The organism is Hephaestia caeni (genome assembly GCF_003550065.1).
In the GTDB taxonomy this organism is placed as follows: domain Bacteria; phylum Pseudomonadota; class Alphaproteobacteria; order Sphingomonadales; family Sphingomonadaceae; genus Sphingomonas; species Sphingomonas caeni_A.
Window position 1 is genome coordinate 92,590 of record NZ_QXDC01000006.1, and the last position, 54,786, is coordinate 147,375.

At 65.5% G+C, this 54,786-nt stretch carries 62 protein-coding genes and 2 pseudogenes; 54 read left to right on the forward strand and 10 right to left on the reverse strand.

Annotation, left to right across the window (positions count from 1 at the left end):
* A pseudogene (locus DFR49_RS22345) lies at window positions 1-801 on the reverse strand (methyl-accepting chemotaxis protein); the annotation flags it as partial.
* 184 nt (window positions 802-985) lie between these two features.
* Between DFR49_RS22345 and sdhC the strand changes: the two are divergent.
* The 13 genes and pseudogenes from sdhC (at window position 986) to lpdA (DFR49_RS21010) (ending at window position 16,331) form a co-directional block, all read left to right on the forward strand.
* Window positions 986-1,402, forward strand: coding sequence for a succinate dehydrogenase, cytochrome b556 subunit (sdhC, locus tag DFR49_RS20950; RefSeq protein WP_119037621.1), 417 nt, complete (start codon window positions 986-988; stop codon window positions 1,400-1,402).
* A gap of 2 nt (window positions 1,403-1,404) precedes the next feature.
* On the forward strand, window positions 1,405-1,791 hold the full coding sequence (gene sdhD, locus DFR49_RS20955) for a succinate dehydrogenase, hydrophobic membrane anchor protein (RefSeq protein ID WP_119037622.1): 387 nt from the start codon (window positions 1,405-1,407) through the stop codon (window positions 1,789-1,791).
* Window positions 1,791-3,605: a succinate dehydrogenase flavoprotein subunit gene (sdhA, locus tag DFR49_RS20960; RefSeq protein WP_119037623.1), complete on the forward strand. Its 1,815-nt coding sequence runs from the start codon at window positions 1,791-1,793 to the stop codon at window positions 3,603-3,605. The genes sdhD and sdhA overlap by 1 nt, the downstream gene beginning before the upstream one ends.
* 43 nt (window positions 3,606-3,648) lie before the next feature.
* Window positions 3,649-4,431, forward strand: a complete 783-nt coding sequence (locus tag DFR49_RS20965) for a succinate dehydrogenase iron-sulfur subunit (RefSeq protein WP_119037624.1) — start codon at window positions 3,649-3,651, stop codon at window positions 4,429-4,431.
* A gap of 166 nt (window positions 4,432-4,597) precedes the next feature.
* Window positions 4,598-5,053 (forward strand): PaaI family thioesterase, encoded by a 456-nt coding sequence (locus DFR49_RS20970; protein ID WP_342768481.1) that lies wholly within the window; start codon window positions 4,598-4,600, stop codon window positions 5,051-5,053.
* Window positions 5,050-6,162 (forward strand): cell division protein ZapE, encoded by a 1,113-nt coding sequence (zapE, locus tag DFR49_RS20975; protein ID WP_119037625.1) that lies wholly within the window; start codon window positions 5,050-5,052, stop codon window positions 6,160-6,162. The genes DFR49_RS20970 and zapE overlap by 4 nt, the downstream gene beginning before the upstream one ends.
* A gap of 99 nt (window positions 6,163-6,261) precedes the next feature.
* A complete protein-coding gene (locus DFR49_RS20980) occupies window positions 6,262-8,082 on the forward strand; it encodes a glycoside hydrolase family 2 protein (protein WP_245968688.1) in 1,821 nt (606 codons plus the stop codon).
* A 147-nt stretch (window positions 8,083-8,229) separates the two neighbouring features.
* On the forward strand, window positions 8,230-9,192 hold the full coding sequence (gene mdh, locus DFR49_RS20985; protein ID WP_119037626.1) for a malate dehydrogenase: 963 nt from the start codon (window positions 8,230-8,232) through the stop codon (window positions 9,190-9,192).
* Window positions 9,193-9,246: 54 nt separating this feature from the next.
* A pseudogene (locus tag DFR49_RS22350) lies at window positions 9,247-9,544 on the forward strand (GIY-YIG nuclease family protein).
* A 56-nt stretch (window positions 9,545-9,600) separates the two neighbouring features.
* Window positions 9,601-10,485 carry a succinate--CoA ligase subunit alpha gene (sucD, locus tag DFR49_RS20995; RefSeq protein WP_119037627.1) on the forward strand — a complete coding sequence of 295 codons (885 nt, stop codon included), beginning with the start codon at window positions 9,601-9,603 and terminating at the stop codon, window positions 10,483-10,485.
* Between the two features lie 64 nt (window positions 10,486-10,549).
* Window positions 10,550-13,480 carry a 2-oxoglutarate dehydrogenase E1 component gene (locus tag DFR49_RS21000; protein ID WP_119037628.1) on the forward strand — a complete coding sequence of 977 codons (2,931 nt, stop codon included), beginning with the start codon at window positions 10,550-10,552 and terminating at the stop codon, window positions 13,478-13,480.
* A 79-nt stretch (window positions 13,481-13,559) separates the two neighbouring features.
* The gene (gene odhB / locus DFR49_RS21005) at window positions 13,560-14,819 is read left to right on the forward strand and encodes a 2-oxoglutarate dehydrogenase complex dihydrolipoyllysine-residue succinyltransferase (protein ID WP_119037629.1); all 1,260 of its coding nucleotides are present in this window, start codon (window positions 13,560-13,562) and stop codon (window positions 14,817-14,819) included.
* Between the two features lie 114 nt (window positions 14,820-14,933).
* Window positions 14,934-16,331 carry a dihydrolipoyl dehydrogenase gene (gene lpdA / locus DFR49_RS21010; RefSeq protein ID WP_119037630.1) on the forward strand — a complete coding sequence of 466 codons (1,398 nt, stop codon included), beginning with the start codon at window positions 14,934-14,936 and terminating at the stop codon, window positions 16,329-16,331.
* A 111-nt stretch (window positions 16,332-16,442) separates the two neighbouring features.
* Here lpdA (DFR49_RS21010) and DFR49_RS21015 read toward each other — a convergent pair whose 3' ends face one another.
* Window positions 16,443-17,096: a YoaK family protein gene (locus DFR49_RS21015; RefSeq protein WP_119037758.1), complete on the reverse strand. Its 654-nt coding sequence runs from the start codon at window positions 17,094-17,096 to the stop codon at window positions 16,443-16,445.
* A gap of 142 nt (window positions 17,097-17,238) precedes the next feature.
* On the opposite strand from DFR49_RS21015, the gene DFR49_RS21020 reads away from it, so the two are divergent.
* Window positions 17,239-17,877 carry a trimeric intracellular cation channel family protein gene (locus DFR49_RS21020; RefSeq protein WP_119037631.1) on the forward strand — a complete coding sequence of 213 codons (639 nt, stop codon included), beginning with the start codon at window positions 17,239-17,241 and terminating at the stop codon, window positions 17,875-17,877.
* 135 nt (window positions 17,878-18,012) lie between these two features.
* Here the strand turns inward: DFR49_RS21020 and DFR49_RS21025 are convergent, their stop codons facing one another.
* Together DFR49_RS21025 and sppA are read right to left on the reverse strand one after the other, a co-directional pair.
* Window positions 18,013-18,576 carry a GNAT family N-acetyltransferase gene (locus DFR49_RS21025; protein WP_119037632.1) on the reverse strand — a complete coding sequence of 188 codons (564 nt, stop codon included), beginning with the start codon at window positions 18,574-18,576 and terminating at the stop codon, window positions 18,013-18,015.
* Window positions 18,573-20,453: a signal peptide peptidase SppA gene (sppA, locus tag DFR49_RS21030; protein WP_119037633.1), complete on the reverse strand. Its 1,881-nt coding sequence runs from the start codon at window positions 20,451-20,453 to the stop codon at window positions 18,573-18,575. Before sppA ends, DFR49_RS21025 begins: the two co-directional genes overlap by 4 nt.
* 243 nt (window positions 20,454-20,696) lie before the next feature.
* Between sppA and groES the strand changes: the two genes are divergently transcribed.
* From groES to pepF, 4 genes are all read left to right on the forward strand, one after another.
* Window positions 20,697-20,987 carry a co-chaperone GroES gene (groES, locus tag DFR49_RS21035; protein WP_119037634.1) on the forward strand — a complete coding sequence of 97 codons (291 nt, stop codon included), beginning with the start codon at window positions 20,697-20,699 and terminating at the stop codon, window positions 20,985-20,987.
* 58 nt (window positions 20,988-21,045) lie between these two features.
* Window positions 21,046-22,692: a chaperonin GroEL gene (gene groL / locus DFR49_RS21040; RefSeq protein ID WP_119037635.1), complete on the forward strand. Its 1,647-nt coding sequence runs from the start codon at window positions 21,046-21,048 to the stop codon at window positions 22,690-22,692.
* Between the two features lie 229 nt (window positions 22,693-22,921).
* The gene (locus DFR49_RS21045; protein WP_119037636.1) at window positions 22,922-23,503 is read left to right on the forward strand and encodes a glutathione S-transferase N-terminal domain-containing protein; all 582 of its coding nucleotides are present in this window, start codon (window positions 22,922-22,924) and stop codon (window positions 23,501-23,503) included.
* A 102-nt stretch (window positions 23,504-23,605) separates the two neighbouring features.
* Window positions 23,606-25,471, forward strand: coding sequence for an oligoendopeptidase F (gene pepF, locus DFR49_RS21050; protein WP_119037637.1), 1,866 nt, complete (start codon window positions 23,606-23,608; stop codon window positions 25,469-25,471).
* A gap of 124 nt (window positions 25,472-25,595) precedes the next feature.
* On the opposite strand, the gene DFR49_RS21055 is transcribed toward pepF, so the two are convergent.
* Both DFR49_RS21055 and DFR49_RS21060 read right to left on the reverse strand, forming a co-directional pair.
* Window positions 25,596-26,582 carry an LLM class flavin-dependent oxidoreductase gene (locus DFR49_RS21055; protein WP_119037760.1) on the reverse strand — a complete coding sequence of 329 codons (987 nt, stop codon included), beginning with the start codon at window positions 26,580-26,582 and terminating at the stop codon, window positions 25,596-25,598.
* 55 nt (window positions 26,583-26,637) lie between these two features.
* Window positions 26,638-28,713, reverse strand: coding sequence for a S8 family peptidase (locus DFR49_RS21060; protein ID WP_245968689.1), 2,076 nt, complete (start codon window positions 28,711-28,713; stop codon window positions 26,638-26,640).
* A 305-nt stretch (window positions 28,714-29,018) separates the two neighbouring features.
* Here DFR49_RS21060 and DFR49_RS21065 point away from each other — a divergent pair, with 305 nt between their 5' ends.
* From DFR49_RS21065 to DFR49_RS21075, 3 genes are read left to right on the forward strand one after another with little or no spacing between them, the layout of a single operon-like run.
* Entirely contained in the window at window positions 29,019-29,684 is a 666-nt protein-coding gene (locus DFR49_RS21065; protein WP_119037639.1) for a pyrimidine 5'-nucleotidase, read from the forward strand.
* Window positions 29,681-30,508, forward strand: a complete 828-nt coding sequence (dapD, locus tag DFR49_RS21070) for a 2,3,4,5-tetrahydropyridine-2,6-dicarboxylate N-succinyltransferase (protein WP_119037640.1) — start codon at window positions 29,681-29,683, stop codon at window positions 30,506-30,508. The genes DFR49_RS21065 and dapD overlap by 4 nt, the downstream gene beginning before the upstream one ends.
* Before the next feature lie 26 nt (window positions 30,509-30,534).
* Window positions 30,535-31,170 (forward strand): peptidylprolyl isomerase, encoded by a 636-nt coding sequence (locus DFR49_RS21075; protein ID WP_119037762.1) that lies wholly within the window; start codon window positions 30,535-30,537, stop codon window positions 31,168-31,170.
* A 195-nt stretch (window positions 31,171-31,365) separates the two neighbouring features.
* On the opposite strand, the gene DFR49_RS21080 is transcribed toward DFR49_RS21075, so the two are convergent.
* A complete protein-coding gene (locus tag DFR49_RS21080) occupies window positions 31,366-31,818 on the reverse strand; it encodes a universal stress protein (RefSeq protein ID WP_119037641.1) in 453 nt (150 codons plus the stop codon).
* A gap of 146 nt (window positions 31,819-31,964) precedes the next feature.
* Between DFR49_RS21080 and DFR49_RS21085 the strand changes: the two genes are divergently transcribed.
* Genes DFR49_RS21085 through lpdA (DFR49_RS21100) form a run of 4 tightly spaced genes read left to right on the forward strand, consistent with a single transcriptional unit; the run spans window position 31,965 to window position 35,364 of the window.
* A complete protein-coding gene (locus DFR49_RS21085; RefSeq protein ID WP_119037764.1) occupies window positions 31,965-33,287 on the forward strand; it encodes a pyruvate dehydrogenase complex dihydrolipoamide acetyltransferase in 1,323 nt (440 codons plus the stop codon).
* A gap of 1 nt (window position 33,288) precedes the next feature.
* Entirely contained in the window at window positions 33,289-33,498 is a 210-nt protein-coding gene (locus tag DFR49_RS21090) for a hypothetical protein (protein ID WP_119037642.1), read from the forward strand.
* Complete coding sequence (locus tag DFR49_RS21095; protein WP_119037643.1) at window positions 33,491-33,892, forward strand: acyl-CoA thioesterase; 402 nt, start codon at window positions 33,491-33,493, stop codon at window positions 33,890-33,892. Before DFR49_RS21090 ends, DFR49_RS21095 begins: the two co-directional genes overlap by 8 nt.
* A 56-nt stretch (window positions 33,893-33,948) precedes the next feature.
* Window positions 33,949-35,364 carry a dihydrolipoyl dehydrogenase gene (lpdA, locus tag DFR49_RS21100; protein WP_119037644.1) on the forward strand — a complete coding sequence of 472 codons (1,416 nt, stop codon included), beginning with the start codon at window positions 33,949-33,951 and terminating at the stop codon, window positions 35,362-35,364.
* Between the two features lie 111 nt (window positions 35,365-35,475).
* On the opposite strand, the gene DFR49_RS21105 is transcribed toward lpdA (DFR49_RS21100), so the two are convergent.
* Window positions 35,476-35,931 carry a GFA family protein gene (locus tag DFR49_RS21105; protein WP_119037645.1) on the reverse strand — a complete coding sequence of 152 codons (456 nt, stop codon included), beginning with the start codon at window positions 35,929-35,931 and terminating at the stop codon, window positions 35,476-35,478.
* A 31-nt stretch (window positions 35,932-35,962) separates the two neighbouring features.
* Window positions 35,963-36,364 (reverse strand): bactofilin family protein, encoded by a 402-nt coding sequence (locus tag DFR49_RS21110; protein ID WP_119037646.1) that lies wholly within the window; start codon window positions 36,362-36,364, stop codon window positions 35,963-35,965.
* A gap of 338 nt (window positions 36,365-36,702) precedes the next feature.
* On the opposite strand from DFR49_RS21110, the gene rpsL reads away from it, so the two are divergent.
* From rpsL to DFR49_RS21135, 5 genes are all read left to right on the forward strand, one after another.
* Entirely contained in the window at window positions 36,703-37,074 is a 372-nt protein-coding gene (gene rpsL / locus DFR49_RS21115; protein WP_119037768.1) for a 30S ribosomal protein S12, read from the forward strand.
* 160 nt (window positions 37,075-37,234) lie between these two features.
* Complete coding sequence (gene rpsG / locus DFR49_RS21120) at window positions 37,235-37,705, forward strand: 30S ribosomal protein S7 (protein ID WP_119037647.1); 471 nt, start codon at window positions 37,235-37,237, stop codon at window positions 37,703-37,705.
* A gap of 54 nt (window positions 37,706-37,759) precedes the next feature.
* Window positions 37,760-39,832, forward strand: a complete 2,073-nt coding sequence (fusA, locus tag DFR49_RS21125; protein WP_119037648.1) for an elongation factor G — start codon at window positions 37,760-37,762, stop codon at window positions 39,830-39,832.
* Window positions 39,833-39,937: 105 nt separating this feature from the next.
* A complete protein-coding gene (gene tuf / locus DFR49_RS21130; RefSeq protein ID WP_119037649.1) occupies window positions 39,938-41,128 on the forward strand; it encodes an elongation factor Tu in 1,191 nt (396 codons plus the stop codon).
* Window positions 41,129-41,317: 189 nt separating this feature from the next.
* Window positions 41,318-41,608, forward strand: a complete 291-nt coding sequence (locus tag DFR49_RS21135) for a GIY-YIG nuclease family protein (protein ID WP_119037650.1) — start codon at window positions 41,318-41,320, stop codon at window positions 41,606-41,608.
* 107 nt (window positions 41,609-41,715) lie between these two features.
* Here DFR49_RS21135 and DFR49_RS22355 read toward each other — a convergent pair whose 3' ends face one another.
* On the reverse strand, window positions 41,716-41,916 hold the full coding sequence (locus tag DFR49_RS22355) for a hypothetical protein (protein WP_245968691.1): 201 nt from the start codon (window positions 41,914-41,916) through the stop codon (window positions 41,716-41,718).
* A gap of 343 nt (window positions 41,917-42,259) precedes the next feature.
* On the opposite strand from DFR49_RS22355, the gene rpsJ reads away from it, so the two are divergent.
* The 24 genes from rpsJ to DFR49_RS21260 all read left to right on the forward strand — a co-directional run bounded on the left by rpsJ (window position 42,260) and on the right by DFR49_RS21260 (window position 54,641).
* The gene (gene rpsJ, locus DFR49_RS21145; RefSeq protein ID WP_119037652.1) at window positions 42,260-42,571 is read left to right on the forward strand and encodes a 30S ribosomal protein S10; all 312 of its coding nucleotides are present in this window, start codon (window positions 42,260-42,262) and stop codon (window positions 42,569-42,571) included.
* Window positions 42,572-42,818: 247 nt separating this feature from the next.
* Window positions 42,819-43,574: a 50S ribosomal protein L3 gene (gene rplC / locus DFR49_RS21150; RefSeq protein ID WP_119037653.1), complete on the forward strand. Its 756-nt coding sequence runs from the start codon at window positions 42,819-42,821 to the stop codon at window positions 43,572-43,574.
* 2 nt (window positions 43,575-43,576) lie between these two features.
* On the forward strand, window positions 43,577-44,206 hold the full coding sequence (rplD, locus tag DFR49_RS21155) for a 50S ribosomal protein L4 (protein WP_119037654.1): 630 nt from the start codon (window positions 43,577-43,579) through the stop codon (window positions 44,204-44,206).
* Window positions 44,199-44,516: a 50S ribosomal protein L23 gene (locus DFR49_RS21160; protein WP_119037655.1), complete on the forward strand. Its 318-nt coding sequence runs from the start codon at window positions 44,199-44,201 to the stop codon at window positions 44,514-44,516. The genes rplD and DFR49_RS21160 overlap by 8 nt, the downstream gene beginning before the upstream one ends.
* A gap of 2 nt (window positions 44,517-44,518) precedes the next feature.
* Complete coding sequence (gene rplB / locus DFR49_RS21165; protein ID WP_119037656.1) at window positions 44,519-45,355, forward strand: 50S ribosomal protein L2; 837 nt, start codon at window positions 44,519-44,521, stop codon at window positions 45,353-45,355.
* Window positions 45,356-45,357: 2 nt separating this feature from the next.
* Window positions 45,358-45,633 carry a 30S ribosomal protein S19 gene (gene rpsS / locus DFR49_RS21170; RefSeq protein WP_119037657.1) on the forward strand — a complete coding sequence of 92 codons (276 nt, stop codon included), beginning with the start codon at window positions 45,358-45,360 and terminating at the stop codon, window positions 45,631-45,633.
* A complete protein-coding gene (gene rplV, locus DFR49_RS21175; RefSeq protein WP_119037658.1) occupies window positions 45,633-46,010 on the forward strand; it encodes a 50S ribosomal protein L22 in 378 nt (125 codons plus the stop codon). The genes rpsS and rplV overlap by 1 nt, the downstream gene beginning before the upstream one ends.
* On the forward strand, window positions 46,010-46,717 hold the full coding sequence (gene rpsC, locus DFR49_RS21180; protein WP_119037659.1) for a 30S ribosomal protein S3: 708 nt from the start codon (window positions 46,010-46,012) through the stop codon (window positions 46,715-46,717). The genes rplV and rpsC overlap by 1 nt, the downstream gene beginning before the upstream one ends.
* Window positions 46,718-46,729: 12 nt before the next feature.
* Window positions 46,730-47,161, forward strand: a complete 432-nt coding sequence (gene rplP / locus DFR49_RS21185) for a 50S ribosomal protein L16 (protein WP_119037661.1) — start codon at window positions 46,730-46,732, stop codon at window positions 47,159-47,161.
* Window positions 47,162-47,163: 2 nt separating this feature from the next.
* Window positions 47,164-47,367: a 50S ribosomal protein L29 gene (gene rpmC / locus DFR49_RS21190; protein WP_119037663.1), complete on the forward strand. Its 204-nt coding sequence runs from the start codon at window positions 47,164-47,166 to the stop codon at window positions 47,365-47,367.
* 13 nt (window positions 47,368-47,380) lie between these two features.
* A complete protein-coding gene (gene rpsQ, locus DFR49_RS21195) occupies window positions 47,381-47,653 on the forward strand; it encodes a 30S ribosomal protein S17 (RefSeq protein ID WP_119037665.1) in 273 nt (90 codons plus the stop codon).
* A gap of 114 nt (window positions 47,654-47,767) precedes the next feature.
* Complete coding sequence (gene rplN, locus DFR49_RS21200) at window positions 47,768-48,136, forward strand: 50S ribosomal protein L14 (protein WP_119037667.1); 369 nt, start codon at window positions 47,768-47,770, stop codon at window positions 48,134-48,136.
* Complete coding sequence (rplX, locus tag DFR49_RS21205) at window positions 48,136-48,456, forward strand: 50S ribosomal protein L24 (protein ID WP_119037669.1); 321 nt, start codon at window positions 48,136-48,138, stop codon at window positions 48,454-48,456. The genes rplN and rplX overlap by 1 nt, the downstream gene beginning before the upstream one ends.
* Window positions 48,449-49,033: a 50S ribosomal protein L5 gene (rplE, locus tag DFR49_RS21210; RefSeq protein ID WP_119037671.1), complete on the forward strand. Its 585-nt coding sequence runs from the start codon at window positions 48,449-48,451 to the stop codon at window positions 49,031-49,033. The genes rplX and rplE overlap by 8 nt, the downstream gene beginning before the upstream one ends.
* A 19-nt stretch (window positions 49,034-49,052) precedes the next feature.
* On the forward strand, window positions 49,053-49,358 hold the full coding sequence (gene rpsN, locus DFR49_RS21215; RefSeq protein ID WP_119037673.1) for a 30S ribosomal protein S14: 306 nt from the start codon (window positions 49,053-49,055) through the stop codon (window positions 49,356-49,358).
* Between the two features lie 10 nt (window positions 49,359-49,368).
* Window positions 49,369-49,764 carry a 30S ribosomal protein S8 gene (gene rpsH / locus DFR49_RS21220; RefSeq protein WP_119037675.1) on the forward strand — a complete coding sequence of 132 codons (396 nt, stop codon included), beginning with the start codon at window positions 49,369-49,371 and terminating at the stop codon, window positions 49,762-49,764.
* The gene (rplF, locus tag DFR49_RS21225) at window positions 49,764-50,297 is read left to right on the forward strand and encodes a 50S ribosomal protein L6 (protein ID WP_119037677.1); all 534 of its coding nucleotides are present in this window, start codon (window positions 49,764-49,766) and stop codon (window positions 50,295-50,297) included. Before rpsH ends, rplF begins: the two co-directional genes overlap by 1 nt.
* Window positions 50,297-50,653 (forward strand): 50S ribosomal protein L18, encoded by a 357-nt coding sequence (gene rplR, locus DFR49_RS21230; protein WP_119037679.1) that lies wholly within the window; start codon window positions 50,297-50,299, stop codon window positions 50,651-50,653. The genes rplF and rplR overlap by 1 nt, the downstream gene beginning before the upstream one ends.
* 2 nt (window positions 50,654-50,655) lie before the next feature.
* Window positions 50,656-51,390 carry a 30S ribosomal protein S5 gene (gene rpsE / locus DFR49_RS21235; protein ID WP_119037681.1) on the forward strand — a complete coding sequence of 245 codons (735 nt, stop codon included), beginning with the start codon at window positions 50,656-50,658 and terminating at the stop codon, window positions 51,388-51,390.
* A gap of 6 nt (window positions 51,391-51,396) precedes the next feature.
* On the forward strand, window positions 51,397-51,591 hold the full coding sequence (gene rpmD, locus DFR49_RS21240) for a 50S ribosomal protein L30 (RefSeq protein ID WP_119037683.1): 195 nt from the start codon (window positions 51,397-51,399) through the stop codon (window positions 51,589-51,591).
* A complete protein-coding gene (locus DFR49_RS21245) occupies window positions 51,591-51,881 on the forward strand; it encodes a hypothetical protein (protein ID WP_119037685.1) in 291 nt (96 codons plus the stop codon). The genes rpmD and DFR49_RS21245 overlap by 1 nt, the downstream gene beginning before the upstream one ends.
* Window positions 51,882-51,910: 29 nt before the next feature.
* On the forward strand, window positions 51,911-52,435 hold the full coding sequence (gene rplO / locus DFR49_RS21250; protein WP_119037770.1) for a 50S ribosomal protein L15: 525 nt from the start codon (window positions 51,911-51,913) through the stop codon (window positions 52,433-52,435).
* 90 nt (window positions 52,436-52,525) lie between these two features.
* On the forward strand, window positions 52,526-53,890 hold the full coding sequence (gene secY / locus DFR49_RS21255; RefSeq protein ID WP_119037687.1) for a preprotein translocase subunit SecY: 1,365 nt from the start codon (window positions 52,526-52,528) through the stop codon (window positions 53,888-53,890).
* A 97-nt stretch (window positions 53,891-53,987) separates the two neighbouring features.
* Window positions 53,988-54,641: an adenylate kinase gene (locus tag DFR49_RS21260; protein ID WP_119037772.1), complete on the forward strand. Its 654-nt coding sequence runs from the start codon at window positions 53,988-53,990 to the stop codon at window positions 54,639-54,641.
* Window positions 54,642-54,786 lie beyond the last annotated feature (145 nt).

Genomic DNA, 54,786 nt, shown 5'->3' on the forward strand with positions numbered 1-54,786 from the left:
CTGATCGGAGGCGCGCGTCGCGATCTCGGCGGCGGCCTCGACTTCGGTGCGCGCATCCTCGATCGCGCGGATCAGCCCCGCCGCGGTCTGCGCCGCTTCGCGCATCGCCACTGCCGATTGTTCGGCGGCCGCCGCGACCTCTGACGCCTTGCCGAGCATTCCGCGCGCGACCACCGAAGCGCGGCTGCGCTGTTCGCGCAACACTTCGCCTTCCTCGAACGCATTGTCGACCAGCGTGACGATGCCGTCGCGGAATTCGGTGGTCAGGCGATCGCGCCCCTGCTGCGCGCTGTGCTCGCGATAGGCGTTGTAGAGCGCCACCGTGACTTCGCCTTCGAGCGCGGAAAGCCGCATCAGCGTATCGATCAGCGCGGGCAGGCGCGGATCGTTGCGATCCACCCGGCCCATCAGCGCATCGAGCGCGGCGCGATCGCTGGCGTTGATCATCGACAGCAGCGCCATCGGCGATACGTCCGCGGCATAAGCGGCGGCGACCGATCGTTCGACCGACTCGACCCATGCCCGCCCGTAGGTGTCGAGGAATCGGCTCTTGAGGAAGACGATGCCCAGATCGACCATCTTCTCGGTTTCGTGCGGCGCCCACAGGCGGTCGTCGGCGAAGCAGCGCAGCCATTGCTGCCAATAGGCATCGGAAATCGTACGGATGTCGGGTTCGATCAAATCCCAGACCTGCTTGCTCGCGGTCATCAGCGAGCCGTCGTAATCGAATACCCTCAGCCGCGCGCCGAGATCGATCATGGTGGCCAGGGTGCCGGGGGCCGGCAGATTGTCATTGTCCACGAGCGACATCTCCGAAGAATCAATCTTCCCGCCTGCATCGGCGGATTGCCCATCTAGGCTTAGGTCGATTTGGTTAAGGCGTGGTTAGGGCTTGCCCCGAACGGCCGTGCCGATGCGCCTCGCGGGTTGCATCGGCCACGGCGAGGGCTAATACGGCGCCATCACCGAACGAGGGACCAGAGTCTTGGCCACGCAGCTTGAGCGAACGCGCCCGTTATCTCCGCATCTGCAAATCTGGAAATGGGGGCCGCACATGCTGGTCTCGATCCTCCACCGCGCGACGGGCGACGGCATGGCGCTGGTCGGTACCTGCCTGTTCGTGTGGTGGCTCGCCGCGCTCGCGGCCGGGGCGGAAGCTTATGCTGTGTTCGTCGACACCTTCACCTATGCCGGCGGCGGCCTCAACGCGCTCGGCTATATCTTCGGCATCGGCATGAGCTGGGCGTTCTTCCAGCATATGGCGAGCGGCATCCGCCACCTGGTGCTCGATACCGGCGCGGGCTTCGAGCTCAAGACCAACCGAACCTTCGCGCTGTTGACGATGGTGTTCTCGGTCCTCGCGACCGTCGCCTTCTGGGCCTATCTGCTGGCGGGGAAATAAGCATGGGTGACGGAACCTCGATCGGCCGCGTGCGCGGCCTGGGCGCGGCCAAGGAAGGCACGCATCACTGGTGGCACCAGCGGCTGACCGCGGGCGGCAATTTGCTGCTCGTGCTCTGGTTCGTCTTCTCGATGGCGCGGTTGCCCGCTTACGATCATGCGACGCTGATCGACTGGATCGGCTCGCCCTGGGTCGCGATTCCGCTGGTGCTGCTCGTCGCGTCGGTTTTCTATCATTTCCGTCTCGGGCTTCAGGTGCTGATCGAGGATTACAATCACGGCCCTGGCCGCATCGCCTGGATCGTGCTGCTCAACCTGTTCACGATCGCCGCCGCGGCGATCGCCATCTTCTCGATCCTCAGGATCACCTTCACCGGAGCGCCCGCCTGATGTCCCCCAATCTTCCTGGCGCCTATAAGATCATCGATCACAGCTATGACGCCGTGGTGGTCGGCGCCGGCGGTTCTGGCCTGCGCGCGACGATGGAATGCGCACAGAACGGCCTCAAGACCGCGTGCATCACCAAGGTGTTCCCGACGCGCAGCCACACCGTGGCGGCGCAGGGCGGGATCGCCGCCAGCCTCGGCAACATGGGCCCCGATCACTGGACCTGGCACATGTACGACACCGTCAAGGGATCGGACTGGCTCGGCGATCAGGACGCGATCGAATATCTGTGCCGCGAGGCGCCCGCCGCGGTTTATGAGCTTGAGCACGCCGGCGTGCCGTTCAGCCGCACCGAAGAGGGCACGATCTACCAGCGTCCGTTCGGTGGGATGATGCAGAACATGGGCGAGGGCCCGCCCGCGCAGCGCACCTGCGCCGCGGCCGACCGCACGGGGCATGCGATGCTCCACGCGCTCTACCAGCAGAGCCTCAAATACGACGCCGATTTCTACGTCGAATATTTCGCGCTCGATCTGATCATGGAAGACGGCGCGTGCCGTGGCGTGATCGCGCTGTGCCTCGAGGACGGATCGATTCACCGCTTCCGCAGCCACGCGATCGTGCTCGCGACCGGCGGCTACGGGCGCACCTATTTCTCGGCGACCTCGGCGCATACCTGCACCGGTGACGGCGGCGGCATGGTGCTGCGCGCCGGGCTTCCCTTGCAGGACATGGAATTCGTCCAGTTCCACCCGACCGGCATCTACGGCGCGGGCGTGCTGATCACCGAAGGCGCGCGGGGCGAGGGCGGCTACCTTACCAATTCCGAAGGCGAGCGCTTCATGGAGCGTTACGCGCCCTCGGCGAAGGATCTCGCCAGCCGCGACGTCGTGTCGCGCTCGATGGCGATGGAAATCCGCGAGGGCCGCGGCGTCGGCAAGGACAAGGACCATATCTACCTGCACCTCGATCATATCGATCCCAAGGTGCTCCACGAACGCCTGCCCGGCATCACCGAAACCGGCAAGATCTTCGCGGGCGTCGATCTGACGCGCCAGCCGCTGCCGGTGACGCCGACGGTCCATTACAACATGGGCGGTATCCCGACCAATTATCACGGCGAGGTCGTCCATCTGAAGGACGGCGATCCCGATGCGGTCGTGCCGGGGCTGTTCGCGGTCGGCGAGGCGGCATGCGTCTCGGTCCACGGCGCCAACCGGCTCGGCTCGAACTCGCTGATCGATCTGGTGGTGTTCGGCCGCGCGACCGGCAAGCGCATCGCGGAGACGGTCAAGCCCAACACCCCCCATAATCCATTGCCCAAGGGGTCGGAGGAACTGGCGCTGGGCCGGCTCGATCATTTCCGCAACGCGAACGGCGGCTCACCGACCGCGGAGGTCCGCGTCCAGATGCAAAAGACGATGCAAAAGCACGCCGCGGTGTTCCGCAACGACGAACTGCTCGGCGAGGGCGTGACGGAAATCGCCAAGGTCTATCAGCGGATGCAGGACATCCACGTCACCGATCGCAGCCTCATTTGGAACACCGATCTGGTCGAGACGCTCGAACTCGACAATCTGATCGCGCAGGCGGTGGCGACGATGAACGCGGCCGCGAACCGCAAGGAAAGCCGCGGCGCTCACGTCAACGAGGATTATCCCGATCGCGACGACGCGCACTGGATGAAGCACACGATCATCACCTTCGACGGCTGGGGCGGCAAGGGCGGCAAGACGAGCATCGATTACCGTCCGGTCCACGATTACACGCTCACCGACGATATCGACTATATCGTCCCGAAAAAGCGCGTTTATTGATACGCGCGGGCGAACCTATTCTTACTTCACGGGAAATCTGACAATGGCCAAGTTCACTCTGCCCAAGAACAGTGTCATCAGGAAGGGCAAGGAGCACAAGGCGAGCGGCGGTGCGGCGCGCGTGAAGCGCTTCAAGATTTACCGCTACGATCCCGATACGGGCGAAAATCCCCGCTACGATATTTTCGAGGTCGATCTCGACGATTGCGGGCCGATGGTTCTCGATGCGCTGATCAAGATCAAATCGGATCAGGATTCGTCGCTCACCTTCCGCCGTTCGTGCCGCGAAGGCATCTGCGGATCGTGCTCGATGAACATCGACGGCACCAACGGCCTCGCCTGCACCACCGCGATCGAGGATTTGAAGGGTGAGGTCCGCATCACGCCGCTGCCGGCGATGGATGTGGTCAAGGACCTGGTTCCCGATTTCACGCATTTCTATGCGCAATATGCCTCGATCAAGCCGTGGCTCCAGACGGTGACGCCGCCGCCTGCGGGCAAGGAACGGCTCCAGACGCCGGCCCAGCGTGCGCAGCTCGACGGGCTGTACGAATGCATCCTGTGTGCGTGCTGCTCCACCTCGTGCCCAAGCTATTGGTGGAACCAGGACAAGTTCCTCGGCCCCGCGATCCTGCTCCAGGCGTATCGCTGGCTCGCCGACAGCCGCGACGAGATGACCGGCGAGCGGCTCGACGATCTCGAAGACCCGTTCCGTCTCTATCGCTGCCACACGATCATGAATTGCGCGAACGTCTGCCCCAAGGGATTGAACCCCGCCAAGGCGATCGCCGAGATCAAGAAGATGGAAGCCGAGCGGGTTCTGTAAGGTTCGGTCTAATATGGTGGAACTGAAGTTCGTGGTGTCATGGCCGTCATGCTGAACTTGTTTCAGCATCCATTCCTCCCCATTCGGCGTCATCAGCTTGCGGCACGATGGACCCTGAAACAAGTTCAGGGTGACGGCTCTGGATTGTGGCGAGCCTCAGTTCCAGGTGACTAGCTTGAGCGAAGCCTCCTTCATCCTTACCGAATCCCCCGATCATCCCGGATGGATGATATGGGAATTGTCGGACCCCACCCACTTCAACAGCCTGTTCGGGCCGTTCCTGCTCAGGATGGAGGGTGAGGTCGCGCGCGTCAGGATGATGCCGCGCCACGAACATTCGAACCTCCAGGATAACCTCCACGGCGGCGCGCTGCTCGCCTTCATCGACATCGCCCTGTTCGCCGCCTCGCGCGGTTTCGGGGTGATCGAGGCGGGCACCGCGGTGACGCTCGATCTGTCGGTGCAGTTCATCGGCGCGGGCAAGGTGAGCGAGCCGCTCGAGGCGCGGGTCGATCTGCTGCGTGAAACCGGGCGGCTGCTGTTCCTGCGCGGGCTCGTGGTGCAGAACGACGGCACGGTCGCGAGCTTTGCGGGCACGATCAGGAAGCCGACGCGGCGATGACGACCGTCCTCGCGCGCTACGAAGCGCTGGTCGCCGCGGGCGAATTGCGCCCCGATGCCGAACAGGCCGCGGCCGCCAGCCGGCTCGATGCGCTCGCCGCCGAACTCGAGGCGAGCCCGCGCAAGGGCAGCGTGCTGTGGCGCGCGCTCGGCCGCCGCCCGGAGGCGCCCAAGGGCGTCTATCTGTGGGGCGGGGTAGGGCGCGGCAAATCGATGCTGATGGACCTGTTCTTCGGGTGTCTCGCGATCCAGCGCAAACGCCGCGTCCATTTCCACGAATTCATGCTCGAGGTCCACGCGCGCCTCGCCGAGGAACGCAAGAAAGAGGCCGGCGACCCGATCGCCCCCGTCGCCGCGGCGATGACCGAGGATGCGCGCGTGCTCGCCTTCGACGAGATGGTGGTCACCAACTCGGCGGATGCGATGATCCTGTCGCGGCTGTTCGCGGCGATGTGGGAACACGGCATGACGATCGTCGCGACCTCGAACCGGCCGCCGCACGATCTCTACAAGAACGGGCTCAACCGCGAGCATTTCCTGCCCTTCATCGCCTTGCTCGAAACCAGGGCCGATGTGCTGCCGCTCAACGGCCCGGTCGATTACCGGCTCGATCGGCTGGGGCGGATCGATACCTGGCTGGTCCCCAACGGGTCGGAGGCGACGCAGGCGCTGTCCGCCGCGTTCTTCCGGCTGACCGACTATCCGGTCGAGGATCGCGCGCACGTGCCGACCGAGGATATTCCGGTCCCCGGCGGCCGCACCTTGCACGTCCCCAAAGCCCTGAAGGGCGTCGCGGTCTTCTCGTTCAAGCGGCTGTGCGGCGAGGCGCGGGGGGCCGCCGATTATCTGGCGATCGCGCGGCGCTTCCACACCGTCATCCTCGTCGGCATCCCCCGGATGGGGCCGGAGAACCGCAACGAGGCGGCGCGCTTCGTGACGCTGATCGACGCCTTGTACGAACACAATGTCAAGCTGCTCGCCGCCGCCGATGCCGAGCCCGCCCAGCTCTACACCGCGGGCGACGGCGCGTTCGAATTCGAGCGCACCGTCTCGCGGCTCGAGGAAATGCGCTCCGAGGCGTATCTCGCGCAGGGCCACGGCGTCGGTTGAGGCTGGACGCGGCCGCCCCCGCCGCATAGCGTTCGGGATAACGACAAGGAGGGGCCGATGCGCGTGTGGATGCAGCGATTTTTGTTAGCGCTAACGTTTATGCTGGCGCCGGCATTGGTGGAAGCGCAGCCGGTCGCACCGGTCCATCCCGTGCTCGCCAGCGGCGATCTGCGGACCAACCTCGATCTCTCGGGCCAGTGGCATTATTCGATCGATCCGTATCGCGACGGCATGGCGGGGTTCCACGGCGGCGATCCGGGGCTCGGCCATCGCCGCTACGACACCACCGACGTCGCCGCCGCGATGCGCGACGATCCCGCCGCGCTCTACGAATATGACATGACGCGCGCGCCCACCGCGACGCTGCCGTCCTCATGGCTGACGCACGACGCGACGATGCGCCATTATCGCGGGCTGGTCTGGTATCAGCGCAGTTTCACCGCCGATCCGAGGCCCGGCGAGCGCCAGTTCCTCCGCTTCGGCGCGGTCAATTATCGCGCGCACGTCTACCTCAACGGCAAAAGCGTCGGCGCGCACGAAGGCGGCTTCACGACTTTCGCGTTCGAGGTGACGGGGCTGCTCAAGCCGGGTGCGAACCAGATCACTGTCGGCGTCGATTCGGATCGCAGCGATACCGATCTGCCGCCGCCCGTCACCGATTGGGAAACCTATGGCGGCATCACCCGCGCGGTGACGCTGGTGACGACGCCTGCTACCTATGTCGACGATGCCTGGGTGCGGCTGACGCGCGACGGGCGGATCGCGGTCGATGCCGTGCTCGACGGCAAAGGCGCTGCCGGTGGCGCGCTGACGCTGGCGATCCCTGCGCTCGGGCTCACGCTCGACGGCAAGGCCGACGCCGCCGGGCATTGGACGGCGCGCGTGCCTGCGCCCGTGGCGCTCGAGCGCTGGTCGCCCGATACGCCGCGGCTCTACGACGTCACGATCACCGCGGGCGCCGATGTCTGGAAAGACCGGATCGGCTTCCGCACGATCGCGGTCGAGGGCGATCAAATCCTGCTCAACGGCAAACCGGTCTTTCTCGCCGGCATCGCGCTCCACGAGGAGGAATTCGGCGCCAACCCCACACGCGCGATCACGCCGCAGGCGGCGCGCGCGCTGCTCACCGAGGTCAAGCAGGGGCTCCACGGCAATTACGTCCGCCTCGCGCATTATCCGCATTCGGAGGTGATGACGCGGATGGCCGACGAACTCGGGCTGCTGGTGTGGAGCGAAATCCCGATCTACTGGCGCGTCGCGTTCGACAATCCGCAGACGCTCGCCACCGCGCGCCACATGCTCGCCGAGGAGATTCTGCGCGATCGCAACCGCACCGCGATCGCGATCTGGAGCGTCGGCAACGAAACGCCCGTGAGCGCCGCGCGCAACGCGTTCCTCTCCACGCTCGCGAAGGATGCGCACGCGCTCGACGATACGCGGCTTGTCTCGGCGGCGTTGCTCGTCGGGCGCAAGCAGGAGGGGGGTGCGAGCGTGTTCACCGTCGACGATCCGCTGATTCCCGCGCTCGATGTGATGGCGGTCAACGCCTATAACGGTTGGTACACGCCTGATAAATTGAGCGATCTGGCGTCGTTCGTCTGGCGCTCGCCGTATGAGAAGCCGCTGATCCTGTCCGAGTTCGGTGCGGGCGCGCTTGCGGGCGAACATGACGCGACGCGCGCGCACAAATTCTCCGAGGAATTTCAGGCCGATTATTACCGCGCGACGCTCGATATGGCATCCAGAATCCCGTTTCTGCGCGGCATGTCTCCGTGGGTCCTCAAGGACTTCCGGTCGCCGCGGCGGCAACATCCGGTCTATCAGCAGGGCTGGAACCGCAAGGGCCTCGAATCCGAAACCGGCGCCCGCAAGCAGGCCTTCGATGTGCTGGCCGACTATTACGCGCAGCATCATCCATGAGCATGAGTTATTGATATTGAGAATGATATGCAATAATAACCCTTGACCAACCCGCTTTAGAGGTTGCCCCGGGGCAACAAAACGCCTAAGTCGCGCTCGATTTCGCGCAGGCGGAGGTGTGCCGGCGCTCTGCTCCGGAGGAGATTTATGGCTCGCAAGAAGATCGCGCTGATCGGCGCCGGCATGATCGGCGGCACGCTCGCCCACCTCGCCGCGATGAAGGAACTGGGCGATATCGTCCTGTTCGACATCGCCGAGGGCATTCCCCAGGGCAAGGCGCTCGATCTCGCGCAAGCGGGCCCGCCCGAGGGCTTCGACGCCGGGCTCAAGGGCACCAACGATTACGCCGATATCGCCGGCGCCGACGTGTGCATCGTCACCGCCGGCGTGCCGCGCAAGCCCGGCATGAGCCGCGACGACCTGCTCGGCATCAATCTCAAGGTGATGAAGTCGGTCGGCGAGGGCATCAAGGCCCATGCTCCGAACGCTTTCGTGATCTGCATCACCAACCCGCTCGACGCGATGGTGTGGGCGCTGCGCGAATATTCGGGGCTGCCGCACGACAAGATCGTCGGCATGGCGGGCGTGCTGGACAGCTCGCGCTTCCGCCACTTCCTCGCCGAGGAATTCGACGTTTCGGTCGAGGACGTCACCGCCTTCGTGCTCGGCGGCCACGGCGACACGATGGTGCCGGTGGTCGAATATTCGACCGTCGCGGGCATCCCGGTGCCCGATCTCATCAAGATGGGCTGGTCCACCCAGGAGAAGATCGACGCGATCGTCCAGCGCACCCGCTCGGGCGGCGGCGAGATCGTTGGGCTCTTGAAGACCGGCAGCGCCTTCTACGCGCCCGCGACCAGCGCGATCGTGATGGCCGAGAGCTACCTCAAGGACAAGAAGCGGCTGCTCCCCTGCGCGGCGCATCTGACGGGCCAGTACGGCGTCGATGACCTGTATGTTGGCGTGCCGGTGGTGATCGGCGCGAACGGCGTCGAGCGCGTCGTCGAGATCGCATTGAACGCCGAGGCCAAGGCGGGCTTCGACAAGTCGGTCGCCGCGGTCAAGGATCTGCTGGTGGCGTGCAAGGGGATCGACGGAGGGCTGAAGTAGGGAGTTGAACGACCACCCCGGCGAAGGCCGGGGTCCAGTTGCGGGGCCGCTGCGATGAACGACCAGGCCTGCGTCTACATCATGGCGAGTGCGAGGAACGGCACCTTGTATCTCGGGTCGACGGTGAGCCTGCCGAGGCGCGTCTGGGGAACATCGCAACGGCGTTGTCGACGGGTTCACGAAGCAATACGGTTGCAAGCGCCTGGTCTGGTTCGAGGTGCTCGGCAGTTGGGAAGCGGCTCGCGAGCGCGAGCGGCAGATGAAGGAATGGAAGCGCGCCTGGAAGGTGCGGGAGATCGAAGGGCTCAATCCCGGTTGGGATGATCTGTACGATCGTATCGCACAACCATGACCGCCTTCCCGACTGGACCCCGGCCTGCGCCGGGGTGGTAAGGATAGGGAAATTAGATGAGCATCCTCGTCGACAAGAACACCAAGGTCATCACCCAGGGCATGACCGGGGAGACCGGCAGCTTCCATACGCAGGCCGCGCTCGATTACGGCACGCAGATGGTCGGCGGCGTCACGCCGGGCAAGGGCGGGCAGACGCATATCGGCCTGCCAGTGTTCGATACCGTCGCCGAGGCCAAGGCCAAGACCGGCGCCGACGCGAGCGTGATCTACGTGCCGCCGCCCTTCGCCGCCGATTCGATCCTCGAGGCGATCGACGCCGAGGTGCCGCTGATCGTGTGCATCACGGAAGGGATTCCGGTGCTCGACATGGTCAAGGTCAAGCGCGCGCTCTCGGGTTCGAAATCGCGGCTGATCGGCCCGAACTGCCCCGGCGTGCTGACGCCGGGCGAATGCAAGATCGGCATCATGCCGGGCAGCATCTTCTCGAAGGGTTCGGTCGGTGTCGTGTCGCGCTCGGGTACGCTGACCTATGAGGCGGTGTTCCAGACCACCAATGCGGGGCTGGGCCAGACCACCGCGGTCGGCATCGGCGGCGATCCCGTCAACGGCACCAACTTCATCGACGTGCTCGAACTGTTTCTTGCCGATGAGGCGACCAAATCGATCATCATGATCGGTGAGATCGGCGGCTCGGCCGAGGAAGAGGCGGCGCAGTTCCTGAAGGACGAGGCCAAGCGCGGACGCAAGAAGCCGATGGCGGGCTTCATCGCGGGGCGCACCGCGCCTCCCGGACGGCGCATGGGCCATGCCGGGGCGATCGTCTCGGGCGGCCAGGGCGGCGCCGAAGACAAGATCGCGGCGATGGAATCGGCCGGGATCAAGGTGGCGGACAGCCCCAGCGAACTGGGCTCGACGCTGGTCGAGGTATTGAAGCGATGAGCGCGCGCCCGGCGATGTAGGCCGGGCGCCATCTTCCGGCCTTGCCGGGCATTGGAGACGGGCCGTGGGTTACGAAGGTCAGGATTTCAGTGAGATCGCCGGCGGGGTCAGCCCCGCTTTCGTCGAAACGCTCTACCGGCGTTTCCAGAGCGACCCCGCAAGCGTCGAGCCCGGCTGGCGCGCCTGGTTCGAGGGGCTCGAATCGGCCGTCACCGGGCCGAGCTGGCAGCAGCCCGCCTGGCCGCTCGCGACCACCGACGATCTCACCTCGGCGCTCGATCCGACCCAGAGCGAGCCCGCGCCGGCGCCCGCCAAGGGCGGCAAGCCGGCGCCTGCGTCGGCGGCGCCCGCGAGCCAGGATGCGATCCTCAAGGCGGCCGACGCCTCGATCCGCGCGATGATGCTGATCCGCACCTATCGCGTGCGCGGGCACCTCGCCGCCAATCTCGATCCGCTGGGGCTCTCCGAACACGAGATGCCAGACGATCTGCGGATCGATTATCACGGCTTCGCGGCCAGCGAGCTTGACGAGAAAATCTATCTCGGCGGCTATCTCGGCCTGCAATATGCGACCTTGCGCGAGATCGTCGACATTCTGCGCCGCAATTATTGCGGCCATGTCGGCCTCGAATACATGCACATTTCCGATGTCGAGGAACGCCGCTTCCTCCAGGATCGGATGGAGGGCAAGGACAAGGCGATCGAGTTCACCCGCGAGGGCAAGGAAGCGATCCTCGCCAAGGTGATCGAGGCCGAGCAGTACGAGAAGTTCCTCGGCAAGAAATATGTCGGCACCAAGCGTTTCGGGCTCGACGGCGGGGAAAGCATGATCCCCGCGCTCGAAAGCGTGATCAAATACGGCGGCCAGTACGGCGTGCGCGAGATCGTGTTCGGCATGGCGCATCGCGGCCGGCTCAACGTGCTCGCCAACGTGATGGGCAAGCCCTATCGCGCGATCTTCCACGAATTCTCGGGCGGCTCGTCCAACCCCGAGGATGTCGGCGGCTCGGGCGACGTCAAATATCATCTCGGCACCTCGACCGATCGGGAATTCGACGGCATCAGCGTCCATATGTCGCTGGTCGCCAACCCCTCGCACCTCGAGGCGGAGGATCCGGTTGTCCTCGGCAAAGTCCGCGCGATCCAGACGATCGCGAACGATCTCGACGCGCACAAGGCGTCGCTTCCCGTGCTCATCCACGGCGACGCGGCGTTCGCGGGGCAGGGGATCGTGTGGGAATGCTTCGGCTTCTCGGGGCTCCCCGGCTACAATACCGGGGGCTGCATCCACTTCGTCATCAACAACCAGATCGGCTTCACGACGAGCCCCAAGTTCGCGCGCTCCTCGCCCTATCCGTCGGATGTGGCGAAGGGCGTTCAGGCGCCGATCTTCCACGTCAACGGCGACGATCCCGAGGCGGTGACCTTCGCCTGCAAGATGGCGATCGAGTTCCGCCAGAAATTCCACCGCGATATCGTCATCGACATGTGGTGCTATCGCCGCTTCGGCCATAACGAGGGCGACGAGCCGAGCTTCACCCAGCCGCTGATGTACAAGGCGATCAAGAAGCATCCGGGTGTCGCCGAGGTCTACGGCGCGCGGCTGATCGCGGAAGGCGTGGTCGATCAGGGCTGGATCGACGAGCGCATCAAGCAGTTCACGACGCTGTTCGAAGGCGAGTTCGAGGCGGGGCAGAGCTATCTGCCCAACAAGGCGGACTGGTTCGCCGGCCGCTGGTCGGGGCTGCACGCGCCCGCCGATGCCGAAACCGCGCGCCGCAACGTCGAGACGGGAATCGATAGGAAATTGTTCGATGCGCTCGGCCGCACGCTGACGACGGTTCCCGACAGCATCCAGATCCACAAGACGCTGGGCCGCGTGCTCGACGCCAAACGCGAGATGTTCACGAGCGGCGAACATTTCGATTGGGCGACGGGCGAGGCGCTGGCGTTCGGATCGCTGCTCTCGGAAGGCTATGGCGTCCGCCTGTCGGGCCAGGATTCGGGGCGCGGCACCTTCTCGCAACGCCATGCGGTGTGGGTCGATCAGACCGACGAGCACGAATATGTGCCGCTCGATCACGTCGAGCACGGCCGTTTCGAGGTGCTCGACAGCCCGCTCTCCGAATATGGCGTGCTCGGCTTCGAATACGGCTATGCGCTTGCCGATCCGAAGACGCTGGTGCTCTGGGAAGCCCAGTTCGGCGATTTCGCCAACGGCGCGCAGATCATGATCGATCAGTTCATCGCCGCCGGCGAGGCCAAGTGGCTGCGCGCCAACGGCCTCGTGCTGCTGCTGCCGCATGGGTATGAAGGGCAGGGGCCGGAACACTCGTCGGCGCGGCTCGAACGCTATCTCCAGCTCTGCGCGCAGGATAATATGCAGGTCGCCAACTGCACCACGCCGGCGAACTATTTCCACCTGCTGCGCCGGCAGATGCACCGGCCGTTCCGCAAGCCGCTGATCATCATGACGCCCAAGTCGCTGCTGCGGCACAAGATGGCGGTGTCGAAGGCGGAGGACTTCCTCGGCGACAGCCACTTCCGCCGCATCCTTTCCGATCCGGCGGCGCCGGCGGACAAGGAGACGAAGCGGCTGGTGCTGTGCTCGGGCAAGGTCGCCTACGACCTCATGGAGGCGCGCGACGCCGCCGGTGACAAGAACACCCAGATCGTCCGCATCGAGCAGCTCTATCCCTTCCCGGGCGAACCGCTCACGGTGCGCCTCAAGAAGATGCCCAATCTCGAAGACGTGGTGTGGGCGCAGGAGGAGCCGAAGAACAACGGCGCCTGGTTCCTCGCCGAACCGTTCATCGAACAATGCCTCGCCGACGCCGGGGCGCCGGTGGCGCGCGCGCGCTATGCCGGCCGTACCGCAGCGGCGTCACCTGCGACCGGCCTCATGAAACGGCACCAGATGGAACAGGGCGCGTTGGTCGCAGATGCGCTCGGCCACAATGTCCGCGAGGAAATACGGCGGAAGCGCAAGGGTTGAGTTTTACGTCACGCCAGCGGAAGCTGGGGTCTCCCGATTACTACAAGGTTCCGGCGTCCGCCGGATGACGAGGTAGAGAATGACCGAAGTCAAAGTCCCCACGTTGGGTGAATCGATCACCGAAGCGACGCTCGGCGAATGGCTCAAGCAGCCCGGCGACGCGATCGCGGCCGACGAGCCGATCGCGAGCCTCGAAACCGACAAGGTGTCGGTCGAGGTGCCCTCGCCGGTCGCGGGCGTGATGGGTGAGCATAAGGTCGCGGTGGGCGACACGGTTGAGGTCGGCGCGGTGATCGGCGTGGTCGAGGAAGGCGCGGGCGGCGCCAAGGCCAGCCCGGCGCCCGCCGCGAGTCCGGCGCCCGCGCCCGAGGCCGCGCCCGCGCCGGCTCCCAAGGCTGCTGCTGCCCCCGCCGCGCCGCCGCCGGCGCCCACCGACAATGTCGAGGCAGCGGCGTTGTCGCCGTCGGTTCGTCGCGCAGTGCTCGAATTCGGGGTCGATCCGGCGACGATCACCGGCACCGGCAAGGACGGCCGGATCACCAAGGATGACGTCGTTGCCGCCGCGCAGAAGGGCGGCTCGACCGCGCCTGCCGCTGCTGCGAGCCCGGCGCCGGCCGCTTCCGCTGCCGCCGCGCCCGAGCGCAAGGAAGAGCGCGTCCGCATGACGCGCGTGCGCCAAACGATCGCCAGGCGCCTCAAGGAAGCGCAGAACACCGCGGCGATGCTCACCACGTTCAACGACGTCGACATGACGGCGGTGATCGCGGCGCGCACCAAGTACAAGGAATTGTTCGAAAAGAAGCACGGTGTCCGGCTGGGCTTCATGGGCTTCTTCGCCAAGGCCGCGTGCCTCGCCTTGAAGGACGTGCCGAACGTCAACGCCTCGATCGACGGCGAGGAGATCGTCTACCACGATTATGCCGACATCTCGGTCGCGGTCTCCGCGCCGCAGGGGCTGGTGGTGCCGGTGGTGCGCGATGCCGACAAGCTCTCGGTCGCCGATATCGAGCGCACGATCGGCGATTTCGGCAAGCGGGCCAAGGACGGCACGCTCAAGATGGAGGAGATGAAGGGGGGTACCTTCACCATTTCCAACGGCGGCGTGTTCGGCTCGCTGCTCTCGACCCCGATCATCAACCCGCCGCAGAGCGCGGTGCTGGGTTTGCACCGCATCGAGGATCGCCCGGTGGTGGTGAACGGCGAGATCGTGATCCGCCCGATGATGTATCTTGCGCTCAGCTACGACCACCGCCTGGTCGACGGCCGCGAGGCGGTGACCTTCCTCGTCGCGCTCAAGAACGCGATCGAGGATCCGACGCGGATTTTGATCGACCTGTAACTTTTTTCGAGAACACCCATCTTCCGTTCGTGCTGAGCTTGTCGAAGCACCGTTCTTTTCTCGATCGGAAGAAAGTACGGCCCTTCGACAAGCTCAGGGCGAACGGAGTTTGGAATGGCTGACCAGCAATACGACTATGACGTCCTCGTGATCGGTGCCGGGCCGGGCGGCTATGTCGCGGCGATCCGCGCGGCGCAACTGGGCCTCAAGACGGCGTGCGCGGAAAGCCGCGAGACGCTGGGCGGCACCTGCCTCAACGTCGGCTGTATCCCGTCGAAGGCGATGCTCCACGCATCCGAATATTTCGAGGCGGCGGCCGGCGGCGCGATGGCCAAGCTGGGCATCAAGGTGACGCCCGAACTGGACCTCGGCGCGATGCACGGCCAGCGTACCGACGCGGTCAAGCAGCTCACCGGCGGCATCGAATTCCTGTTCAAGAAGAACAAGGTGACCTGGCTCAAGGGCAAGGCGAGCTTCGAGGACGCGCGCACGGTTTCGGTCGGCAAGGACAAGGTGACGGCGAAGAACATCGTCATCGCCACCGGCTCGTCGGTGACGCCGCTGCCGGGCGTCGAGATCGACCAGAAGGTGGTGGTCGATTCCACCGGCGCGCTCGAACTGCCCAAGGTGCCCGAGCATATGGTCGTGATCGGCGGCGGGGTGATCGGGCTCGAACTCGGCAGCGTCTGGCGGCGGCTCGGCGCCAAGGTGACGTGCATCGAATTTCTCGATCAGATCCTGCCCGGCTTCGACGGCGAGGTCCGCAAGGAAGCCAACAAGATTTTCAAGAAGCAGGGCGTCGAGTTCAAGCTCGGCACCAAGGTCACCGGGGTCGCGGTCAAGGGCAAGAAGGCGACCGTCACCATCGAACCCGCGAAGGGCGGCGAGGCGGAGACGATCACCGCCGATTGCGTCCTGGTGTCGATCGGCCGCAAGCCCAATACCGACGGGCTCGGGCTCGACAAGATCGGGCTGGAGACCAACCAGCGCGGCCAGATCGAGACCGATCACGATTTCGCAACCAGGGTCGCCGGCGTCTGGGCGATCGGCGACGTCATTCCGGGGCCGATGCTCGCGCACAAGGCCGAGGACGAAGGCATCGCGGTCGCCGAGAACATTGCCGGGCAGACCGGCATCGTGAACCACGACGTGATCCCGAGCGTGGTCTACACCTGGCCCGAGATCGCCGGGGTCGGCCTCACCGAGGAGGCGGCGAAGGAGAAGGGCGAGGTCAAGGTCGGCAAGTTCCCGATGCTTGCCAACAGCCGCGCCAAGACCAACCACGAGCCCGACGGCTTCGTGAAGGTGATCGCCGATGCCAAGACCGATCGCGTGCTCGGCGTGTGGTGCATCGCGAGCGTTGCGGGCACGATGATCGCGCAGGCCGCGCAGGCGATGGAATTCGGCGCGACGAGCGAGGATATCGCCTATACCTGCCATGCGCACCCGACGCACTCCGAGGCGATCAAGGAAGCCGCGATGGCAGTGACGGGGAAGGCGATCCACATCTAGCCGGCGCAGGATTTGGCGAAGCTAAATCCGCGCGAACTAGGCTAGACCGGCCGGCGGGGCTCCCAGCCCCGACCGACGGCGCGGCTTTGCCGCGCCGCTACGCCGTCCGCACTAAGCCCCCTCACCACCCCGCGCCAGCACCGCGAGCAGTGCGGCCAGCGCCAGTGCGCCGCCGGCGCCGAACAACAACGCGTCCAGCCCGTGATCGCCGAGCGTCGTCCCGCCCAGCACGACGCCGCCCGCGAAACCCAGCCACAGCAGCAGATACGGCACCCACGCCAGCGCGCCGCCCCGGCCCAACAGCGCCTCGGCGAGCTTCTGCCCGACCCGGACCAGCGTTCCGGTCATATAGGTCACCCCGATGCTCACCTCGCGGTCGCGCACGAACACGCCGTTTTCCGCGCCCATCGCCGCCGCGAGCAGCAGCAGCGGCACATAGGAATCGGTGAAATGCGCCGCGCCTGCTGCGATCGCCAGGCACGTGGCGACCCCGATCATCACCACCGGCTTGCGCCAGCGTTCGAACCGCGCCGAGAGGATCGAAGCGCCCATCACCCCGCACAGGAACGCAAGGATCAGTGCCCCCGCGTTCCACACATCGGCGGCCGTCCCGGTCGCAAGCCCCACCCCCAGCCGCGTGGTGTTGCCGCTCATGAACGAGGCGAAGAAGCCGCCGAGGCTGATATAGGCGATCGCGTCGACGAAGCCGGCCAGCACCGCGAGCAGGACGGCCGCGGCGATCATCGGGGTTTGATAATGCTGCATGGGCGCCTTTTGCCGGGCTCGGCGCGTCGTTTCCACCCCGAAAAATCATCCGCGTCGCTCGCGCGGCCCAGATGCGCCGTCGCGCCGGCATCGTCCAGTATCCACCGTTCCCTCGCCCGCGCTGTTGGTCTAGCAAGGCGGGATGGATCAGGCGCTCTGGCAGATCGGCCCCGTACTCCCCTGGCTCGACCTGTTCGGGGTCGCCGTCTTCGCTGCGACCGGCGCGCTGGCGGCGACGCAGCGCGGGCAGACCCTCGTTACGCTTGCCTTTTTCGCGCTGATCACCGGGGTCGGCGGCGGCACTGTGCGCGATCTCCTCATCGGCGCGCCGGTCTTCTGGGTGGAGGATCGGTTGTACGCGCTGGTGTGCCTCGGCGTCGCGCTGACGATCTGGGTGACGCCCCAGCGCTGGTGGAACGGCGCCGCGCTCGTCTGGCTCGATGCGGTGGGGCTGGGCGCCTATGCCGTGTTCGGCGCGGCGAAAGCGTTGAGCTTCGGCGTGCCGCCGCTGCCGGCCGCGGTGATGGGGGTGTTCACCGCGTGCGTCGGCGGGATCATCCGCGATACGCTCGCGGGGGAGCCGTCGATCCTGATGCGGCCCGAACTCTACGTCACCGCCGCCGCGCTGGCCGCGACGCTCTATGTCGGCCTGCGGCTGCTCGGGCTGCCGTCGTTCGAGGTCGCGATCATCGCCGCTGCCGCCGGTTTCGGGCTCCGCGGCGCCGCGATCTACTGGAAGCTCGCGCTTCCCGCCTATCGCGGCCTTCCGAACGACCCTTAGGGTTTGCTCCACTTACGTGGATAGCCGCACCGGCCCCCTCCCGCACCCCGCCTCCCATGCAGTATAATTACTTGGGAGGCGGGGTGGGGGAGGGGGCCGGTGCGGCGACCGGATTCGGCAACACCGAATCTCGTCCTAGCTCCGCACCACGCCGACGTCGCTGAACGGCCTGGGCTCGATCGGCGGCACCGACGAATCGTTCAGCTCGCATTGCCACAGGCCGACATCGATCCATTGCCCGTGCTTGTAGCCGACCTCGCGATACACCCCTGCGCGCCGAAATCCCGTCGCTTCGTGGAGCGCGATCGAATGGTCGTTGGGCAAGGCGATCGCGCTGATCGCCTGCGTGAAACCCTGCGCGCGCAGCGTGTCGATCAGCGCGCGGTAGAGCAATCGTCCGGTGCCTTGCCCCTGCACCGGCCCGGCGACGTAGATCGAGGTTTCGACCACATAGCGATAGGCCGGCCGATCGCGGAACCGCGTGGCATAGGCATAGGCCACGATACCGCTCTGCTCGTCGTCGCCGTTGGTCACGACCATCCATGGATACAGCCCGTCAGACGATGCCATGCGGCTGCGCATCGCCCTCGAATCGGGGGCCTCGATCTCGAACGACGCGGTGCCGCTGGTGACGTGCGGCGCGTAGATCGCGGCGATCGCGGCGGCATCCTCCGGCCGCGCGGCGCGGATCGCGATCACAGCGCGAGCTTCGCCAGCACGGCGTCCATCAGGCTGACGTCGGCGGGGGAGGGCGCGGCCGGCCCCAGCCCCGTGCATGCCAGGCATCGCGCCTGGATCGCCGCCCCGCCCGACATCCGCCGCATGTCGCCCAGCGCTTGCGCGAACACCGCGCGGCGATCGCGCGCGATCCGGCTGAACACGTCGCCCGCCGCATCGCTATCGTCGCTTTGCTGCTTGCGGGCGAATTGCGCGGCGAGCTTGGCGATCCAGCCCGGTTTCTTCTCGAGGAACACCGGATGCACCTTGGCCGGGTCGAGCTTGGCGCGCCGCGCCGCTTCTGCGATCGCATCGTTCAGATCGCCGAAGCGGTCGACCAGCTTGAGCTGGCGCGCGGTGCCCCCGTCCCACACGCGGCCCTGCGCGATCTCGTCGACGCGCTCGGGCGTCAGCTTGCGCGCCTGGCTGACGCGCGCGATGAACTCGCGATAGCCGTGCTCGATCCCCGCCTGGAAGATCGCGTCCACTTGCGGATTGGTGCCGCCGATGATGTCGGGCTGGCCCGACAGCGGCGTCGTCTTCACCCCGTCGCTGGTGACGCCGATCTTCTTCAGCGTGTTCTCGAAGGTCGGGATGATCCCGAAGATGCCGATCGATCCGGTGATCGTGTTGGGCTCGGCGAAGATCGCGTCGCCCGCGGTCGACACCCAATAGCCGCCCGACGCCGCGAGGCTCCCCATCGAGACGACCACCGGCAGCCCCTTCGCCTTGGCTTGAAGGATCGCCTCGCGGATCTGCTCGGAGGCGAACGCCGATCCGCCGGGCGAATCGACCCGCACCACCAGCGCCTTGAGGTCGTTCTTGGCGAGCCCTTCGAGCATCGCCTTCGACAGACTGTCGCCGCCCGCGGTGCCGGGGCCGGCCTCACCGTCGACGATCTCGCCCGCCACCGTCAGCACGCCGATCGCGGCACCGCCGGTCTTGGCCGGATGCGCCTCGACATAGGCGTCGTAATCGATCGCGTCGAAGCTGCCCGCGATCTTGTCGTCGCCCGCGCCCGCGATTCCCGCGACGCGCTTGCCGAAGTCGATCCGCGTCGCGAGCTTGTCGACCAGCCCGGCCTTGAGATTGGCCTGCGCGATGTCGCCGCCCGCCGCGGTGATCACCTGTGCGGGCTGGGTGAGGAACGGCGCGATCTGCGCCTTGGGCCGCGCCTTCTTCACCGCCTCCTGCCACTGGCCGAAGATCGTGCCGTAAAGCGCGCGATCGGCCTCCGCCGCCTCGGGCGATTTGTCGGTGCGGGTATAGGGCTCGACGTAGGATTTGAACTTGCCGACGCGGAAGACGTGGACGTCGACGCCCAGCTTGTCGATCAGCCCCTTGTAATAAAGCTGCGATCCGCCCGGCCCCATGAACAGCGTGCCGCCCATCGGGTTCATCCAGATTTCGCTCGCCTCCGCCGCGAGCCGATAGCCCGCATCGGTATAGGCGGTGGCGTAAGCGAGCACCGGCTTGCCGCTTTCGCGCACACGGCCCAGCGCATCGCCCACCTCGGCGAGCGCGGCCGGATAGCCGCCCTGGAAATGATCGAGATCGAGCACCACGGCCTTGACCTTGGCATCGTCCTTGGCGGCATCGATCGCGCGCACCAGATCGCGCAATCGATACTGGCGGCTCACCGGCTGGCCGCTGGCGACAGAGAAGGGATCGACCTCGGCGGGCTGCTCGACGATGGTGCCGTCGAGATCGAGCAGCAGCGCGCCGTCGCTGATCGCGGTGGGGGTCGGCCGCGCCGAAAGCGCCGCCCACAGCCCGGCGAAGAACAGGAGCATCGCGATCAGGACCAACGCGTCCTTGATCCCGACCAGCAATTTCCAGGCGCCTCGAACCAGCTTCACCGCGTCGATCCTTCGTATTGCCACATCGTTCCTAGCCTGGTGCTACGGCAATGCGCCTCGCGAGGCAACGCCGTCTTACGCGGGCAATACAGGCCGTGCCGCCGGACAGTCGCCCGCCCGAAAAAATCCTCTTCGCTACCCGTTGACGAGTCGGGAGGCGGTTCGCATATGGCGTGCTGCTGGCACTCTCCGTCGGGGAGTGCCAAAGCATTCATCACTGCTCACCCAAGGAAAGGATGACGCATGAAATTTCGTCCGTTGCACGATCGTGTGCTGGTTCGCCGCGTCGAGGCCGAGGAAAAGACGGCCGGCGGCATTATCATTCCCGATACCGCCAAGGAAAAGCCGCAGGAAGGCGAAGTGGTTGCCGCCGGTGCGGGCGCCAAGGCCGATGACGGCAAGGTGACGCCGCTCGACGTCAAGGCCGGTGACAAGATCCTGTTCGGCAAGTGGTCGGGCACCGAGGTCAAGGTCGACGGCGAAGACCTGCTGATCATGAAGGAAAGCGACATCCTCGGCATCGTCGAGGCCTGATCGCCCCTTCGCGACACTCTCCACTTTCTCCACTTTAACGCCAGAAGGAACAGCCAACATGGCAGCCAAGGACGTAAAATTCTCGCGCGACGCGCGTGAGCGCATTCTGCGCGGCGTCGATACCCTCGCCGACGCGGTCAAGGTCACGCTCGGCCCCAAGGGCCGCAACGTCGTCATCGACAAGAGCTTCGGCGCGCCGCGCATCACCAAGGACGGTGTGACGGTCGCCAAGGAAATCGAACTCAAGGACAAGTTCGAGAACATGGGCGCGCAGATGCTGCGCGAAGTCGCCTCGAAGACCAACGACAATGCCGGTGACGGCACCACCACCGCGACCGTGCTCGCCCAGGCGATCGTGCGCGAGGGCATGAAGTCGGTGTCCGCGGGCATGAATCCGATGGATCTGAAGCGCGGCATCGATCTCGCCGTCGCCAAGGTCATCGACGATCTCAAGGCGCGTTCGAAGCCCGTTTCGGGTTCGAACGAGATCGCTCAGGTCGGCATCATCTCGGCCAATGGCGACACCGTCGTCGGCGAGAAGATCGCCGAGGCGATGGAGAAGGTCGGCAAGGAAGGCGTCATCACCGTCGAAGAGGCCAAGGGCCTCGAATTCGAGCTTGATGTCGTCGAAGGCATGCAGTTCGATCGCGGCTATCTGTCGCCGTACTTCATCACCAACCCCGAGAAGATGACGGTCGAGCTTCAGGACCCCTATATCCTGATCCACGAGAAGAAGCTATCGAACCTCCAGGCGATCCTGCCGATCCTCGAAGCCGTCGTCCAGTCGGGCCGTCCGCTCCTCATCATCGCCGAGGATATCGAGGGCGAGGCGCTGGCCACGCTCGTCGTCAACAAGCTGCGTGGCGGCCTCAAGGTCGCCGCGGTCAAGGCGCCGGGCTTCGGCGATCGCCGCAAGGCGATGCTCGAGGACATCGCGATCCTGACCAAGGGCGAAGTCATCTCCGAGGATCTCGGGATCAAGCTCGAAAACGTGACCCTCGGCATGCTCGGCACCGCCAAGCGCGTCACGATCGACAAGGACAACACCACCATCGTCGACGGTGCGGGTGAAGCCGACGCGATCAAGGGCCGCACCGAGGCGATCCGCAAGCAGATCGAGAACACCACGAGCGATTACGACCGTGAGAAGCTCCAGGAGCGTCTTGCCAAGCTCGCCGGTGGCGTTGCCGTGATCAAGGTCGGCGGTGCGTCCGAAGTCGAGGTCAAGGAGCGCAAGGATCGCGTCGACGACGCGCTTCACGCGACCCGCGCCGCGGTCGAGGAAGGCATCGTCCCCGGTGGCGGCACCGCGCTGCTCTATGCCACCAAGGCGATCGAAGGGCTCAAGGGCGTCAACGACGACCAGACCCGCGGTATCGACATCGTCCGCAAGTCGCTGACGACGCTGGTGCGCCAGATCGCCAACAACGCCGGCCATGACGGCGCGGTGGTCTCGGGCAAGCTGCTCGAGGGCAACGATGTGACGAAGGGCTTCAACGCCCAGACCGAGAAGTACGAGAACCTCGTCGAAGCCGGCGTGATCGATCCGACCAAGGTCGTCCGCACCGCGCTCCAGAACGCGGCCTCGGTCGCCGGCCTGCTCATCACCACCGAAGCGGCGGTGAGCGAGCTGCCCGAAGACAAGCCCGCGCCGATGGGTATGCCCGGCGGTGGTATGGGCGGCATGGGCGGCATGGACTTCTAAGCCGCAGGGCCCGTCGGCAGCATGGCTGCCGACGGATCAGCCCAAGGCCGGCCGGCGGCACGGCGGCATCGCCGCTGATGCCGTTCGACGAAGCGCCGGCTTTGCCGGTGCTGGCCCTAAGCCCAAAGAGGGGGCCGGGAGAGCGATCTCCCGGCCCCTTTTCTTTGGCGCGGCTTGCACTTCGCCGCCAGGCTTCACACCTTCTCTCCCAAACCAAGGGAGAAAGTCCGTGAAGCTCTATTATTCGCCCGGTGCGTGCAGCCTCGCCGATCACATCGCGCTCCACGAAGCCGGGCTGTCGTTCGATCACGAGCGCGTCGACCTCAAGACCAAGATGACTGCCAACGGCGCGGATTATCGCGCGGTCACCGCCAAAGGCTATGTCCCAGCACTCGAACTCGACGACGGCGCCGTGCTCACCGAGAATATCGCGATCCTCTACTGGATCGCCGAACAGGCGCCGGCGCTGATGCCCGAAGGGCCGCTGGGGCATGCGCGCCTGCTCGAGGCGATGGCCTATATCTCGGCAGAGATTCACAAGAATTTCAAACCGTTCTTCGTGGGCGATGACGAGGAAAAGAAAAAGGCGGCCGGGGAGGCGATCACCCGCCAGTTCACCCTGCTCGCCGCGGGCATGAAGGGCGACTATCTGTTCGGTGCGTTCAGCGTCGCCGATCCGTTCCTGTTCGTGATGCTGCGCTGGGCGTTCGCATTCGGCATCGGCGTGCCCGAGCCGCTGATCGCCTATTTCGATCGCATCAAGGCACGCCCGGCGGTTGCGAGGGCGATGGCCGAGGAAGGCATCGACTGACCTTGGTGCCCTAGTCTGGTCAAACACTCCGACGTCTGGCAGGAAGCGTCGCATTCAGCCGCGCCGGAGTCTTCGTTCGGCGCCGTGCACCGGGGGACCGACATGACCGACTTTACTCGCCGTGAAACCCTGGCCGCGTCCGCGCTTGGCGCGCTCGTGGCCGCAATGCCCGCCTGGGCGCAGGACAAGACAATGCCAGCCGATGCCGCACAATGGGATTTGACCGACCTCTACCCGAGCGACGCCGCGTGGGACGAAGCGCGCAAGCAGGCGCTGGCGGCGCTTCCGGGGATGAAGAAATATCAGGGCACGCTCGGCACCGGCGCCGACGCGCTCGCCAAAGCGCTCGTTGCCCAATCCGATCTCGGCCGCACCATCGCGCGCATCTACGTCTATATCAGCCTCAAGGCCGATGCCGATCTGCGCGTCGCCGCCAATCAGGAAAAACAGGCGCAAGCGATCGATCTCTACACCGCGTTCGGCGAGGCGGTGTCGTGGGTCGCGCCCGAAATCCTGAGCGTCGGTGCGGCGAAGATCAACGGCTTCATCGCCGCCGACGACACGCTCAAGAAGCGCTTCGATTTCTACCTCGCCAACGTGCTGCGCGAGGCGGCGCACACGCTCTCTCCCGAAGGCGAAGTGCTGCTCGCGGGCACCTCGGCGCCGTTCGCGGGGCCGGGCGACATTCGTGGCCAACTCGTCGCGTCGGACATTCCCTGGCCGACGATTCAGCTCTCGACGGGTGAGAAGGTGCGGCTCGACGACCAGGGCTACACGCTCCATCGCGACGCGCCGAACCGCGCCGACCGCAAGGCGGTGTTCGACGCCTTCTGGAAGGAATACGGCCAGTTCCAAAGCTCGCTCGGCGCGGCCTATGTGTCGCACATCAAGGCCGACGTGTTCGAGATGAAGGCGCGCAAATACCCCACCTCGCTCGCCGCCTCATTGTCGTCGAACAACATTCCCGAAAGCGTCTATCGCACGCTGGTCAAGGAAACCAACACCGGCCTGCCGCAACTCCACCGCTATTTCGAGTTGCGCCGCAAGCTCCTGAAGCTGCCGGACATGCATTATTACGACATCTATCCGCCGCTGGTGCAGCTCGACAAACCGGTCAGCCTCGCCGAGATGCGCACCACGGTGCTGGAGGCGCTCAAGCCGCTCGGCCCGGATTACGTCAAGGAACTGGGCACCGCGACCGCGGCCAAATGGATGGACCCGCTGCCGCGCGAGGGCAAGCGCTCGGGGGCGTATATGAACCCGGGCGCGTTCGACGTGCACCCTTATCTCCTCCTCAATCTGAAGGAGGATTATTCGGGCATGACGACCTATGCCCACGAATGGGGGCACGCGATGCACTCGCTGCTCGCGAACAAGGCGCAGGTCTACGACAAGGCCGATTACCCGCTGTTTCTCGCCGAGATCGCCTCGACCTGCAACGAGCAGCTTCTCGCCGCGTACATGGTCGAAAAGGCCAAAACGCGGGAGGAGAAGCTCTATTATCTGGGCCAGCAGCTCGAGAACATCCGTGGCACTTTCTACCGCCAGGCGATGTTCGCCGAGTTCGAGCTTGCCACCCACGACAAGGCCGAAGCGGGTGAGGGGCTGTCGGGCGAGACCTTCACCGCGATGTATCTCGATCTGCTCAAGCGCTATCACGGCCCCAAGGTCGCGATCGATCCCGCCTATGCGGTCGAATGGGCGTATATCCCGCATTTCTATTCGAGTTTCTACGTCTACCAATATGCGACCTGCATCGCGGCGGCCTCGTATTTCGCGAAGGCGATCCTGTCGGGCGGCGCGAAGGAGCGCGACAATTACCTGAATGTGCTCAAGGCGGGCGGCTCGGCCTATCCCACCGACGTGCTCAAGCACGCCGGGCTCGATATGGCCTCGGCCGCGCCGTATCAGGCGGTCGTCGCAGTGTTCAAGGAGACGCTCGACCAGGCCGAAGCGCTGATGGGGTAAATAAGGCGCGCGACTTTCCTAATATCCGTCACCCCGGACTCGTTCCGGGGTCCAACGTGCCTCCAGCGTTGGCGCTCGTGGTGGGTTGGATGCCGGAACAAGTCCGGCATGACGGAAAAAGGGGTCAAATCCCCCGCATCGCTTCGGCGGTGATCGCCAGGCTACGCTTGCGCGCGTCGTGATCGTAGATCGCGCTGGCGATCATCACTTCGTCCACCTGCGTCCGCTCGACGAACGCGGCGATCCCGCGCGCGACCGTGTCCGGCCCGCCGACCGCCGAACATTGCAGCACGTGATCGAGGGTCGCGCGGCCCTGCTCGCCCAGGCTGTCGCGATAGCCCGCGACCGGCGGCGGCAATTGGCGCGGATGGCCGGTGCGCAGCGCGACGAACGCCTGCTGTTGCGAGCTTGCGATCAATTCACCCTCGGCATCGCTGTCGGCGGCGAAGACGTTGAACCCCGCCATCGCATAGGGCCGATCGAGCTGCGCCGAAGGCCGGAAGTCGCGGCGGTAGATCTCCAGCGCCTGATCGAGCGCATCGGGTGCGAAATGCGAGGCGAAGGCGTAGGGCAGCCCGAGCATCGCGGCGAGCTGCGCGCCGAACAGACTCGATCCCAATATCCAGATCGGCACATTGGCGCCCGCGCCGGGCACCGCGCGGATGCCGGTCTGGCCGTCGTCGGCGAAATAGCTTTGCAACTCGATCACGTCGCGCGGGAAGGCATTGGGATCGCTGTCGAGCGTTCGCCTGAGCGCGCGCGCGACGCGCTGGTCCGATCCCGGCGCGCGGCCAAGCCCGAGATCGATGCGGCCGGGAAACAGCGCGTCGAGCGTCCCGAATTGCTCGGCGATCACGATCGGCGCGTGGTTGGGCAGCATGATCCCGCCCGCACCGATGCGGATGCGGCTCGTCGCCGCCGCGATATGCCCGATCACCACCGCGGTCGCGGCCGAGGCGATCCCCGCCATCCCGTGATGTTCGGCGACCCAATAGCGGGTGAAGCCCAGCGCCTCGGCATGGCGCGCGAGATCGGCCGAATTGGCAAGCGCCGCGGCGGCGCTGCCGCCCTCGACGATGGGGGCGAGATCGAGCAGGGAAAAAGCGGTCATCGCGGCAAGATGGGGCTGTGCCACCGCGTTTGCCACTCAAGCAGGGCTTGCCCGATCAAAAGTTCAGCGAATAGCGCATCGCTGCCCCGTAATCGTCGGGGAGATCGGCGATATTGGCGGGATCGCGGCGCCAGAAGACATTGGTATCGAGCCAGCCGGCGCCCAGCCAGCGGCCATAGCGTGCCTCGATATCGATCTCGCGGCCGGTCGGGGCGAGGTTGAGGCGCTGCGTCGTCCAGCGATCGACCGCGAGCGTCGCATAGTCCCAATGGGTCGGTAGCGTCAGATCGATCCCGCCTTTGGCGACACGCAGCGGCTGGGCGATGCGCAGCCCGACCGTATCGTCGCCGAACACGCCCTGCTTGCCGATATCGGCGGCGAAGGCGCTGGTGTGGATGCGCCCCGCGCCGTCGAGTCCACCACGCACCTCGGCACGCGTCCAGCCCAACCGCATCGCGCCGCCCACGCTCCACCCGCCGCCCGCATCCCAGCGTGCGCCCGCATCGACGAACCAGCTCGTCGCGCGGTTCGCCCCGAGCGCGCCGCCGAAGCGCGCGCCCAGCACGCTGTCCCGCTCATCGAGCCGGGCGACCGCGGCCGTGGCACCAAGCGCACCGACACGACGATCGATCCCGATCGAGAAGCGGTCATAGCCCGTTCGCCGGTAGCGGTCGGCGATCGCCGGCAGCGCGCCATCGTTTCGGTTGAGCACCGCGCCGCTCTCGGCCGCGGCGGTCACGCCCCAGCCGCCGAACGGCTGCCGGATCGCGGCCGATCCACCGATGTCCGATGCGAAGCCCTGTTCGCGCGTCGGATCGCTTGCGACCAGAAACGCGGGCTCGGTGCGCCCGGCCAGTTGCGCGGTCAGCGTCGCACTGCTGCGCGCAAAGCCGATCGCGAACCTGGCCTCGCCGCCCAGCCTGCTTGTCACCAGCCCGGCAATCGCGCGGGCCTGGCGCGCATCGTCGGGCGAGAGCCGCGTCGGTACGATCGAGGGCATGGGCGCGCCGGGCGCGATCGTGAGCGACACCATCGTCGCGCCGAGCGTGCCCGCCAGCCTGCGCTCGCGTGTCGAGAGCGCGCCGGTCAGCGTCGGCGCCAGACCACTCGTATCGATCGTGTGGGCCAGATCGATCGCAAAGGCGCGATCGAAGCCGTCGAGGATCACCGCGCCGAGCCCGGTTTGCGCGGCATCGCCCATCGGTGTCGACAGGGTTGCGTTGGTCGTCAGCGATACCGCTGACGGCGTGCCCGCGATCGAGCTTCCCCCCAACGGCTGGAACGCATGGGTAAGATCGAGCACGCCGTGGCCGTAGACGGAATCCACGCCGGGCGCGCCCACATCGCGCGCCGAATCGTAGAGGATCTGGATGATCTGGGCGCCCGAAAGGTTGGGGAATGCCTGCGCGAGCAACGCGACCGCGCCGGCGATCTGCGGCGCGGCGAACGAGGTGCCACTCCAGATAAAGGGCGTGTCATTCTGGTCGGGCGCGCGCACGCCTTCGCCGACCGCGGCCAGATAATGCGCCGCACCGTTGCCCGCCTTGTCGCTGAAATCGGAGAGTGTATCGGCCGCCCCGACCGAGCCGGCGATGATCACCATCCCGTGCGCCGCGTCGGTGGTCGCCACCGCGGCGAGGGGGTCGGGATTGGGGGTCGCATCGTTGCCCGCGCTGATCACGATGATGACCCCCTGCTGCGTCGCGCGGCGAATCGCGTCGACCAGTTCGGGGCTCGCCGCTTCGCCGCCGAGCGAGATGTTGATGACGCGCGCGCCGTTGGTCGCTACCCGATCGACGCCGCGCGCGATCGCGTCGTCGTCGAATGTACAGCCGCCATCGTCGCCGGTCGTGGTGCAGCTTCCCGGCGCGTCGGCGCGCATCACGAGCAAGGTCGAATCGAAGGCGACCCCGTGGGTGCCGGCACCGTTGCGGCGGCCGGCGATCGTGAACGCGACCGCGGTGCCGTGCCCGCCTTGATCGTCGAGCCCGCGGGTCGCGGCGACATCGACCGATGCCGGATCGATCCGACCGGGGAATTCCTGGCTCTGGAGATCGATCCCGCTGTCGATCACCCCCACCTTCACGCCCGCGCCGGTCGCGCCTTCCTGATAGGCGGCGAGCGCGTTCATCGAAACCGCGCCGACGGTCGCGCGATATTCAGCCGTATCATAGGCGGCAGGCGGGGGTGTGGGCGGTGGTGTGGGGGTCGGTGGGGGTGGCGGGGTTGCTCTGGGCGGGGTCGGGGTGCTGCGAACGCCACCCCCGCCGCCGCAAGCGGCCGTTAGCGCGGAAAGCGCTGAGATGCCGATCGCAACAAGAAGATTGCGCGATTTCCGCAACATAATCCCACCTCGTATCGGAACGTCGCACAATCGCCCCCGTCCTGTCCATCCGCCTTGCCCGCCTGCGCCCGCCCGCCTAAGCGTGCGCGGCAATGCGCGCCGATCTCGCTCATATCGATACCTGGATCTTCGATCTCGACAACACGCTCTATCCGGCGTCGACCAATCTGTTCGCGCGGATCGACGAGCGGATCGGCGCCTATGTCGCGCGCCTTTTCGATTGCGACCCGATCGAGGCGCGGCGGATTCAGAAAGACTATTTCCACCGCCACGGCACGACGCTTGCCGGGCTGATGGCCGAGCATGACGTCGATCCGATCGACTATCTCGACGATGTCCACGATATCGCGCTCGACCAACTCGAGCGTGATGCGCCGCTGGTCGCGGGCATTGCCGCGCTGCCGGGGCGCAAGCTGGTCTTCACCAACGCCGATGCGCCTTATGCGCGCCGCGTGCTCGCCCGGCTCGGATTGGACGACAGTTTCGAGGCGCTGTTCGATCTGCGCGCGACCAATTATACCCCCAAGCCGCACCCCGATGCCTATGCCGGGCTGTGCGCCGCCTATGATCTCGATCCCGCCCGCTGCCTGTTCGCCGATGACATGGCGCGCAACCTCGCGCCCGCCAAAGCGATCGGGATGACGACGGTATGGGTCGACAACGGCTCCGAACAGGGTATCGGCGAGGATCGCAGTTTCGTCGACCACAAGGTGGCCGATATCGCAGCCTGGCTGCACACACTTCAGGAGGAAGAATGAGCGAGACCCTTCAAGCGACGATCGACGCCGCCTGGGAGGACCGCGATTCGATCGGCGGCGACACCAAGGGTCCGGTGCGTCAGGCGGTCGATCAGGCGCTGGCGCAGCTCGATACAGGCGCGGCGCGCGTCGCCGAGCCCGACGGCGCGGGCGGCTGGCGCGTCAACCAGTGGCTCAAGAAAGCCGTGCTGCTCTCGTTTCGCCTGAACGACATGACCGAGATCGCGGGCGGCCCCGGCGGCGCCAATTGGTGGGACAAGGTGCCCTCCAAATTCTCCGGCTGGGCCGCGAACGAATTCCGCGACGCGGGCTTCCGCGCGGTGCCCGGCGCGATCGTGCGGCGGGGCGCGTTCATCGGCAAGGGCGCGGTGCTGATGCCCAGCTTCGTCAACATCGGCGCGCATGTCGGCGAGGGCACGATGGTCGATACCTGGGCGACCGTCGGCAGTTGCGCGCAGATCGGCAAGAACGTCCATCTCTCGGGCGGGGCCGGCATCGGCGGCGTGCTTGAGCCGCTCCAGGCCGATCCCGTCATCATCGGCGACGGCGCGTTCATCGGCGCGCGTGCCGAAGTGGCAGAGGGCGTGCGTGTGGGGGAGGGCGCGGTGCTCTCGATGGGGGTCTATCTCGGCGCCTCGACCAAGATCGTCGATCGCGCAACCGGCGAAGTCCATCGCGGCGAGGTGCCGCCTTATGCGGTGGTGGTGCCGGGCAGCATGGGCGGTGGTGACGGCAAGCCCGCGCTCTATTGCGCGGTGATCGTCAAGCAGGTCGACGCGCAGACGCGTTCCAAGACCAGCATCAACGAGCTGCTGCGCGATTGAACGCCGTGCGGAGCGGGCCGGGCCTGATCGCATTGCTCGCGCTGGCGCTGGCCGTGCCGGCGCTCGGCCAGTCCGCCACCCGCGCCACGCCCGGCTTCGTGCGTGTGGCGATCGAGACGTCGGCGGGGCGGATCGTCGTCGCGCTCGATCAGCGTCATGCGCCCGCGACGACCGCCAACTTTCTCGCTTATGTCGATGACGGGCGGCTCGACGGCACCAGTTTCTACCGCGCGTCGCGGCGCAAGGGGGCGCCGAAGTTCGGCTTCGTCCAGGGTGGAATCGGCATGGACGCGCGCCGCCGCCTGCCGCCGCTGGTGCTCGAACCCACCGACAAGACCGGGCTCCGGCATCTCGATGCGGTGATCTCGATGGCGCACGGCGCCGATGAGGATTCGGCCAACGGCAATTTCTCGATCATGGTCGGCGCCAACCCGTCGCTCGATGCGAAGCGCGGCTATCGCGGCTATGCCGCCTTCGGGAAGGTGGTGGCGGGCATGGATGTGGTGAAGCGCATCCTCGCATTGCCCACCGGCGGCGGGCGCGGGGCGATGCGTGGGCAGATGATCCTCAAGCCCGTCCGCCTGATCCGCGCGGTCCGTCTCGACGGCACGCCCAAGCCCACCGGCCGGCCCAAACCGTGGACGCTGTTCAACCCACGGTAGGGAGCGTTGATCGGCAGCACTTGCATCTATCCCCTTCGGATACCTACCTTTGTTCTCTTCCCCGGCGAAGGCCGGGGCCTAGTTACGGCCGGTTCGATGCTGGACCCCGGCCTTCGCCGGGGAAGTGGGCAGGGGCGATTCAGTGACGACGTTCCCGAAGGGGCAAGCACCGACGCGTGTCGTGCCGACCGGCTTTCAGCTCAGCCGGTCGATCGCTTCGTTGTCCAATCCGCCCGGTACGATCATCAGCGGCACCGGCAGGCCGCCGTCGGAGCTGGCGAAATAGCTCACCAGCGGCCCCGGCGCGCCGCTTTTGGCGGTCGCGAGCACCAGCGCGGCGATGTCGGGGGTTTGAGCGATGATCTCTCTGATCACCTTGCGCGCCTCGCCCTGGCGCACCGTGATCGAGGGCTTGAGCCCCGATTCCTCGACCAGCGTGCCCGCCGCCGCGGCGACCAGTCCTTCGGCTTTCAGCCGCGCTTCTTCCTCGATCGTCGCCTGCACGCCGCCCCATTGGACGAATTCGGGAGGCGGCAGCAGCGCGAGAATTTCCACCGCGCCGCCGGTTTTCACCGCGCGGCGCGCGGCGAAGCGCAGTGCCACGCTCGCTTCGGGTGATTCGTCGATCACGACCAGATAGATGCGCATATCGCCAGTTTCCCCCTTGCGGGGGCGAAGGTGGCGCCCAAATCGGCTTCGCGCAAGGGCACGGTCTTGACGCGTGCGCGTTGATGACGAAGGAAGCCATCGCGCCCATCGCCACCCCGGCGCAGGATACAAGGATTCCCCATTCGATGCCGATCGAGATCAAGATGCCCGCTTTGTCGCCCACGATGGAGGAGGGCACGCTCGCCAAATGGCTCGTCAAGGAAGGCGACACGGTGTCGGCAGGCGATCTGATGGCCGAGATCGAGACCGACAAGGCGACGATGGAATTCGAGGCGGTCGACGAAGGCACGATCGCGAAGATATTGGTGCCCGAAGGCGCCGACGGGGTGAAGGTAGGCGCGGTGATCGCGATCCTCGCCGAGGAAGGCGAGGATGCGTCGGCCGTCGAAGCGCCTCCAAAGGAAGCAGCGCCGAAGGCCGAAGAATCGAAACCCGCCGCCAGCGAGCCCAAGGATACTCCGAAGGCCGAGGACAAGGCGGAAACCAAAGCGGCCGAACCGACGCCGGCGCAGCCCGCATCCTCCGATGACGATCGCGTCAAGGCGAGCCCGCTTGCGCGCCGCATCGCCGCCGACAAGGGCGTCGACCTGTCGGCGGTCGAGGGCACCGGCCCCGGCGGCCGAATCGTCAAGGCCGATGTCGAGGGCGCCAAGCCCGGCGCCGCGCCTGCGAAAAAGGCCGAAGCCGCCGCCCCGAGCGCCGCGCCCGCACCGGCCGCGGCACCCGCCGAGGCCAAGGCGGTGTGGTACGACGATTCGATCCCGCACGAGGAAGAGAAGCTCTCCAACATCCGCAAGACGATCGCGCGGCGCCTGACCGAGGCGAAGCAGACGATCCCGCACATCTATCTGACGGTCGATGTCCGGCTCGACGCGCTGCTCAAGCTGCGCGCCGATCTCAACGCGGCGCTCAGCGGCCGCGGCGTCAAATTGTCGGTCAACGATCTGCTGATCAAGGCGCTTGGCGTCACGCTCGAAGCGTCGCCCAAGTGCAACGTCACCTACGCGGGCGACAAGCTGATCGCCTACAAGCGCGCCGATGTGTCGGTCGCGGTCTCGACGCCGTCAGGGCTGATCACGCCGATCATCCGCGATGCCGCCAACAAGAGCGTCTCGGCGATCTCGACCGAGATGAAGGAACTTGCCGGTCGCGCCAAGGAGAACAAGCTGCAACCGCAGGAATATCAGGGCGGCACCGCCAGCATCTCGAATATGGGCATGTTCGGCATCAAGCAGTTCGATGCGGTGATCAACCCGCCGCAGGGGATGATCCTCGCGGTCGGCGCGGGCGAGAAGCGGCCGTATATCGTCGACGACGCGCTTGGCGTCGCGACGGTGATGAGCGTTACCGGCAGCTTCGATCACCGTGCGATTGACGGCGCGGACGGGGCGGCGATGCTCAAATTGTTCAAGGAGCTTGTCGAGGCGCCGCTCGGCATGATCGCGTGAGATGCGGATCGCCGCCGAAGCTTTGCACATCCTCGCCGGCCTCGCCGCCGCGCTGGCGGTGACGTGGGTGTCGGCCTGGGCTTATCCGCTGGGCGAAAAGACGATCTGGACGATCGGCGGGGTCGCGATGGTGCTGACGGTGTTGATGGGGATCAACCCGCTGCGCCGCGCGATCCGCGTTACCCGCAAGCGGAGGCGTGCTCATGGGTGATGACGAGGTAATGCCCACGGTCGCGCCCGCGATCCGGATTACCGCGATGCCCGCCGACGCCAATCCCTATGGCGACATCTTCGGCGGCTGGCTGATGGGCCATATGGACATGGCCGCGGGCGTGGTCGCGTCGCGCCATTCGAAGGGCCGCGCCGTCACCGTGGCGGTCGAGGGCATGAAGTTCCACCACCCGGTGTTCGTCGGGGACGACGTGTCGGTGTTCGCGCATCTGGTGAGCGTCGGCACCACGTCGATGACGATCGACGTCGAAGCCTGGCGCCGCGCCCGCCACAGCGAGGATACCCACAAGGTAACGCAGGCCAAGTTCGTCTTCGTCGCGATCGATGAGGAACGGCACCCCCGGCGGGTGCCGCCGATGGAAAACGCGGCCTGACATGAGTTCCGTCGGCGACCTGTGTTCGCCGGTCATATACGTTCGAGGAGTATAAAGTGGCTGACACTTACGACGTCATCGTTCTCGGTTCCGGCCCCGGCGGCTATGTCGCCGCGATCCGCGCGGCACAACTCGGCCTGAAGACCGCGATCGTCGAGCGCGAGAATCTGGGCGGGATCTGCCTCAACTGGGGGTGCATTCCCACCAAGGCGCTGCTGCGCTCGGCCGAGATCTTCCATTATATGAACCACGCCAAGGATTATGGGCTGGTCGCGGAGAAGATCAGCGCGGATATCGCGGCGGTGGTCAAGCGCTCGCGCGGGGTGGCCAAGCAGCTCAATCAGGGCGTCACGCACCTGATGAAGAAGAACAAGATCGCCGTCCACATGGGCGAGGGCGTGCTGACGGGGAAGGGCAAGCTTTCCGTCACCGACAAGGACGGCAAGAAGACCGAGCTGTCGGCCAAGCACATCATCGTCGCCACCGGCGCGCGCGCGCGCGACCTGCCGTTCGCCAAGACCGACGGCAAGCGCGTGTGGACCTATCGCGCGGCGATGACCCCGCCCGAAATGCCGACCAAGCTGCTCGTCATCGGCTCGGGCGCGATCGGGATCGAGTTCGCGAGCTTCTATAACGACATGGGCGCCGACGTGACGGTGGTCGAAATGCTCGATCGCGTCGTGCCGGTCGAGGATGCGGATGTCTCCGCCTTCCTCGAAAAGGCGCTCAAGAAGCAGGGCATGACGATCATGACCGGCGCCGGCGTCGAGAAGCTCGACGTGTCGGACAAGGGCGTCAAGGCCGCGATCAAGGGTAAGGACGGCAAGGTCGTGAGCGGCGATTTCAGCCACGTCATCGTCGCGATCGGTATTGTCCCCAACACCGAGAATATCGGACTCGATACGCTCAAGGTCGAAACCGAGCGCGGCCATATCAAGACCGATGGTCTGTGCCGCACCAATGTCGACGGGCTGTGGGCGATCGGCGACGTCACCGCGCCACCGTGGCTCGCGCACAAGGCGAGCCATGAAGGCGTGATCGCCGCCGAGGCGATCGCGCAGGCGCTCGGCAACAAGCAAGTGCATCCCCACGAAATGGATGTGCGCAACATTCCCGGCTGCACCTATTGCCACCCGCAGATCGCGAGCGTCGGCCTCACCGAGGCCAAGGCCAGGGAAGCGGGCTATGAGGTGAAGGTCGGCACCTTCCCGTTCATCGGCAACGGCAAGGCGATCGCGCTGGGCGAGGCCGAAGGCTTCATCAAGACGGTGTTCGACGCGAAAACGGGCGAGTTGCTGGGCGCGCATATGATCGGCGCCGAGGTCACCGAACTGATCCAGGGCTACACCGTCGGCAAGACGCTCGAGACCACCGAGGTCGAACTGATGAACACCGTCTTCCCGCACCCGACGCTGAGCGAAATGATGCACGAAAGCGTCCTCGCGGCGTACGGACGGGCGCTACATATCTGAAGATCTGCCGTCACCCCAGCGAAGGCTGGGGTCCATGTCTGTCGCGATCGGGAGGGCCAGCGCGTTCCTATCACTGGCAGGCATGGATGCCAGCCTGCGCTGGCATGACGATTAGGAAAGAGTGGCAAACGCCGCCAATATCGGCTGATACTGGTCCATCGACGGGAATTCCGGGAAGCTGTGCGCCGCGCCCGTTTTCGCCCAGGGCAGCATCTCGCTGGTATAGCTCTCGATGAACGGCGCGAACCACGTCGGATCATCGAGCGCGCCCGCGCGGACGTTGACGAAGCCCATGTCGGGCTCGATCCGCGTGAACAGCCAGCTCTTGCACCAGTCGCAATGATGGTGCCGTGCCCGATCGCCGTGCAGCCCGCCGATCACGGGAGCGCCCGCGGTCACCTCGAAGCCGGCGCTTGGCACCATCACCGTGGTCGAAAACGCGCTGCCGCTCATCTTCTGGCAGCCGGTGCAGTGGCACGCCATCGTCAAGAGCGGCGGTTGCGTGATGCGGAAGCGCACCTTGTCGCAGCGGCAGCCTCCTTCGATCGGCAGCGTCCATTCGGTCATCGCTTGCTCCTGTCGAAAGAGGGCCGGGGCGTTACTCCGCCGCGGCGATCAACCTTACGGGCCGGTCGGCGCCCTTGTCGGCGGCATCGGTGCGCGACAGCCGGCCCTCCACGGTCGCGCCGCCTTCGATCGTGATCGACGCATAGGCGATGTCGCCCAGGATGCGCGCACTGGCCTCGATCGTCAGATCGTCGACCGCGACGCTGCCCTCGATCGTGCCGGCGATCCGCGCCGATCGCGCGCGCACCGCGCCGGTGATTCGGCCGCTTCCGGTCTGGATCAGGCTCACGCAGGCGAGATCGCCCGCGACCGTGCCGTCGATATGCAAATCCGAATCGGCCTCGATATCACCCGTCACCGTCACTTCCGGCCCGAGCACCGAAAAGCCGTTGCGCTTCGCCGTCGTGCTTCCCACATTCCTGTTGCCGAACATCGTGCCCCCCGGTTCGAATGCGCGTTATGTGCTAACGACCGGGCGGCGGTGCGTCCACCCGCAAGCGGGCCGGGGCGTCGCCGGGCACATTGGGCGGCGCCATGTTCGACGCTGTTGACCCCAACCGGGCGCGCCAGTATAGGCCGCGCCTGCTTGCGGAAGGGCTGGCGGTGATGGGGCCGAGTCTCCGGTGCCGCCCATTCGACTGAGAGCATTGAACATTGCCGATAAAGCACGGGGCCAGGGCCGATCAAACGGTCCAACGGCCTGTTCGTGCTGTTTCGTGTTTTCGGCAAAGTAACCGCCAGGATTTCTGGTAACATAAGGTGAAGGGCTTCATGCCGACGATCAACCAATTGGTCCGCAAGGGCCGCGACCCGCAGAAGGCCAAGTCAAAGGTCCCTGCGATGGATCAGAACCCGCAGAAGCGCGGTGTCTGCACGCGCGTTTACACGACGACTCCGAAGAAGCCGAACTCGGCGCTGCGCAAGGTGGCCAAGGTCCGCCTCACCAACCAGCGCGAAGTGATCAGCTACATCCCGGGCGAGGGCCACAACCTTCAGGAACACTCGGTGGTCCTGATCCGCGGCGGCCGTGTGCGCGATCTTCCGGGCGTGCGCTATCACGTGCTGCGCGGCGTGCTCGATACCCAGGGTGTCAAGGATCGCCGCCAGTCGCGCTCGAAGTACGGCGCCAAGCGTCCGAAGTGATCATGCCGGGGGCATGATCATCCCGGAAAAATCGTCACAGATGATTTTGTCCGGGATCCAGAGCCCCGCACGATCCGGTCGCTTGAAGAAACGCCCGTTTAGGTTTTGGTCCTGGGCTCCTGCTTTCGCAGGAGCGCGGTGAAAATGGAAAGAGATTGATATGTCTCGTCGTCGTCGTCCCGAAAAGCGGGAAATCCTGCCTGATCCCAAATTTGGTGATGAGGTTCTGTCGAAATTCATGAACTCGGTGATGCTGGACGGCAAGAAGGCCGTCGCCGAAGGCATCGTCTATGGCGCGCTCGATACCGTCGAGGCGAAGGCCAAGAAGGATCCGCTGGGCGTGTTCCACGAAGCGCTCAACAACATCAAGCCGGGCATCGAGGTCCGCAGCCGCCGCGTCGGCGGTGCGACCTATCAGGTACCGGTCGAGGTGCGTCCCGAGCGCGCGCAAGCGCTGGCGATCCGCTGGCTGATCGCGGCCGCGCGGGCACGCAGCGAGCACACGATGGCGGGTCGTCTGTCGGGCGAACTGCTCGATGCGTCGAACAACCGCGGCAACGCGGTCAAGAAGCGCGAAGACACGCACCGCATGGCCGAGGCGAACCGCGCCTTCAGCCACTACCGCTGGTAAGCATTCAGGAAACTGCCGGGGCGTCGATGGCGCTCCGGCCACGGAGATAAGATCATGGCCCGCAGCCATCCGCTCGAAAAATATCGTAATATCGGCATCATGGCGCACATCGACGCCGGTAAGACGACGACCACCGAGCGCATCCTTTTCTATACCGGCAAGAACTACAAGATCGGCGAGACCCATGAGGGGACTGCGACGATGGACTGGATGGAGCAGGAGCAGGAGCGCGGGATCACGATCACGTCGGCCGCGACGACCTGTTTCTGGAACGATCACCGCATCAACATCATCGACACGCCGGGCCACGTCGACTTCACGATCGAGGTCGAGCGGTCGCTGCGCGTGCTCGACGGCGCGGTCGCGTGCTTCGATGGCGTCGCCGGGGTCGAGCCGCAGTCCGAGACGGTGTGGCGCCAGGCCGAGAAATATCACGTCCCGCGTATGTGCTTCGTCAACAAGCTCGATCGCACGGGTGCGAATTTCGAGATGTGCGTCGGCATGATCAAGGATCGCCTGGGCGCGCGCCCGGCGGTGCTGTATCTGCCGGTGGGTATCGAGGGCGGCTTCAAGGGCCTGGTCGATCTGGTCGAGAATCGCGCGATCATCTGGCTCGAGGAATCGCTCGGCGCGAAGTTCGAATATCAGGATATTCCTGACGACATGAAGGACGCCGCTGCTGCTGCACGCTCCGAGCTGATCGAGATGGCGGTCGAGCAGGACGACGACGTCATGGAAGCGTATCTCGAAGGCACCGAGCCCGATGCCGCGACGCTGCGCAAGCTGATCCGCAAGGGCACGCTCAACTTCTCGTTCGTCCCCGTGCTGTGCGGTTCGGCGTTCAAGAACAAGGGTGTCCAGCCGCTGCTCGACGCGGTCGTCGATTATCTGCCGAGCCCGCTCGACGTGCCGGCGATCAAGGGCGTCAAGCTCGACGGCGAGACGCCGGACGAGCGCCCGTCGTCGGATACCGCGCCGTTCTCGGCGCTGGCGTTCAAGATCATGAACGATCCGTTCGTCGGCAGTCTCACCTTCGCACGCATCTATTCGGGCAAGCTCGAAAAGGGCGGCTATCTGAACTCGGTGAAGGACAAGAAGGAAAAGATCGGTCGTATGCTCCTCATGCACGCCAACGCGCGTGAGGATATCGACGAGGCCTATGCCGGTGACATCGTCGCGATCGCGGGTCTCAAGGAAACGACGACCGGTGACACGCTGTGCGATCCGCAGCATCCGATCATCCTCGAGCGGATGGAATTCCCGGATCCGGTCATCGAGCTGAGCGTCGAGCCCAAGACCAAGGCGGACCAGGAGAAGATGGGCATCGCGCTCAATCGTCTCGCCGCCGAGGATCCGTCGTTCCGCGTCTCGACCGATCACGAATCGGGCCAGACCATCATCAAGGGAATGGGCGAGCTTCACCTCGAAATCCTGGTCGATCGCATGAAGCGTGAGTTCAAGGTCGAGGCGAATGTCGGCGCGCCGCAGGTGGCATATCGCGAGTATCTCGGCAAGCCGGTCGAACTGACCTACACCCACAAGAAGCAGTCGGGTGGTTCGGGCCAGTTCGGCGAGGTCAAGGTCAAGGTCATTCCCGGCGAGCGCGGCTCGGGCTTCCAGTTCTTCGACGAGATCAAGGGCGGCAACGTGCCGCGCGAATACATCCCGTCGGTGGAAAAGGGCTTCCGCGAGACCGCCGAGACGGGGTCGCTGATCGGCTTCCCGATCATCGATTTCGAGGTCCATCTCGTCGATGGTAAGTATCACGACGTCGATTCGTCGGCGCTGGCGTTCGAAATCTGCGCGCGTGGTGCGATGCGTGAAGCGGCTCAAAAGGCCGGCATCAAGCTGCTCGAGCCGATCATGAAGGTCGAAGTCGTCAGCCCCGAGGAGTATCTCGGCGACGTCATCGGCGATCTGAACTCGCGTCGCGGGCAGATCCAGGGCACCGACAGCCGCGGCAACGCGCAGACCGTCGATGCGCTGGTGCCGCTGGCGAACATGTTCGGCTACGTCAATCAGTTGCGCTCGTTCACGCAGGGCCGCGCGCAATATTCGATGCAGTTCTCGCACTATGACGAAGTGCCGCAGAACGTCGCCGACGAAGTGAAGGCTAAACTGGCGTAATGCGCTGAGGCGCGTTGGGCTGGCATAATGGTGAATCAGTCGCTATGGGGCCGCGTTCGCGCGGCTCCGCTCGCGGCGAAATTTTGAATCAGAAGGTAGGGAAAAATGGCCAAGGCAAAGTTCGAGCGGACCAAACCGCACCTCAACATCGGCACCATCGGTCACGTCGATCATGGCAAGACGTCGCTGACGGCGGCGATCACCAAGGTTCTGGCCGAGACCGGCGGCGCCACGTTCACCGCCTATGACAATATCGACAAGGCCCCCGAAGAGCGCGAGCGCGGCATCACGATCGCGACCAGCCACGTCGAATATGAGACCGACAAGCGCCACTATGCGCACGTCGATTGCCCGGGCCACGCCGATTATGTGAAGAACATGATCACCGGCGCCGCGCAGATGGACGGCGCGATCCTCGTCGTGTCGGCGACCGACGGCCCGATGCCGCAGACCCGCGAGCACATCCTGCTCGCGCGCCAGGTCGGCGTGCCGGCGATGGTGGTGTTCATGAACAAGGTCGATCAGGTTGACGACGAGGAAATCCTCGAACTCGTCGAACTGGAGATCCGCGAACTGCTCTCGTCGTACGAGTTCCCGGGCGATGATATTCCGATCATCAAGGGGTCGGCGCTCGCCGCGCTCGAGGATTCGAACGAGGAAATCGGCAAGAAGGCCGTGATCGAGCTGATGAAGCAGGTCGATGCCTATATCCCCGAGCCGGAGCGTCCGCTCGACAAGCCGTTCATGATGCCGATCGAAGACGTGTTCTCGATCTCGGGTCGCGGCACCGTCGTCACCGGTCGTGTCGAAACCGGCATCATCAAGGTCGGCGAGGAAGTCGAGATCGTCGGCATCCACGATACCCGCAAGACCACGGTCACGGGCGTCGAGATGTTCCGCAAGCTGCTCGATCAGGGCCAGGCCGGCGACAATGTCGGCGCGCTGATCCGCGGCGTCGGCCGTGACGAAGTCGAGCGTGGTCAGGTGCTGGCCAAGCCCGGCTCGATCACGCCGCACACCGACTTCAAGTCGGAAGTGTACGTGCTGTCGAAGGACGAGGGCGGCCGCCACACGCCGTTCTTCGCCAACTATCGTCCGCAGTTCTACTTCCGCACGACCGACGTCACCGGCACCGTTGAGCTGCCCGAGGGCACCGAGATGGTGATGCCGGGCGACAACGTCGCGCTCGGCGTCAAGCTGATCGCGCCGATCGCGATGGACGTCGGCCAGCGCTTCACCATCCGCGAGGGCGGCCGTACGGTCGGCGCCGGCGTGGTGAGCGGCATCGACAAGTAATCTCACGGCTCCGTGAGGGGCTGAGATCGAAGAGCCCGGCTTCCCGCGAGGGAGGTCGGGCTTTTTGTTTGTCGGAGAGGGGAGCGGGACCCCGGCTCGGAGGCCGGGGTGACGGAGTTTTGGGGGGCGGTCCACCTCATTCGTCACCCCGGGCTTGACCCGGGGTCCCGCTTCTTCTTTTCTCATCTCATGAGGGGAGAGGATCGCGGCGGCTGGCTCTACATCATGGCCGATCGCTACCGCGGCACGATGTATGTCGGCGTCACTGCGGACATCAGGTCGCGCGTCCACCAGCACCGCACCGGCCACGGTTCCGACTTCTGCCACCGCTACGGCCTCGTCTGGGCCGACCACACGCCTCTCATTACCGACGCCATCGCTCACGAAAAGCGCCTCAAACGCTGGCGCCGCGCCTGGAAATTCGACCTGATCGAACGCGCCAATCCCGAGTGGCACGACCTGTTTTACGATCTGGCGTAATCGCGCGCCGCTCCGTCATCCCGGCCTTGAGCCGGGATCCCGCTTCTTCTTCTTATCGTGGGCGGCGAAAAGCAGCGGGACCCCGGGTCAAGCCCGGGGTGACGACATTAGGATACGACGGTGGCTTCTCCGATAAATCGGCCTTCCCACAAATAGAATTGACCGGCCGTTTTGAAGGTATCGGCTGCTTCTTGGCCAGAAAGGAACACGAAGCCCAAACGTCGTTCTTCGCCGGGACGAAGAGGTTGATCGCGGAGTAGCAGCAACGCATCCCAACCTTGCAGCGGTTCCGCATCTGAGACCATCACCGGACAGCCCCATCCAGGGAGCGCGGGACCTTCGCGTCCGCCATCGTGTGTTTCATACATCCGAACGTCGGCTATGAGTTGGGGTTCAGCATTGCGCTGGATGTCTTCTCTGCTCATACCTGCAACATGAAGCGCGATGGGAACATCTGCAACATGCAGCCCGGGGCAACAGGCAATCGCAGAAATTTCCCTCTCCCAGGGCTTGATCTCCCCGGCATCCCCGCGTAAAGGCGCGCCTTCGGTTTTGGTTGAACAGCAAGAGGCGGCCTTTCAAGCCGTCGCCCCGGTTTGCGCCGGCGTGACGATTGGAGGAGCTACCCCGCTCTTTCGCATCGGTAGGGTTATGGAAACGCAGAATATCCGCATTCGCTTGAAGGCGTTCGATCATCGTGTGCTCGATCAGGCGACCGGCGACATCGCCGACACCGCCCGCCGGACCGGCGCTCTTATTCGCGGCCCCATTCCCATGCCGACGCGCATCGAGAAGTTCACGGTCAACCGTGGCCCGCACATCGACAAGAAGTCGCGCGAGCAGTTCGAGGTCCGCACCTACAAGCGTATGCTCGATATCGTGCAGCCGACGCCGCAGACGGTCGATGCGCTGATGAAGCTCGATCTCGCCGCGGGTGTGGACGTAGAGATCAAACTGGCCTAAGGGCCGTGCATCCGCGGTCGATCGCTCGATTCGAGCGATCCTGCGGACGCAACGACATTTTGAGATACCGCCAGCGGCTTCGGCCGCTGGGCCAGCGTCTCCCGTCACGTCCGGTTCGCCGGACACCCAGCCCGGGACGGGGGCTCGCTTCGCATTTTCCGGGCTGGAACATGGGTTCGATCGACGATCGGATTCGCAAGCACCCCTGGAATGGTCCGGGGGTGCCTCTGTTTGGGAGCACTGGATCATGCGCACTGGCGTGATCGCGAAGAAAATGGGGATGACCCGCCTGTTCCAGGACGACGGCCGCCATGTGCCGGTCACCGTTCTGGCGCTCGAAGGCGTTCAGGTCGTCTCCGTCCGCGAAAAGGATAGGGACGGCTACACCGCCGTCCAGGTCGGCGCCGGCAGCGCCAAGACCAAGAGCGTCGCCAAGCCGCAGCGCGGCCATTTCGGCAAGGCCGAGGTCGAGCCCAAGGCGATCCTCTGCGAATTCCGCGTGGAAGAAGACGGTTTGCTCGATGTGGGCGCCGAACTCTCCGCGGATCATTTCGTCGCGGGCCAGATGGTCGATGTCTCGGGGCGTACCCAGGGCAAGGGCTTCGCCGGCGCGATGAAGCGCTGGGGCTTCGGTGGTCTGCGCGCCACCCACGGCGTCTCGGTCTCGCACCGCTCGCACGGCTCGACGGGTAACCGCCAGGATCCGGGCCGCGTCTTCAAGAACAAGAAGATGGCGGGCCATATGGGCGACCGCAACCGCACCCAGCAGAACCTCGAGATCGTCTCGACCGACGCCGAGCGCGGCCTCCTCTTCGTCAAGGGCTCGGTGCCCGGCTCGAAGGGTGCGTGGCTGATCGTCAAGGATGCCGTCAAGGTCGCGCGTCACAAGGATGCGCCGTATCCGGCCGGCCTCAAGGCCGCTGCCAACAGCAACACCGCCGCCGCCGAGACGCCCGCTGAGGAAGCGCCGGCGCCCGAGGCGACCGAAGGCCAGGAGGGCTGAACGTGAAGGTCAAGGTATCCTCCTTCGACGCCAAGGCGAAGGCCGGCGACGTCGAACTCAACGACGACGTGTTCGGCGTCGAGCCGCGCGCCGATATTCTGCATCGCGTCGTCACCTGGCAGCTCGAAAAGCGCCGCGGCACTGCCCGCGGCGCCCGCGAGCGCTCGGATGTCGCCCGCACCGGCAAGAAGTTCGGTCGCCAGAAGGGCGGCGGCACCGCCCGTCACGGCGATCGCCGCGCCCCGATCTTCATCGGCGGCGGCAAGGCGCATGGCCCGCGGGTCCGCGACTTCAACCCGTCGCTGAACAAGAAGGTTCGCGCGCTCGGTCTCAAGATGGCGCTCAGCAGCCACGCCAAGGCCGGCTCGCTGATCGTCATGGATTCGATCGCGGTCAAGGACGGCAAGACCAAGGCGCTCACCGCCGATCTCGCCAAGCTGGGCTTCGGCAAGTCGGCGCTCGTGATCGACGGCGATGCGGTCGAGAACAGCTTCGCGCTCGCCGCGGGCAACCTGTTCAACGTGAACGTGCTGCCGGCGATCGGCGCCAATGTTTACGACATCCTCAAGGCCGACACGCTGGTCCTCACCCGCGCGGCCGTCGAGAAGCTGGAGGCGCGCTTCAATGGCTAAGAAGCAGAAGGACGCGGTCGACAATCGTCATTATGACGTGCTCGTCGCGCCGCACATCACCGAAAAGTCGACGCTGATGAGCGAGAACAACGCGGTGGTGTTCAAGGTCGCGCGCGACGCGACCAAGCCCGAGATCAAGGCGGCGGTCGAGGCGATCTTCGACGTCAGCGTGACGGGCGTGAACACGATCACGCAGAAGGGCAAGACCAAGCGCTGGAAGGGCAAGCCCTATGTGCGCTCGGACATGAAGAAGGCGATCGTCACGCTCAAGGACGGGCAGTCGATCGACGTGACGCAGGGGGTCAACTGATCATGGCGCTCAAGCATTACAATCCGACGAGCCCGTCGCGACGCGGCCTGATCTTGATCGATCGCTCGGGCCTGCACAAGGGTGGCCCCGTCAAGGCGCTCACTGAAGGCAAGCGCAAGACCGGCGGCCGCAATAACAAGGGCCACGTCACCTCGCGCGGCATCGCCGGCGGCCACAAGCAGCGCTATCGTTTCATCGATTTCAAGCGCCGCAAATGGGATGTCGAAGGCACGGTAGAGCGGATCGAATACGATCCCAACCGCACCGCGTTCATCGCGCTGGTGAAGTACGCCGACGACGAGCTGGCCTATATCATCGCGCCGCAGCGCCTCGCGGTCGGTGACAAGGTGGTCGCGGGCAAGAAGACCGACGTCAAGCCGGGCAACGCGATGGAACTGGGCCAGATGCCGATCGGCACCATCGTCCACAACGTGGAGATGAAGCCGGGCAAGGGCGGCCAGATCGCGCGTTCGGCGGGTACCTATGTGCAGGTCGTCGGGCGCGATCGCGGGATGGTGATGGTGCGCCTCAACTCGGGCGAGCAGCGCTATATCCGTTCCGATTGCATGGCGACGATCGGCGCGGTGTCGAACCCCGACAACCAGAACCAGAATCTCGCCAAGGCGGGTCGCAATCGCTGGCTGGGCAAGCGCCCGCTGACGCGCGGCGTCGCCAAGAACCCGGTCGACCATCCGCACGGCGGTGGTGAGGGCCGGACCTCGGGCGGCCGTCATCCGGTCACGCCGTGGGGCAAGCCGACCAAGGGTGCGCGCACGCGCCACAACAAGCAGACCGACAAGATGATCATCCGGTCGCGTCACGCGAAGAAGAAGAGGTAATCATGGCCCGCTCCGTATGGAAAGGTCCGTTCGTCGACCTGCATCTGCTGAAGAAGGCGCAAGCCGCTCAGGATTCCGGCGGCCGCGCGCCGATCAAGACCTGGTCGCGCCGCTCGACGATCCTGCCGGATTTCGTCGGCCTGACGTTCAGCGTCTACAACGGTCGCAAGTTCGTGCCGGTGACGGTCAACGAAGACATGGTCGGCATGAAGCTGGGTGAGTTCGCGCCGACGCGTTATTTCCCCGGCCACGCCGCCGACAAGAAGGGCAAGCGCTGATGTCGAAGCAGGCAGCTCCGCGCCGCGTTGGTGACAACGAGGCTTTGGCGGTCGCGACCCAGATCCGCGGCTCGGCCCAGAAGCTCAATCTTGTTGCGGGGCTCATCCGCGGCAAGAAGGCGAGCGACGCGATGAACATCCTGGCCTTCTCGACGAAGGGCATGGCGGTCGACGCGCGCAAGGTGCTGGCCTCGGCCATCGCCAATGCCGAGAACAATCATAATCTCGACGTCGACGCGCTCGTCGTCGCCGAGGCGTCGGTGGGCAAGTCGATCACGATGAAGCGGTTCGCCACGCGCGGCCGCGGCAAGTCGACGCGCATCCTGAAGCCGTTCTCGCGGCTTCGCATCGTCGTCCGCGAGCAGGAAGAAGCATAATGGGTCAGAAGAGCAATCCGATCGGCCTGCGCCTCCAGATCAACCGCACCTGGGACAGCCGCTGGTTCGCGGAAGGAGCGGATTACGGCCGCCTCCTCATGGAGGATCTGAAGATCCGCAAGTACATCGTCGAGACGCTGCCGCAGGCCGCGATCTCGAAGGTGGTGATCGAGCGGCCGGCCAAGCTGTGCCGCGTGTCGGTCTATGCGGCGCGCCCCGGCGTGATCATCGGCAAGAAGGGCGCGGACATCGAGAAGCTGCGGCGCAAGCTCGGCGAGATGACCTCGTCGGACGTGTCGCTGAACATCGTTGAAATCCGCAAGCCCGAGGTTGACGCCAAGCTCGTGGCGCAGGGCGTCGCTGATCAGCTCGAGCGTCGCATCGCCTTCCGTCGCGCGATGAAGCGCGCGGTGCAGTCGGCGCTGCGGCTCGGTGCCGAAGGCATCCGGATCACCTGCGGCGGCCGCCTCGGCGGCGCCGAGATCGCGCGCACCGAATGGTATCGCGAGGGGCGCGTGCCGCTCCACACGCTGCGCGCGAATGTCGATTATGCCGAGGCCACCGCGCACACCGCTTACGGCGTGTGCGGCGTCAAGGTGTGGATCTTCAAGGGCGAGATTCTCGGCCACGATCCGCTCGCGCAGGACCGGCTGATGATGGAAGCGCAGACGTCGGGCGTTCGCCCGGCGCGCGACGATCGCCGCTAAGGAACAAGAGACATGCTGCAACCGAAACGCACCAAGTTCCGCAAGGCGTTCAAGGGCCGGATCCACGGCGATGCCAAGGGTGGCGCCGCGCTCAATTTCGGCTCGTACGGGCTGAAGGCGATGGAGCCCGATCGGCTCACCGCGCGCCAGATCGAGGCGGCTCGCCGCGCGATCACGCGTCACATCAAGCGCCAGGGGCGTTTGTGGATTCGCATTTTCCCGGACGTTCCGGTGTCGGGCAAGCCTGCCGAGGTCCGCATGGGCAAGGGCAAGGGCTCGCCTGAATTCTGGGCGGCGCGCGTCAAGCCCGGCCGTATCCTGTTCGAGCTGGACGGCGTTCCCGGCCCGCTCGCGGCGGAAGCGTTCGAGCGGGCGGCGATGAAGCTGCCGATCAAGACCAAGGTGGTGGCGCGGCTCGGCGACACCACGCACCTGGGAGCATGACGATGGCCCGGATCGACGATCTCAAGGCGAAGACCGACGACCAGCTCGACGAGGAGCTGGGCAATTTGAAGCGCGAGGCGTTCAACCTGCGTTTCCAGGCCGCGACCAACCAGCTCGAAAAGCCGAGCCGGGTTCGCGTCGTTCGTCGCGACATCGCCCGCATCAAGACGCTGCAGGGCGATCGCGCCCGCGCGGCCGCCAAGTAAGGAAGACGAAGCTATGCCGAAGCGTGTGCTGACGGGACAGGTCGTCTCGGACAAGACCGACAAGACGGTGGTGGTGAGCGTCGAGCGCAAGGTGAAACACCCGCTCTACGGCAAGATCATCCGTCGCTCGAAGAAGTACCACGCCCATGACGAGGCGAACGAGTACAAGCAGGGCGAAACGGTGCGGATCGAAGAGACCGCGCCGATCTCCAAGCTGAAGACGTGGAAGGTGATCGAGCGGGTCAACGCCCATGCGACGCCCGAGCGCGCGACGGCCGAGGGCTGAGTGAGGCCCCTCGCGGGGTTTCGATTAGGCTCGGCCTGAACGGGACGAGCAACAGTTTTAGTGTGGAACTTCCGGGACGTGTCCCGGAAAGCCAGGTGAGAAGGAACCGGATCGATGATCCAGATGCAGTCCAATCTCGACGTCGCGGATAACAGCGGCGCCAAGCGGGTGCAGTGCATCAAGGTGCTGGGCGGCTCGAAGCGCCGCACGGCGGGCGTCGGCGACATCATCGTCGTCAGCGTCAAGGAAGCGCAGCCGCGCGGCAAGGTGAAGAAGGGCGATGTCCATCGCGCCGTCATCGTGCGCACGGCGAAGGACATTCGCCGCGCCGACGGCTCGGTGATCCGCTTCGATTCGAACGCGGCGGTGCTGGTCAACAAGAACGAGGAGCCGATCGGCACCCGTATCTTTGGCCCGGTGGTCCGCGAGCTGCGCGCGCGCAAGCACATGAAGATCATTTCGCTCGCGCCGGAGGTGCTGTGATGGCTGCTGCCAGGATCAAGAAGGGTGATCGCGTCATCGTCCTGTCCGGCAAGGACAAGGGCAAGACGGGCGACGTCACCCAGGCGATGCCGAAGGACGGCAAGGTCGTCGTGTCGGGCGTCAACGTCGTGGTGCGCCACGTCAAGCCGAGCCAGGGCGACCCGCAGGGCGGGCTCCAGCGCTCGGAAGCGCCGCTGCATGTCTCCAAGGTCGCGCACGTGACCAAGGACGGCAAGCCCACGCGCGTCCGTTTCGAGACCGGCAAGGACGGCAAGAAGGTCCGCGTCGCGGTCAAGTCCGGGGAGAAGATCGATGGCTGATGCCAAGTATACGCCCCGTATGAAGGGCATTTACGACGAGAAGATCGCCAAGGCGATGACCGACAAGTTCGGTTACAAGAACGCGCTCGAAGTGCCGAGGATCGAGAAGATCGTCCTCAACATGGGCGTGGGCGAGGCGACGCAGGACAAGAAGAAGGTCGAGCAGGCGGCGTCCGAAATGGAGCTGATCGCCGGCCAGAAGCCCGTCGTCACCAAGGCGAAGAAGTCGATCGCGCAGTTCAAGCTGCGCGAAGGCATGCCGATCGGCTGCAAGGTCACGCTGCGCCGCACGCGGATGTACGAGTTCCTCGATCGCCTGATCACGATCGCGATGCCCCGTATCCGCGATTTTCGTGGCCTCAATCCGAAGTCGTTCGACGGTCGCGGCAATTATGCGATGGGCCTCAAGGAACAGCTCGTGTTCCCGGAGATCAACTACGATCGGATCGACAAGGTCCGGGGGCTCGACATCATCGTCACCACCACGGCGAAGACCGACGAGGAGGCGCGCGAGCTGCTCCGTCTGTTCGGTTTCCCGTTCCCGCAGGCCGACGCTGACCAGCGTCAGGCCGCGTAATAGAGGAAGAACTTAAGTCATGGCGAAACTGAGTTCGATCAACAAGAACGAGCGTCGCAAGAAGCTGGTGAAGAAATATGCCGGCCAATATGCGAAGCTGAAGGCGATGGCGAAGGACAAGTCGCTCGACGATAGCGAACGGCTGATCGCGCGCCTCAAGATGGCGGAAATCCCGCGCAACGGCAATCCGACGCGCGTGCGTAACCGCTGTGAGGTGACGGGTCGTCCGCGCGCCTATTACCGCAAGTTCCGCCTCTGCCGCGTGCAGCTTCGCGATCTGGCCAACAAGGGCCTGATCCCGGGCGTCACGAAGTCGAGCTGGTAAGGATCAAGAGATGGCATTGACCGATCCCCTGGGTGATATGCTCACCCGCATCCGCAACGGCCAGCGCGCGCGCAAGGATTCCGTCCTGTCGCCGGGCTCGAAGCTGCGCGTCCGCGTGCTCGATGTGCTCCAGCGCGAAGGCTATATTCGCGGTTACAGCGAAGAAGAGATGGGGCCTGCCAAGGGCATCCGCATCGAGCTGAAATATTTCGAGGGTCAGCCGGCGATCAAGCATGTCGCGCGCGTCTCGAAGCCGGGTCGCCGGGTGTACAGTGGCTCCAAGGAGCTGCCGCGCGTCCAGAACGGCCTGGGCATCACCATCGTCTCGACGCCGCGTGGCGTGCTCTCGGATGCCGAAGCGCGCGACCAGAATGTCGGCGGCGAAGTGCTGGCGGAGGTGTTCTGATGAGCCGCATCGGCAAGAAGATGGTCGTGGTACCCAATGGGGTGACGGCCAATATCGGCGATGGGCAGCTTAGCGTAAAGGGCCCCAAGGGCACGCTCGCGATGCCGCTGGCCGACGACATCACCTACGAGATCCAGGACGGCAGCATTTCGGTGCAGCCGGCCAACGACACCAAGCGCGCCCGCGCCTTCTGGGGCATGCAGCGCACGTTGGTGCAGAACCTCGTCACCGGCGTCACCGAGGGCTTTTCGAAGGTGCTCGAGATCACCGGCGTCGGCTATCGTGCGACCGCGCAGGGCAAGAACCTCAAGCTCCAGCTCGGTTACAGCCACGACGTCAATTTCGCGGTGCCCGAGGGGATCGAGATCAAGACTCCCGATCAGACCACGGTCGAGATTTCGGGGATCGACAAGCAGAAGGTGGGTCAGGTCGCGGCCGAGATCCGTCGCTGGCGCAAGCCCGAGCCGTACAAGGGCAAGGGCATCAAGTATCGCGGCGAGTACATCTTCCGCAAGGAAGGGAAGAAGAAGTGATGACCAAGGGTCTTTCTCTTTTCGAAAAGCGCCGTCGGCGCAATCGCACCGCGCTTCGTGCGCGCTCGGGCACCCGCCCGCGGCTTTCGGTGCATCGCTCGGGCAGGCACATCTATGCCCAGGTGATCGACGACGCCCAGGGCAAGACGCTTGCGTCGGCGTCCACGCTCGAAGAGGGCGCGCGCGCCAAATCGGGTGCGAATGTCGATGCGGCGACGGGCGTCGGCACGCGCATCGCCGCGGCTGCCAAGAAGGCGGGCGTCACCCAGGTGGTGTTCGATCGCGGCGGCTTTCTGTTCCACGGCCGCGTCAAGGCGCTGGCGGAAGCCGCGCGTGAAGGCGGATTGGAGTTCTGATGATGGCTGAAGAGAACACGACCGGCGAAGGCACCCAGCCCGCACAGACGGCGGCGTCAGAAGCCGCTCCCACGCCCGGCCCTGGTGGTCCCGGCGGCGGCCGCGGACGCGGCCCGCGCGGTGGTCGCGGTGGCGGCGATCGTGGCGGCCGTGGCCGTGACGGCCGTGGCCGGCGCGATGATCGCCGTGGCGGCGCGGACGATGGCGGCGAGGAGCTGATCGAAAAGCTCGTCCACATCAATCGCGTCTCGAAGACGGTGAAGGGCGGCAAGCGCTTCGGTTTCGCGGCGCTGGTTATCGTCGGCGACGGCAAGGGCCGCGCGGGCTTCGGCCACGGCAAGGCGCGCGAAGTCCCTGAGGCGATCTCGAAGGCGACCGCGGCGGCCAAGAAGGCGATGGTCCGCGTGCCCTTGAAGGAAGGCCGCACGCTGCATCACGACGGCAACGGCCATTTCGGCGCGGGCCGCGTCACGCTGCGCTCGGCGCCGGCGGGAACCGGCATCATCGCCGGCGGCCCGATGCGCGCGATCTTCGAATCGCTCGGCGTCGCCGATGTCGTCACCAAGTCGGTGGGGACGTCGAACCCCTACAATATGATCCGCGCGACCTTCGAAGCGCTCGGCAGCCAGACCTCGCCCAAGAGCGTGGCGCAGCGCCGTGGCAAGAAGATCGCCGACCTGCTCGGCCGCGGCGGATCGCAGACCGCCGAGGCTGACGCCGCGGCCGTCACGGAGTAAGCCGACATGGCGAAGAAGGAAGCAACCGCGACGGTAAAGGTAACCCAGACGGGGTCGCCGATCCGCCGCAGCAAGGATCAGCTTGCGACGCTCAAGGGTCTCGGCCTGGGCAAGATGCACAAGACGGTCGAGCTTGGCGACACCCCCGAGGTGCGCGGCATGATCCGCAAGGTGCAGCATATGGTGAACGTGGAGGGGTGATGCCGCTCTACCGCTGCTTCGTCCGGGGAGAAAACTTTCCGGGGGAGTTGGTGGGGGCCTCTCAGTTCATGGGTTTCTATACGACCCGCTGGATCGAGGCTCCTACGGCTGAGGCAGCCGAAACGGCCGGAGTAGAGATGCTTCGTGCAGAATACCGTTTCTCTGAAGAGGAGAAACAGCGGGCGCCAGACGCCCGAGTGTATTTTGAGGAAGTGGTCGAAGTTCCGGCTGATACCCCCCAGATTCCTCCGAACAGCGGAGCAACCTGGTTCGAAATGGACAGCGACTAGCGCGACAAAAGCGAAAGCGAGTGCAGAATATGAAACTGAACGATATCCGTGACAACGAAGGCGCCCGCCACCGGAAGATCCGCGTGGGCCGGGGCATCGGCTCGGGCAAGGGCAAGACCGGCGGCCGTGGCCAGAAGGGCCAGAAGAGCCGCGAAGGCGTTTCGATCGCGGGCTTCGAAGGCGGCCAGATGCCGCTCCACATGCGGCTGCCGAAGCGCGGCTTCAACAACATCTTCGCCAAGGATTATGCCGAGGTGAACCTGGGCGCGATCCAGAAGGCGGTCGACGCCAAGAAGCTCGACGCCAAGGGCACGATCGATCATGCGGCGCTCAAGGCTGCCGGTCTCGCGCGCGGCGGCAAGCACGGTGTCCGCCTGCTCGCCAAGGGCACGTTGACGGCGAAGCTCGCCTTCGCGGTCGCCGGTGCGTCGAAGGCGGCGGTCGAAGCGGTCGAGAAGGCCGGCGGTTCGGTCGATATCGCAAAGGTCGTTCCGGCCGCGGAAAAGGCCGCCGCGAAGAAGGGCACCGCGAAGAAGACGGCCAAGAACGGCTGAGGCGGGTTAGACAAGCCGCCAGGCACGACTATATGAGCGGCGGGGGGCGGCATATCGCTTACCCGCCGCCTTCAGTTTCGGGACATTCACATGGCATCGCGCGTCGATCAGATGGCATCCAGTATCAGCCTCGCCAACTTCTCGAAGGCGACCGAGCTAAAAAAGCGCCTGTGGTTCACGCTCGGCGTGCTCATCGTCTTCCGCATGTTGAGCTTCGTGCCGCTGCCCGGCGTCGATCCGACCGCGCTCGGCCTGCTCTCGCAGCAGACGCAGGGCGGGGTGCTCGATTTCTTCAACACCTTCTCGGGCGGGTCGCTCAAGCGCATGTCGCTGACGGCGCTGGGCGTGATGCCGTACATCACCGCCTCGATCGTCGTGCAGCTCGCGACCTCGCTGTCGCCGACGCTTGCCGCGATCAAGAAGGAAGGCGAATCGGGCCGCAAGAAGCTCAATCAATATACCCGCTACGGCACGGTCGGGCTCACGGCGGTGCAGGGCTATTTCATCGCCGTCGGGCTTGAGGCGTTCGGCGCCAATAACGGCGTCCAGGCGATCGTGATGCCGGGCATGCTGTTCCGCCTCGCCGCGGTGATCAGCCTCGTCGGCGGCACGATGTTCCTGATGTGGCTGGGCGAACAGATCACCAGCCGCGGCGTCGGCAACGGCGTGTCGCTGATCATCATGGCGGGCATCGTCGCCGATATGCCGACGTCGTTGGTCAACCTCCTCCAGGGCGGCCGCAGCGGCTCGATCAACCCGCTCAGCCTGATCCTGATCGTCGCCGCGGTGCTCGGGCTGACGCTGTTCATCTGCTACATGGAACTGGCCCAGCGCCGTATCCTGATCCAATATCCCAAGCGCGCCACCCAGCGCGGGATGCAGGCAGAGCGCAGCCACCTGCCGCTTAAGCTCAACACCGCCAACGTGATCCCGCCGATCTTCGCGTCGTCGCTGCTGCTGCTCCCGCTGACGGTCAGCCAGTTCGCCGGCCAGCGCGCCGAGGGCGAAAGCTGGTGGGGTGATCTCATCATCACGCTCAACCAGTATCTCCAGCACGGCTCGCTGCTCTACATGACGCTCTATGGCGCGGGCATCATCTTCTTCACCTTCTTCTACACCGCGGTGGTCTTCAACCCCGAGGAGACGGCGGAGAATCTGAAGCGCCACGGCGGTTTCATTCCGGGCATCCGGCCGGGCAAGAACACCGAGGTCTATCTCGATTACGTGCTCACGCGGATCACCGTGGTCGGGGCGGCGTACCTGACCGGTATCTGTCTGGTGCCCGAATATCTGGTCTCGGCGCTGGCGATCCCCTTCTATCTCGGGGGCACCAGCCTGTTGATCGTGGTCAACGTGACGATGGATACGGTAACGCAGATCCAGAGCCATCTGCTCGCGCATCAATATGGCGATCTTATCAAAAAGGCGAAGCTGAAAGGCGCGCGGTTGCGCTGACGCGCCTGAATTTGCATCGCATGGCGGTTTCGTGCTGAAGGATCAGCCGAACGGGGGCCGCCGTGCGGATGCCCTGACGACGAAGGGGAACGTTGCCGTGGATATCATCCTGCTCGGGCCGCCGGGGGCGGGCAAGGGGACGCAGGCGGGCCGCCTGGTCGCCGATCGCGGCATGGTGCAGCTCTCGACCGGGGATATGCTGCGCGCCGCGGTCAAGGCGGGCACCGAGGTCGGGCTCAAGGCCAAGGCCGTGATGGACGCGGGCGAACTGGTCTCCGACGAGATCGTCTCGGCGATCATCGGCGAACGGCTCGATCAGCTCGGCAAGGATGTCGGCCTGATTTTCGACGGCTATCCCCGCACCGCCGCGCAGGCCGAGGCGCTCGACGCGCTGCTCGCCGCACGCGGCCGCAAGCTCGATTATGTGATCGAACTCGCGGTCGACGAAGACGCGCTCGTCGATCGTATCGTCGGCCGCTACACCTGCGCGGTGTGCGGTGAGGGCTATCACGAGCGTTACAAGCCGCCCAAGGTCGAGGGCACCTGCGACGTGTGCGGCAACCACGAGTTCAAGCGCCGCCCCGACGACAATGCCGAGACGGTGCGGACGCGCATGGCCGAATATCGCGCCAAGACCGCGCCGATCCTGCCGATCTACGATGCGCGCGGGCTCGTCCGCCGCGTCGACGGCATGGCCGATATCGGCCACGTCACCCAGGCGATCGAAGCGATCCTCGACGGCAAGGCATAGCCGCACGCATCACGTTCGGAATAAGCGGCCGAAATTTTCCGTCACCCCGGACTTGCCTGCCCCTGCGCAGGCAGGGGTTCCGGGGTCTAACCCTCCCCGAGCGGTGGCGCCTGTTGGACCTTGGATGCCGGAACAGATCCGGCAT

Coding starts and splice junctions, on each gene's coding strand:
- groL (WP_119037635.1), top strand. CDS start 21,046: ATGGCAGCCAAGGACGTAAAATTCTCGCGCGACGCGCGTGAGCGCATT.
- rplC (WP_119037653.1), top strand. CDS start 42,819: ATGCGCACTGGCGTGATCGCGAAGAAAATGGGGATGACCCGCCTGTTC.
- DFR49_RS20965 (WP_119037624.1), top strand. CDS start 3,649: ATGGCCAAGTTCACTCTGCCCAAGAACAGTGTCATCAGGAAGGGCAAG.
- rpmD (WP_119037683.1), top strand. CDS start 51,397: ATGGCGAAGAAGGAAGCAACCGCGACGGTAAAGGTAACCCAGACGGGG.
- DFR49_RS21080 (WP_119037641.1), bottom strand. CDS start 31,818: ATGCGCATCTATCTGGTCGTGATCGACGAATCACCCGAAGCGAGCGTG.
- rpsC (WP_119037659.1), top strand. CDS start 46,010: ATGGGTCAGAAGAGCAATCCGATCGGCCTGCGCCTCCAGATCAACCGC.
- mdh (WP_119037626.1), top strand. CDS start 8,230: ATGGCTCGCAAGAAGATCGCGCTGATCGGCGCCGGCATGATCGGCGGC.
- rpsN (WP_119037673.1), top strand. CDS start 49,053: ATGGCGAAACTGAGTTCGATCAACAAGAACGAGCGTCGCAAGAAGCTG.
- rplF (WP_119037677.1), top strand. CDS start 49,764: ATGAGCCGCATCGGCAAGAAGATGGTCGTGGTACCCAATGGGGTGACG.
- DFR49_RS21110 (WP_119037646.1), bottom strand. CDS start 36,364: ATGTTCGGCAACAGGAATGTGGGAAGCACGACGGCGAAGCGCAACGGC.
- rplV (WP_119037658.1), top strand. CDS start 45,633: ATGTCGAAGCAGGCAGCTCCGCGCCGCGTTGGTGACAACGAGGCTTTG.
- rplR (WP_119037679.1), top strand. CDS start 50,297: ATGACCAAGGGTCTTTCTCTTTTCGAAAAGCGCCGTCGGCGCAATCGC.
- rpsH (WP_119037675.1), top strand. CDS start 49,369: ATGGCATTGACCGATCCCCTGGGTGATATGCTCACCCGCATCCGCAAC.
- DFR49_RS20980 (WP_245968688.1), top strand. CDS start 6,262: ATGCTGGCGCCGGCATTGGTGGAAGCGCAGCCGGTCGCACCGGTCCAT.
- lpdA (WP_119037630.1), top strand. CDS start 14,934: ATGGCTGACCAGCAATACGACTATGACGTCCTCGTGATCGGTGCCGGG.
- DFR49_RS21245 (WP_119037685.1), top strand. CDS start 51,591: ATGCCGCTCTACCGCTGCTTCGTCCGGGGAGAAAACTTTCCGGGGGAG.
- rplE (WP_119037671.1), top strand. CDS start 48,449: ATGGCTGATGCCAAGTATACGCCCCGTATGAAGGGCATTTACGACGAG.
- rplO (WP_119037770.1), top strand. CDS start 51,911: ATGAAACTGAACGATATCCGTGACAACGAAGGCGCCCGCCACCGGAAG.
- DFR49_RS21065 (WP_119037639.1), top strand. CDS start 29,019: ATGCGCGCCGATCTCGCTCATATCGATACCTGGATCTTCGATCTCGAC.
- DFR49_RS21105 (WP_119037645.1), bottom strand. CDS start 35,931: ATGACCGAATGGACGCTGCCGATCGAAGGAGGCTGCCGCTGCGACAAG.
- DFR49_RS21160 (WP_119037655.1), top strand. CDS start 44,199: ATGGCTAAGAAGCAGAAGGACGCGGTCGACAATCGTCATTATGACGTG.
- sdhA (WP_119037623.1), top strand. CDS start 1,791: ATGTCCCCCAATCTTCCTGGCGCCTATAAGATCATCGATCACAGCTAT.
- rplX (WP_119037669.1), top strand. CDS start 48,136: ATGGCTGCTGCCAGGATCAAGAAGGGTGATCGCGTCATCGTCCTGTCC.
- sdhD (WP_119037622.1), top strand. CDS start 1,405: ATGGGTGACGGAACCTCGATCGGCCGCGTGCGCGGCCTGGGCGCGGCC.
- pepF (WP_119037637.1), top strand. CDS start 23,606: ATGACCGACTTTACTCGCCGTGAAACCCTGGCCGCGTCCGCGCTTGGC.
- DFR49_RS21090 (WP_119037642.1), top strand. CDS start 33,289: ATGCGGATCGCCGCCGAAGCTTTGCACATCCTCGCCGGCCTCGCCGCC.
- tuf (WP_119037649.1), top strand. CDS start 39,938: ATGGCCAAGGCAAAGTTCGAGCGGACCAAACCGCACCTCAACATCGGC.
- DFR49_RS21015 (WP_119037758.1), bottom strand. CDS start 17,096: ATGCAGCATTATCAAACCCCGATGATCGCCGCGGCCGTCCTGCTCGCG.
- rpsL (WP_119037768.1), top strand. CDS start 36,703: ATGCCGACGATCAACCAATTGGTCCGCAAGGGCCGCGACCCGCAGAAG.
- odhB (WP_119037629.1), top strand. CDS start 13,560: ATGACCGAAGTCAAAGTCCCCACGTTGGGTGAATCGATCACCGAAGCG.
- DFR49_RS21020 (WP_119037631.1), top strand. CDS start 17,239: ATGGATCAGGCGCTCTGGCAGATCGGCCCCGTACTCCCCTGGCTCGAC.
- rpsQ (WP_119037665.1), top strand. CDS start 47,381: ATGCCGAAGCGTGTGCTGACGGGACAGGTCGTCTCGGACAAGACCGAC.
- DFR49_RS21095 (WP_119037643.1), top strand. CDS start 33,491: ATGGGTGATGACGAGGTAATGCCCACGGTCGCGCCCGCGATCCGGATT.
- rpsJ (WP_119037652.1), top strand. CDS start 42,260: ATGGAAACGCAGAATATCCGCATTCGCTTGAAGGCGTTCGATCATCGT.
- secY (WP_119037687.1), top strand. CDS start 52,526: ATGGCATCGCGCGTCGATCAGATGGCATCCAGTATCAGCCTCGCCAAC.
- zapE (WP_119037625.1), top strand. CDS start 5,050: ATGACGACCGTCCTCGCGCGCTACGAAGCGCTGGTCGCCGCGGGCGAA.
- groES (WP_119037634.1), top strand. CDS start 20,697: ATGAAATTTCGTCCGTTGCACGATCGTGTGCTGGTTCGCCGCGTCGAG.
- sucD (WP_119037627.1), top strand. CDS start 9,601: ATGAGCATCCTCGTCGACAAGAACACCAAGGTCATCACCCAGGGCATG.
- fusA (WP_119037648.1), top strand. CDS start 37,760: ATGGCCCGCAGCCATCCGCTCGAAAAATATCGTAATATCGGCATCATG.
- DFR49_RS21135 (WP_119037650.1), top strand. CDS start 41,318: ATGAGGGGAGAGGATCGCGGCGGCTGGCTCTACATCATGGCCGATCGC.
- rplB (WP_119037656.1), top strand. CDS start 44,519: ATGGCGCTCAAGCATTACAATCCGACGAGCCCGTCGCGACGCGGCCTG.
- DFR49_RS21055 (WP_119037760.1), bottom strand. CDS start 26,582: ATGACCGCTTTTTCCCTGCTCGATCTCGCCCCCATCGTCGAGGGCGGC.
- rpsG (WP_119037647.1), top strand. CDS start 37,235: ATGTCTCGTCGTCGTCGTCCCGAAAAGCGGGAAATCCTGCCTGATCCC.
- DFR49_RS21060 (WP_245968689.1), bottom strand. CDS start 28,713: ATGAACGCGCTCGCCGCCTATCAGGAAGGCGCGACCGGCGCGGGCGTG.
- dapD (WP_119037640.1), top strand. CDS start 29,681: ATGAGCGAGACCCTTCAAGCGACGATCGACGCCGCCTGGGAGGACCGC.
- DFR49_RS21085 (WP_119037764.1), top strand. CDS start 31,965: ATGCCGATCGAGATCAAGATGCCCGCTTTGTCGCCCACGATGGAGGAG.
- rplN (WP_119037667.1), top strand. CDS start 47,768: ATGATCCAGATGCAGTCCAATCTCGACGTCGCGGATAACAGCGGCGCC.
- rpsE (WP_119037681.1), top strand. CDS start 50,656: ATGGCTGAAGAGAACACGACCGGCGAAGGCACCCAGCCCGCACAGACG.
- rplP (WP_119037661.1), top strand. CDS start 46,730: ATGCTGCAACCGAAACGCACCAAGTTCCGCAAGGCGTTCAAGGGCCGG.
- rpmC (WP_119037663.1), top strand. CDS start 47,164: ATGGCCCGGATCGACGATCTCAAGGCGAAGACCGACGACCAGCTCGAC.
- rpsS (WP_119037657.1), top strand. CDS start 45,358: ATGGCCCGCTCCGTATGGAAAGGTCCGTTCGTCGACCTGCATCTGCTG.